The organism is Pseudomonas sp. FSL W5-0203, from assembly GCF_001896155.1.
GTDB classification, from domain to species: Bacteria; Pseudomonadota; Gammaproteobacteria; order Pseudomonadales; family Pseudomonadaceae; genus Aquipseudomonas; species Aquipseudomonas paracarnis.
Genome location: NZ_MPOR01000007.1, coordinates 1 through 55349, shown reverse-complemented (window position 1 = coordinate 55349; position 55349 = coordinate 1). Strand labels below are relative to the sequence as shown.

The following is a 55349-nucleotide window of genomic DNA, read 5'->3' as shown; positions in this document are numbered from 1 at the left end:
CGGCAGAGGGAATTCGTTGCCGAGGCGTGGGTCGAGAATCTTGGCTTGCAAAGCGTGCATGGACATTAAACCTGGTTCAGCCGTTGGGCGATAAAAGAGATCAGTTGGCGGGCAATCTTGCCCTTGCTGGTCTGGGCGAAAAGGGTGGCGTGCAGTTCGCGGTCGATCACGCTGCACGCATTTTCCTCGCTGTTGAAGCCGATGCTCGGGTTGGCGACATCATTGGCAACGATCAGGTCGAGGTTTTTGTCTTTCAGTTTGCGTGCGGCGTAGTCCAGCAGGTGCTCGGTCTCGGCAGCGAAGCCGACGCTGAACGGACGGTCTGGACGGGTTGCGATGGTGGCCAGGATGTCCGGGTTACGCACCATTTGCAGGAGCAGGCCGTCGCCGCTCGTAGGGTCTTTCTTGAGCTTCTGCGGGGCCACGACCTCCGGGCGGTAATCCGCAACCGCTGCCGAGGCGATAAACAGGTCGCAGGGAATGGCGGCTTCGCAGGCCGCCAACATGTCCCGGGCGCTGACTACGTCGATCCGCGTGACGCGATCAGGGGTGGGCAGATGCACGGGACCTGTGATCAGTGTGACCCGTGCGCCTGCCTCGACCGCGGCTTCTGCCAACGCGAAGCCCATTTTTCCTGAGCTATGGTTGGTGATGTAGCGGACCGGGTCGATGTTTTCCTGGGTTGGGCCAGCGGTGATCAGCACGTGCTTGCCGGTCAGGGCCAGGTGCTGGAAGCACTCGGCGGCGCATTGTGCGAGGTCCGTGGCTTCGAGCATGCGGCCCAGGCCGACGTCGCCGCAGGCCTGGCTGCCGGATGCCGGGCCGAACACCTTGAGGCCGCGGGTTTGCAGGAGTTGGGTATTGGCCTGGGTGGCCGGATCGCGCCACATGGCCTGGTTCATGGCCGGAGCGATAGCGACGGTGGCGTCGGTGGCCAATACCAGGGTGGTGAGCAGGTCATCGGCAATGCCCTGGGCCAGGCGGGCGATCAGGTCGGCAGTGGCCGGGGCTATCAGCACCAGGTCGGCCCATTTGGCCAGTTCGATATGGCCCATGGCGGCTTCTGCGGCCGGGTCCAGCAGGTCGAGGTGAACCGGGTGGCCGGACAGGGCTTGCATGGTCAGCGGGGTGATGAACTCACTGCCACCACGGGTCATGACCACGCGCACTTCGGCGCCCTGGTCCAGGAGCCTGCGAACCAACTCTGCGCTCTTGTAGGCGGCAATGCCGCCGCCGACGCCGAGAACGATGCGTTTCCGATACAGACGCTGCATTGGTTTGCCTTTCCAGTTCAGTGATGCCAGTTCAGTGGCGCCTGCGATGACCCCTCCCCAGGTGAAATCGCCGGCAAAAAAGAGGGCCCTACGATAACACAGCGCCCGCCGGGCAACAGCGGAGCAGATACAGGGAGGTGGGATGAGTATTCGTGATTGGCCCGTGGCGGAGCGTCCGCGGGAGAAATTATTGGAAGGCGGCGCAGCGAGCCTGTCCGATGCCGAGCTGTTGGCGATTTTCCTGCGTACGGGGGTTGCCGGCCGAAGTGCGGTGGATCTGGCGCGCCATCTGTTGGCGCAATTCGGTGGCCTGCGCCCGTTACTGGAGGCCAGCCAGACGTTGTTCAGCCAGCATTTGGGGCTGGGCCCGGCGAAGTTCGCCCAACTGCAGGCGGTGCTGGAAATGTCCCGGCGCCACTTGGCTGAGCGCTTGCGGGCTGACTCGGTGCTGGAGAGCCCGTTGGCCGTGCGCGAATACCTCAAGGCGCTGCTGCGCCATGAGCCCCATGAGATATTCGGTTGCCTGTTTCTGGACTCCAAGCATCGGGTGCTGGGGTTCGAGGTCATTTCCCAGGGCACCATCGACGCTGCGATTGTCTATCCGCGACAAGTGGTCAAGCGCGCCTTGGCGTACAACGCGGCGGCGTTGATCCTGTGCCACAACCACCCGTCGGGGAGCGCGGAGCCCAGCGCGGCTGATCGAAAATTGACCAAGCTGCTGCAAAAGGCGCTGGACGTGGTGGATGTGCGGGTGCTGGACCATATCATCGTGGGCGATGGCGACCCGCTGTCGATGGCTGAATACGGTTGGCTGTAACGGCCCTGCCTGTGTAGGAGCGAGCAAGTTCGCTCCTACAGGTGGGAGTGTGCCTTAGGGCTTGAGGCTGACTTTCGAATAGTCCTGGCGCCCGAACGGGCTTACCTGGTACCCCTGGATGTTCTTGCGGGTCAAGGCAAACGCCGTCGGATGCGCCAGTGGCAGCCACAGCGCCTGTTGCTGGATCTGCGCCTGGGCCTGCTGATACAGCTTGCTGCGCACACCTTGCTCGCTGGTGGTTTTGCCCGCACTGATCAACTTATCCAGGGTAGGGTCGCAATAGCGGGCAAAGTTGGTGCCGGACTTCACCGCGGCGCAGGAGAACTGCGGCGTCAGGAAGTTATCCGGGTCGCCGTTGTCGCCGGCCCAGCCCATGAACAGCAAGTCGTGCTCGCCGGCCTTGGCGCGGCGGATCAACTCGCCCCATTCGATCACGCGAATCTCGGCCTGGATGCCAACCTTGGCCAGGTCGGCCTGCAACAGTTGGGCGCCGAGGTTCGGGTTGGGGTTCAGCAGGCTGCCCGTAGGGCGGGTCCATATTGTGGTCTTGAAGCCGTCCTTGAGCCCGGCGCGGCCCAGCAGCGCCTTGGCTTTGGCGAGGTCCTGCGGGTAGCCTGGCAACTCCTTGGCATAGCTCCAGGTGTTCGGCGGGTAGACACCGTTGGCTGCTTCGGCGGTGCCTTCGAACACGGCCTTGAGGTAGCTGCCCTTATCAAAGGCCAGGTTGATCGCCTGGCGCACTTCGGGCTTGTCCAGCGGTGGGTGCTGGCTGTTGATGGCGACGAACGCGGTCATGAAGGCGGCGGTTTTTTCCACCTTCAGCGCCGAGTCTTTTTCGGCCTCGCCCACATCCAGGGGCTTGGGTGACAGGGCGATCTGGCATTCATCGCGGTGCAGCTTCTGCAGGCGTACGTTGGCGTCCGGGGTGATGGCGAAAATCAGGTTATCCACCGCCGGTTTGCCGGCGAAGTAGTCCGGGTTGGCCTTGTAACGCACCACGGCATCTTTCTGGAAACGCACGAACACAAACGGGCCGGTGCCGATTGGCTGGCTGTTGAGCTTCTCGGGTGTGCCGGCCTTGAGCAATTTATCGGCATATTCAGCCGGATAGATCGAGGCAAAGCCCATGCTCAGTGCTGGTAAGAAGGTGGAATCGGCATGGTCGAGGGTGAAGCGCACGGTCAGTGGGTCAAGGGCGTCGATTTTCTTGACCAGTGTGGGCAATTGCAGGGATTGGGCGTGAGGAAAGCCGCTCTGGGCGATCTTGTGCCACGGGTTGGCCGGGTCGAGCATGCGCTCGAAGCTGAAGCGCACGTCTTCGGCGGTCAAGGTGCGGCTTGGGCTGAAATAACTGGTGCGATGGAATTTCACATCGGGGTGCAGTTTGAAGGTGTACGTCAGCCCATCGGGCGACACTTCCCAGCTGTCTGCAAGGCTCGGTACCAACTTGCCACTGGCCGCGTCGAATTCCACTAAACGGTTCATCAGCACGTCGGCCGAGGCGTTGGTGGTGGTCAGTGAGTTGTACTGCACCACATCGAAGCCTTCGGGGCTGGCCTCGGTGCATACGCTCAAGTTGGTGGCCGCAACGGCCATCGGCGCAATAAAGAGAGGGGCAAGCAATAGCGGTAGGGCAGCGAGGCGCATATTCGGTTTCCTGTGCAGATCGAAGGCCCATCTGCGAGTGCAGTCTGGAAAAAGCCTACCGTAGAGGTCTGATTGATAAATGACTAGCCCATTTTTGCCTGTGCTTTTGGCCAAAATGCTGTTTTGATGGCGCCTCAGCGTGTTTCGCCGTGCACTTCCCTGTGACCGCAGGCGTTGTAAATCATTCTGTGCGACGAGCGGTCGGCTGTTACAGCGGCCCCTCCTGGCAGCGGTTCAGGCACTTGTGGCCAAGATTTACGCTGCTAAAAGTACACAGGTTGTTGTTGCACTGGGGTCTTTCTGGTATAAAGCAGCGCTCTTTTCTAGGGGCCCGGTTCCTTCACTGTAGGTGTAGCCGGTAAGACCCTAAAGAAACGCGGCGCCTGGCGCCAAATGACTGAGAGATTAAGCGGCCAACCCATGCCGGGTTGGGCATGTGGTTTTAGAGGGCTGAGGCATGTCGAGAGTCTGTCAAGTTACCGGTAAGGGTCCGGTGACTGGGAATAACATTTCCCACGCAAATAACAAAACCCGTCGTCGTTTCCTGCCGAACCTGCAGCATCACCGCTTCTGGGTTGAAGAAGAGAAACGTTTCGTGCGTCTGCGCGTATCTGCTAAAGGCATGCGTATTATCGACAAGCGTGGCATCACTGTCGTGCTGGCCGAAATCCGCGCCGCTGGCAAGATCTAAGGAGCTCTATCATGCGTGAATTGATTCGAATGATCTCTAGCGCCGGTACTGGTCACTTCTACACTACCGACAAGAACAAGCGTACTACCCCGGACAAGCTCGAAAAGAAAATGTTCGACCCGCGCGTTCGCAAGCACGTGATCTACAAAGAAGGCAAAATCAAGTAATTGATTTTCCTCCTTGTGAAAAAAAGCCCGTATCTCACGATGCGGGCTTTTTTTTGCCTGATCGTTCCCACGCTCTGCTGATCGTTCCCACGCTCTGCGTGGGAATGCCGTCTCGGACGCTTAGCGTCCCGTTGTCGATCAATCAATGATCAGGCTTTCTCTTCAAACACCACGTAGATCTTGCGGCACGCTTCCAGCACTTCCCAGGTACCGCTGAAACCGGCAGGGATCACAAAGCGATCGCCGGCCCGCAGGGTCTTGGCATTCCCCTCGGCATCACGCAACACCGACACGCCTTGCACGATCTCGCAGTACTCATGCTCGGTGTAGTTGACCTTCCACTGGCCCACTTCACCTTCCCAGACGCCGGCGTTCATCTGGCCGCATGGGCTGTTGTAGTGGTTGTAGAGTGTCTGCTCGGGATCGCCCTTGAGGATTTTCTCGGCGGCAGGGCGGTAGCGTTCGGGGGCGGTGTTGGCTTGGCTGAAATCGACGATGTCCTGGATGCTCATGTGCATTTCCCGTCTGGCCTGCGGTTGGAGAGTCCAAAGTCTATGTTTATTAAAATGAACATCGCAAGGGCGTTTGCCGCCGTTATGTCAAATATATTGAAACATCCCCAGCCGCTGGTTTAGGGTGGCAGCTGCCTTGAGCCGAACAGCAGGCTGGTCGGGCAAGCATTCGTGATGGCGCCGGGATAAACCTCCCAGGCCCTTGTATTCAATAAGAGGAGGACACTCGTATGACCACCCTGACCCGTGCCGACTGGGAACAACGCGCCAAGGCTCTGAAGATCGAAGGCCGCGCCTATATCAATGGCGAATACACCGCCGCCGTTTCCGGTGACACCTTCGAATGCATCAGCCCGGTGGATGGGCGCTTGCTGGCCACTGTCGCCAGCTGTGATGCCAGCGATGCCCAGCGCGCCGTGGAAAATGCGCGTGCCACTTTCAATTCCGGCGTGTGGTCGCGCCTGGCACCGGCCAAGCGCAAGTCCGTCATGATCCGTTTCGCCGCGCTGCTCAAGGCCAACGCCGAAGAGCTGGCGCTGCTTGAAACCCTGGATATGGGCAAGCCCATCAGCGATTCCCTGAACATCGACGTCCCCGGCGCGGCGCAAGCCCTGAGCTGGAGCGGCGAGGCGATCGACAAGATCTACGACGAAGTCGCCGCCACGCCCCACGATCAACTGGGCCTGGTGACCCGCGAGCCCGTCGGTGTTGTTGGCGCCATCGTGCCGTGGAACTTCCCGTTGATGATGGCGTGCTGGAAACTCGGCCCGGCGCTGTCCACCGGCAACTCTGTCATCCTGAAGCCGTCCGAAAAATCCCCGCTCACCGCCATCCGCATCGCCGCGTTGGCCGTTGAGGCTGGTATTCCAAAAGGCGTGTTCAACGTGCTGCCTGGCTATGGCCACACCGTGGGTAACGCCCTGGCGGTGCACATGGACGTCGATACCCTGGTGTTCACGGGCTCCACCAAGATCGCCAAGCAACTGTTGATCCGCTCCGGCGAGTCGAACATGAAGCGTGTATGGCTGGAAGCCGGTGGCAAGAGCCCGAACATCGTGTTTGCCGACGCGCCGAACCTGCAAGCGGCGGCCGAATCCGCCGCCAGCGCCATTGCCTTCAACCAGGGCGAAGTCTGCACTGCCGGCTCGCGCCTGCTGGTCGAGCGTTCGATCAAAGACACCTTCCTGCCGCTGGTGATCGAGGCCCTCAAGGGCTGGAAACCCGGCAATCCACTGGACCCAGCCACCACTGTGGGTGCGTTGGTGGATACCCAGCAGATGAACACCGTGCTTTCGTACATTGAAGCCGGCCACGCCGACGGCGCCAAGCTGGTCGCGGGTGGCAAGCGCACCCTGGAAGAGTCCGGCGGCACCTACGTCGAGCCGACGATTTTCGACGGCGTGACCAATGCCATGAAGATCGCCCAGGAAGAGATCTTTGGCCCGGTCCTGTCGGTGATCACTTTCGACAGCGCCGAAGAAGCCATCGCCATCGCCAACGACACCCAATACGGCCTGGCTGCGGCGGTGTGGACGGCGGATATCTCCAAGGCACACCTGACGGCCAAGGCTCTGCGCGCCGGCAGCGTGTGGGTTAACCAGTACGACGGCGGCGACATGACCGCACCGTTCGGTGGTTTCAAGCAGTCGGGTAATGGCCGCGACAAGTCGCTGCATGCATTCGACAAGTACACCGAGCTGAAGGCGACCTGGATCAAGCTCTAAGCAACACTGCTGATCCCCTGTAGGAGCGAGCCTGTGTGGGAACTGGCTTGCCTGCGATAGCATCACTGAGGTGTGGCTGACACACCGAGGCGTCTGTATCGCAGGCAAGCCAGCTCCCACATAAGCTCGCTCCTACAGTTCGTTTTGCGAAGCAGAATTATCCACAGGAGCGTGGCAATGCGTTGGGCGACATATTTCGCCGTGCTGGCCTCGGTACTCAGCGTTGGCCTGGCCCTGGGTGTCAGCATGCCGTTGGTATCCCTGCGTCTTGAAGGTTGGGGTTATGGCAGTTTCGCCATTGGCGTGATGGCGGCGATGCCGGCATTCGGCGTCCTGCTGGGCGCCAAGGTCTCCAGCCGCATGGCGTCCTGGCTCGGCACTGCCAACCTGATGCGCCTGTGCCTGTGGGCCGGTGCGGTGTCCATCGGCTTGCTGGCGATCCTGCCCAGCTACCCGGTGTGGCTGGTGCTCAGGCTGATGATCGGGGTGATCCTGACCATCGTATTCATCCTTGGCGAAAGCTGGATCAACCAACTGGTGGTCGAGCAGTGGCGTGGCCGGCTGGTGGCGCTCTACGGCTGCAGCTATGCCTTGAGCCAGCTGTCGGGGCCGTTGCTGCTGGGCCTGATAGGCACCGATCATGACTATGGCTTCTGGGTCGGCGCAGGCCTTTTAGTGGTGGCGCCGTTACTGTTGCTAGGACGTACCGGGGCGCCGACAGCGGATTCGTTCAGCATGACGTTTGGCGACCTGTGGCGCTTTTGCCTTGGCCTGCCGGCGATTGCCTGGGCTGTGGCGTTGTTCGCTGCCTTCGAAGCGATGATTCTGACGTTGTTGCCGGTGTACTGCCTGCAACAGGGTTTTACCGCTGAGATCGCCTTGGCGATGGTCAGCACGGTGGTGGTGGGCGATGCGTTGCTGCAATTGCCCATTGGCGCGCTGGCCGACTACCTGCCGCGACGCACTCTGTTTCTGGCCTGTGCACTGCTGTTGCTGGCGTCGAGCCTGGCGGTGCCGTTATTGATGCACACCTTGCTGATCTGGCCGGTGTGGGTGCTGTTCGGCGCCAGTGCCGGCGGGTTGTTCACCTTGTCGCTGATTTTGATTGGCGAGCGCTACCGCGACGATGCGTTGGTGCGTGCCAACGCTCACGTGGCGCAGCTGTGGGGCATTGGCTGCCTGATCGGGCCGCTGGTGGCAGGAGCGGGCAGCCAGTGGATCAGCGGGCATGCGCTACCGCTGCTGATGGCCGCCGGGGCGCTGGGGTTGGTGGTGCTGTTGCTGCGCCAGGGGGCTTTCGGCGCTACGCAGCCGGCCTGACCTTTAAACGCGGCCAATGTGGGAGCTGGCTTGCCTGCGATGACGGTTTGTCAGCCAGCTGATTTGTTGTCTGGCACACCGCTATCGCGGGCAAGCCCGGCTCCCACAGGTGATCCGCAGAGGTTTTAGAGCATGCGTTCCAGGCCAACACTGGTGGCGAACCAAGCGTTGAACCGCCGCCACCAATTGCCCGGTTCGCGCGTCAGAGTGTGCATCTGGCTGTTGTCTTCTGTCACCCACACCACTTGGCCGTCCTGCAGTTTGGCCTCATAGCTCAACGCTGGCGCCATACCTTCCAGCGCCAGGTTGCGCACGTGTTCGGCCAGTTCGGGGCTGTCCACCAGTACGCCGACTTCGGTGTTCCACAGCACTGAGCGCGGGTCGAAATTGAATGAGCCGATAAACGACTTTTCTCGATCGAAAATCATCGCCTTGCTGTGCAGGCTGGAGTCCGAGCCGCGCCAGCTGCCATGCCGAAACAGGTGCGGGCCGCTGCTTGCGCTGGGGTCGCCCGGCTGCCGGCGCAGCTCATAGAGCTTTACTCCGTGCTCCAGCAGCGCCTTGCGATACGGCGCATAACCGCCGTGCACGGCCGGTACGTCGGTGGCTTCGAGGGCGTTGGTCAGCAGGCGCACCGAAACACCCGCATCGGCACGCCCTGTGAGGTAGACCAGCCCAGGTTGGCCCGGTACGAAGTAAGCCGAAATCATGATCAGCTCATGGCTGACACCCGCCAGCTCTGGCGCCAGCTGAGTGGTCAGCAACAGTCGGGGGTCGGGGTCGGCCTTGGCCAGTACCTTGCTCGGCGCGTCCCACAGCGCCTGGTTCCAGGCCCAGATCAACTCGCGGCGCCAGATGTCCATGCGGGGCTGGGTCTGGTAAGTGCGCAGGCGGTTATACAGCGCGTGGTTCTGCTGACGGGACTGAGCCAGGGAGGCTTCAAGGCGCCCGCGGGCGACGGCGAGGTCGACCTTGGAGGGTTTGTTCGAGACGAAGTCATCGATAGGCTTGCTCAAGGCGCTGTTCCAGTACTGGTCGAAGCTGTGACCCAATTGCTCGGCTACCGGCCCGACGCTGAGCATGTCGATGTCGGTGAAATTCAGGTTGGGTTCGGCGTCGAAATACTCGTCGCCCAGGTTGCGCCCGCCAACGATGGCCACGCTGTTATCGGCCAGCCACAGCTTGTTATGCATGCGCCGGTGTTGCAGCGACAGGTTGAATACACGGCCCATGGCGCGTGTAACGCCGGTGCTGCGCCCCAGGTGCAGCGGGTTGAACAGGCGTATCTGCACCTTGGGATGGGCGGCGAGGGTGGCGATGATCTGGTCGAGGCCATCGCTGGTGGTGTCGTCCAGCAGAATGCGTACGCGCACCCCGCGGTCGGCGGCCTTGAGCAGTTCGTCCACAAGCATGCGTGTGCTGATGCCGTCGTGCACGATGTAGTACTGCAAGTCGAGGCTGGTCTGGGCGTTGCGGATCAACTCGGCGCGGGCCATGAAGGCTTCACTGCTGTTGGGCAGCAAACGAAAGCCCGAGCGCCCTTGGTAGGGGGCGGCCTGGGCCTGGATCGAGCGACCGAACGAGGAGTCCTTCGCCGGCAGGGCATCGCTGGGGATGCGCGGGGTGTCGACCGTGGCGCAGCCGCCCAGGGCCAGGGCGGCCAGCAGGCAAAACGGTAAAAGCCGTCGAATCATCAAGGAAACTGCTTCCAGGTCAGGGCGGTTGTGGCATATGACGGCAATTGCTCGGGAAAGGTCAGTCCGCCGTCTCTTCCAGCATCTTGCCAGCGGCAGCACCTACCTTGCGCACGGCCTCTTCAATCTGCGCTGTTGGCTTGGCAGCGTAGTTCATGCGCAAGCAGTTACGGTACTTGCCGGAAGCGGAGAAGATACTGCCTACCGCCACCTGTACGCCTTGTTCCACCAGCACGCGGTTGAGCTTCAAGGTGTCGAAGCCCTCCGGCAGCTCGATCCATAACATAAAGCTGCCCTGGGGCCGGCTGGCACGCGTACCAGCGGGAAAATAACGGCTGACCCAATCCAGCATCAAGTCGCGATTACGTTGGTATTGGGTACGCATCCTGCGTAAATGCGGCTCGAAATGACCGCCTTTGAGGAATTCTGCAATGGCAATCTGCGGCTGTGTAGCCGTAGAACCGGTGCTGATGTATTTCATGTGCAGCACCCGTTCCAGATAGCGTCCCGGTGCGACCCAGCCAATGCGCAGACCGGGCGCCAGGGTTTTGGAGAACGAGCTGCACAGCAGCACACGCCCGTCTTCATCGAAGGATTTGATGGTGCGCGGGCGTGGGTAGCTGTAGGCCAGCTCGCCATACACATCGTCTTCGATAATCGCCACGTCAAAGCGCTGGGCCAGGGTCAGCAAGGCGCGTTTGCGCGCTTCCGGCATGATGTAGCCCAAGGGGTTGTTGCAGTTTGGGGTGAGCTGGATGACTTTGATCGGCCACTGTTCCAGCGCCAGTTCCAAGGCCTCCAGGCTGATGCCGGTGAGCGGGTCGGTGGGGATTTCCAGGGCTTTCATGCCCAGGCCCTTGAGGGTCTGCATGGCGCCGTGGAAGCTGGGCGAATCCACCGCGACGATATCGCCAGGCTCACAAATGGCGTGAATGCTGGCGGAGAGGGCTTCGTGGCAACCGGTGGTGATCACGATGTCTTCGGCGCTCAGTTGGCAACCGGAGTCCAATGACAACCGGGCGATTTGCTCACGCAGTTCCATACAGCCGAGGATATTGTCGTAATACAGCCCCGGCAGGTCTTGGCGCCGGCTGACACGGGCGAGGCTACGCAGCAGCGGCTTCAAGGTGGGCGACAATACATCCGGCATGCCCCGACCCATCTGTATGACGTCTTTGCGCGGCACCGCACGAATCAGTTCCAGCACCAGGTCCCACTGGGAGATTTCCACTGGCCGTTGGGCCGGGCGGCCAATCTCGGGCAGTGCCGGCAGTTCACGGCCCACCGGAACAAAATAGCCCGACTTGGGCTTGGGCATCGCAAGGCCGTTGTCTTCGAGCAACCGATACGCCTGCTGCACGGTGCTCAGGCTCACCCCATGTTCCACACTCAAGGCCCGCACCGAGGGCAGTCGATCGCCCGGACGATAGAAGCCCTGCTCAATGCGGGTGCCGAGCAATTCGGCGAGGTTGACGTAAAGAGTCATGGTGGTCGCTCCCGAGGGACCAGTACAGATAAAGGGAAAATACAGGATTCAGCTACGCATAGGGAGTATCTGTATGGATCTAATAAAAGTTGGCTGAATCTGTAATGGTTCTGGCCGCCCGCGCATGCTGGTCACTCAAGGCAACAGGCCAATGAGGGGCAGTCAAATGAGCGGCATGAGCGATGTACGGCTGGCGTTACGCAGTCAGGAACTGGAAGCGGGGCAGGAGCAGGCGCTCACTGCCCCGGCGCCTGGCCGCTGGCATCTGTTCTGGCGCCGTCGCCATACGCGCAAGGCCCTGCTGGACCTGAGCCGCGAGCAGTTACGCGACATCGGGCTGACCGCCGAGCAGGCGCGCCGTGAGGGTTTGAAACCCTTCTGGCGCGATTGATCAGAGCAGTTCTTTGAGGCGGTGCCAGAGCATCCCCAGTGCCAGCAACGGCGAACGCAGGTGTTTGCCGCCGGGGAAGGTGATGTGTGGCACCTGAGCGAATAGATCGAAGCGCCCCTGTTGCTGGCCGCTGATGGCCTCGGCCAGCAGCTTGCCCGCCAGGTGCGTGGCGTTGAGGCCATGGCCGGCATAAGCCTGGGCGTAATACACGTTGGGTTGCTCGGCCAGGCGGCCAATCTGCGGCAGGCGGTTGGCGCCGATGCCGATCATGCCGCCCCATTGGTAGTCGATTTTCACGTCTGCCAATTGGGGGAATACCTGCAGCATCTTCGGCCGCATGTAGGCGCCGATGTCCTTGGGGTCTCGACCGGAGTAGTGGCAGGCGCCGCCGAACAACAGGCGACGGTCGGCGGACAGGCGGAAGTAATCCACCGTCACGCGCTGGTCACACACGGCCATGTTCTGCGGTAACAGGCTGGTGGCTTGCGCCTCGCTCAAGGGCTCGGTGGCAATGATGTAGCTGCCGGCGGGCAACACCTTGCCGCTCAGTTGCGGGTTGAGCCCGTTCAGGTAGGCGTTGCAGGCCAGTACCAGGGTCTTGGCGCGCACAGTGCCTTGGGCGGTGTGCACCTTGACCTCAGGGCCATAGTCGATACGGGTCACTTGGGATTGCTCGTACAGCGCCACGCCCAACTGCTGGGCAACGGCAGCCTCACCCAGTGCCAGGTTCAGCGGGTGCAGATGGCCGGAACCCATATCGATCATGCCGCCTACATAGCGCTCAGAGCCGATTACGGTGCCCATCTCGCTGGCTTGCAACAGGCGCACTTCGTGGCGGTAACCCAGGCTGCGCAGCTCTTCGGCATCCTCGGCCAGGCCCTGCAGGTCGCGGGGTTTATTGGCCAGGTCGCAGTAGCCCCAAGTCAGGTCACAGGGGATCTGGAAGCGCTCCACACGCTCGCGCACGATCTCCACGGCTTCCAGGCCCATCAGCTTCATTTGGCGCACGCCGTCGCTGCCGATCACCTGGGTGAACTGATCCAGCCCGTGGCCGACACCGCGAATCAACTGGCCGCCATTGCGCCCGCTGGCGCCCCAACCGATTTTGCGCGCCTCCAGCAACACCACGCGAAAGCCGCGCTCGGCCAATTCCAAGGCGGTGTTGAGCCCGGAGAACCCCCCGCCGATCACACAGACATCGGCGTTTACCTCACCGGTCAGCGTCGGGTAATCCGGTTGCGGCACGCTGCTGGCGGCGTAGTAGGAAGCGGTGTGCCGGGCGCTGGCGGTCATGGGGAACCTCCCTGTCTGGAAAATTTGACGCAGGATACAGTGGTCGCACGACGCTGTCTGCGCGGGGCGTTTTGCGTCAGAATCCACGTCTATTCGCCGTTCGGTATGGGTTTCGATGAGTTGCAACAGTCAGAAAATCAGCGCGCTGCGTCGCCAGATCCCTTCGTTCGAGTGCGTCCCCGGTTGCCACGACTGCTGTGGGCCGGTGACCACCTCGCCCGAGGAAATGTCGCGCCTGCCGCGCAAGACCGCTGCCGAGCAAGAGGCGGCGATGGACGAGCTGAACTGCGTGCACCTGGGGCCCAAGGGTTGCACGGTGTATGACGAGCGGCCGCTGATCTGTCGCCTGTTCGGCACCACCAAGACCTTGCCGTGCCCTAATGGCCGCCGGCCAGTGGAGCTGATTCATCCGCGGGTGGAGAAGCAGATTCATGAGTACATGGCGAGTACCCGGCAGGTGTTGGTCTAGCGGATGTACTCGGTTAAAACCAAGGGAGTAGGCAAGCCAGCTCCCACATTTGGCCGTGTTGTGTCAGTGGGTCAGTCAGGGATCGGCAGGTTCAGGCTTTCTTTCACCTCTTCCATCACGATATAGCTCTTGGATTCGCGCACATGGGGGAGTTTGAGCAGGATATCGCCCAGCAATTTGCGGTACGAAGCCATCTCCGAGATTCGCGCTTTCACCAGGTAGTCGAAATCACCCGACACTAGATGGCACTCCAGCACGTGAGGCAGTTTCAGCACGGCTCGGCGAAATTCTTCAAAGGTGTCACCCGACTTGTAATCCAGGCTGATCTCGACAAATACCAGCAAACTTCCCTTCAAATGCTGGGGATTGAGCCGTGCGTTGTAGCCCATGATGATCCCTTCGCGCTCCAGGCGCCGCACGCGCTCGGTGCAGGGCGTGGTGGACAGCCCGACCTTTTCCCCCAGCTCCGTGAACGAGATGCGCCCGTCGGTTTGCAGGATGCGCAGGATATTGCGGTCGATCTTGTCCAGCTCCCGTTTGGTCTGGGTGTTGGTACGCATAGGGGATACGCCTCTGTCAAAAGGGTTTTTGCCAAGAATTGTCGCCAAATATAGGCATTTATATAGTGAAATGCACTGTCGATTGTTTTTTACACTGCGCTCATCATTGCTCGAATAACACACGTCAGCGGCCAAGCCCGCGATGAGGATATAAAAATGCGCGTTCTGGTCTTGGGTAGCGGCGTCATTGGGGTGACCAGTGCCTATTATTTGGCGCGGGCCGGCTTTGATGTCGTGGTGGTTGATCGTCAGCCTGCCGCTGCCATGGAAACCAGTTTCGCCAACGCCGGCCAGGTCTCCCCTGGGTATGCTTCGCCCTGGGCCGCGCCGGGTGTGCCACTCAAGGCGATCAAGTGGCTGTTGCAACGCCACGCGCCGTTGGCAATCAAGGCCACTGCTGATATCGACCAATACCTGTGGATGGCGCAGATGCTGCGCAACTGCACGGCCAGCCGCTACGCGGTGAACAAGGAACGCATGGTGCGCCTGTCCGAGTACAGCCGCGACTGCCTCGACGAATTGCGCGCCGAGACCGGCATTGCCTACGAAGGGCGCAGCCTCGGGACTACCCAACTGTTCCGCACCCAGGCCCAGCTCGATGGCGCCGCCAAGGACATCGCCGTGCTGAAAGAGTCCGGCGTGCCATTCGAATTGCTCGACCGCGCCGGCATTGCCCGGGTTGAACCGGCTCTGGGCAGCGTCACCGATATCCTCGCGGGTGCCTTGCGCCTGCCCAACGACCAGACGGGCGATTGCCAGATATTCACCACGCGCCTGGTCGACATGTGCAAACAATTGGGCGTGGAATTCCGCTTCGAACAAGACATCCAGCGCCTGGACTACGCAGGCGACCGCATCAATGGTGTGCTGATCGACGGCAAGCTGGAAACCGCCGACCGCTATGTACTGGCCCTCGGCAGTTACTCGCCCAAGTTACTCAAGCCATTGGGCATCAAGGCGCCCGTGTACCCGCTCAAGGGCTACTCGCTGACCGTGCCGATCACTAACCCGGCAATGGCGCCGACCTCGACCATTCTCGATGAAACCTACAAAGTCGCGATCACCCGTTTCGACAACCGTATTCGCGTCGGTGGCATGGCTGAAATAGCCGGTTTTGACCTGTCGCTGAACCCGCGGCGACGTGAAACCCTGGAGATGATCGTCAACGACCTTTATCCTCAGGGCGGCGATCTGGCCCAAGCCAGTTTCTGGACCGGCCTGCGCCCGACCACCCCAGACGGCACGCCGATTGTGGGTGCCACGCCGTTCAAGAACCTGTTCCTGAATACAGGCCACGGTACCCTCGGTTGGACCATGGCCTGTGGTTCGGGTCGCTTGCTGGCCGACCTGATGGCGAAGAAAACGCCGCAGATCAGCGCCGCAGGCCTCGATATTTCCCGTTATGGCAACCACCAGGAGTCCGCACAACATGTCAATCCAGCGCCAGCTCACCAATGAGCGCATGAGCCAGATCGTTGTCCACAGCGGTACCGTGTACCTGGCAGGGCAGGTAGGCGACGACATGAGCGCCGGGATTGAACAGCAAACCCGTGAAACCCTGGTCAATATCGAGCGCTTGCTGGACTTGGCCGGTACTGACAAGTCCAGGTTGCTGTCGGTGACGATCTACCTGAAAGACATCGACGCCGACTTCGCCGGCATGAACGCGGTGTGGGACAAGTGGCTGCCCAAAGGCGTCGCCCCGGCCCGCGCCACTGTGCAAGCCAAGCTGTGCGAACCCGAGATTCTGGTAGAGCTGTCAGTCGTGGCTGCGCTGTCTTAACAATGATCCCTCTCCCGGTGCCGGCGTTGTTGGTCTGCACCGGTTTTTTTATTGACTTTGCTGCCTAGAAGCCTGCCGACATGCGTCCAGCCCGTGCCCTGATCGATCTCCAAGCCCTGCGCCATAACTACCAATTGGCCCGAGAAGTCACCGGGGCCAAGGCCCTCGCCGTGATCAAGGCCGATGCCTACGGCCATGGCGCGGTGCCCGTGGCCCAGGCACTGGAGGCGCAAGCCGACGGGTTCGCGGTGGCGTGCATCGAGGAAGCGCTGGAACTGCGCGCCGCCGGCATTCGTGCGCCGGTGTTGCTGCTGGAAGGTTTTTTCGAAGCCGACGAGTTGCCGCTGATCATCGAGCAGGATTTGTGGTGCGTGGTGCATTCGTTGTGGCAGTTGGAAGCCATCGAGCAAGCTCGTTTGAGCAAGCCGCTGACAGTGTGGCTGAAGCTGGACTCGGGCATGCACCGTGTGGGCCTGCACCCCAAGGATTACCAGGAAGCGTATCAGCGCCTGCTGGCGAGTGGCAAAGTGGCGAAAATCGTGCTGATGAGTCATTTTGCCCGCGCCGATGAGCTCGATTGCGTCAGCAGCAACGAACAAGTAACGGTGTTTGAGGCGGCGCGTCAGGGGCTGGCGGCTGAGGTCAGCCTGCGCAACTCACCGTCTGTATTGGGCTGGCCGAGCGTGTCCAGCGACTGGGTGCGCCCCGGTATCATGCTTTACGGCGCAACGCCCTTTGGCGAAGACCAGGCCATTGCGGCGCGCTTGCAGCCGGTGATGACCCTGGAGTCCAAAGTGATCTGCGTACGCGAATTGCCGGCCGGTGAGCCGGTGGGCTATGGCGCCAGGTTCGTCACGTCCAAGCCGATGCGCATCGGCGTGGTTGCCATGGGCTATGCCGACGGTTACCCGCGCCATGCGCCTACCGGCACACCGGTGCTGGTCGCTGGCCAGCGCAGCCGGCTGCTGGGGCGCGTGTCCATGGACATGCTGTGTGTCGACCTCACCGACTTGCCCCAGGCGGGCCTTGGTTCCACCGTAGAGCTGTGGGGCAAGCACATCCTCGCCAGCGATGTGGCCGTGGCCGCCGAGACCATCCCTTATCAGATTTTCTGCAATCTGCGCCGAGTGCCAAGGCTCTATAGCGGCGCTTAGCCGCCGGCAACGAACCGAGCACGCCGGGATTTAGGCCCAAGTGTTGTAAATACTGAACGCTGTCGCCATGATAACGCTCAATTACAACAAAGCCTGAATCCTAGGAGGCTCCTGCATTGGACGTCGGCGAACGACTGCAATCCATCCGTAAACTCAAAGGTCTTTCCCAGCGTGAGCTCGCCAAGCGTGCGGGCGTCACCAACAGCACCATTTCGATGATCGAGAAAAACAGCGTCAGCCCCTCGATCAGCTCCCTGCGCAAGGTGCTGGGCGGTATCCCCATGTCCATGGTCGAGTTCTTTTCCGAAGAAGTCCTCCAGGAAATACCGACGCAGATCGTCTATAAAGCCAATGAGCTGATCGACATCTCTGACGGTGCCGTCACCATGAAACTGGTGGGCCGGGCGCGCCCAAGCCGGGCCATCGCATTTCTCAATGAAATCTACCCTCCGGGTGCCGACACGGGCGAAGAAATGCTCACTCATGAAGGCGAAGAAACCGGAATTCTGGTGGAAGGGCGCCTGGAATTGGTGGTCGGCCTTGAAACTTTTGTGCTCGAAGCGGGCGATAGCTACTACTTTGAAAGCACCAGGCCTCATCGTTTTCGCAATCCGTTCGACGTGCCGGCGCGACTAATCAGCGCAGCCACACCCGCGAACTTTTAAGAATAGAGGCGCCCTGCCAGCGTTGCAGAGGTTCCCGCAGCTGTACACCGTGAGGCCGAATCTCCCTTTATTTAATAGGGTTGTTTCGGCCAGGCGGGCTAACCGTTATACTTTCGCCGCCTGCGAAACCGTGGCCGCAGGCGTGAATAGCCACCATTGAGGGTGAACGCGTGAACCTAATTATGAAAATGCTGGCTGCACCAGCAACCGTACTGGCCCTATGGGCTGTCAGCGCTCAAGCTGCGACCAATGATGACATTGCCAAGCGCCTGGAGCCTGTGGGCCAGGTTTGCGTCCAGGGCCAGGAATGCAAGGGCATGGAAGTTGCCGTGGCAGCCGGCGGCGGCGGCGCGAAAACCCCCGATGATATCATCGCCAAGCACTGTAACGCGTGCCACGGCAGCGGCCTTTTGGGTGCGCCAAAGATTGGCGACACCGCCGCATGGAAAGAGCGCGCCGACCATCAAGGTGGCCTCGATGGCATCCTGGCAAAGGCCATCACCGGTATCAACGCCATGCCGCCCAAAGGCACCTGCGCTGATTGCTCGGACGACGACCTCAAGGGTGCGATCAAGAAGATGTCCGGGCTGTAATCGGTCGATCTTCGTCAAAAATGCCGCTTACGAGCGGCTTTTTTGTGCCCGCGATTTGGTATTCAGGCTGTTCATTGCAGCAAAGACCCGGCAAGCTCGGTCCAACCCCTAATTCATGGAATGTTCGGGAGCAGTCGGATGGTGCAGTTGTGTTCAATCGAGCAAGCAGTTGACGACGTACTGGAGCGCCTGCCGGCGCATATTCACATGGGCATGCCGCTGGGGCTGGGCAAGCCCAACCTGTTCGTCAACGCGCTGTACCGGCGTATCGCAAAGTTGCCCGAACGGGCGCTGACGCTTTATACCGCGCTGAGCCTGGGTCGGCCTACGCAGGGTGATGGTCTTCAAAAGCGCTTTCTCGAACCCTTCATCGAACGGGTGTTTGGCGACTACCCCGAACTGGATTTCCTCGCGGACCTGCACAGGGGCAGCCTGCCGAAGAATATCCGTGTGCAGCAATTCTTCATGCAGCCCGGTAGCCTGCTCCACAGCGCCGCGGCGCAGCAGGATTACGTCAGCAGCAACTACAGCCATGCGGCCCGCGACATCAATGCCGCCGGCCTGAACCTGGTGGCGCAATTGGTTGCCAGTAGCAGCGAGCATCCCGACCGCCTGAGCCTGAGCTGCAACCCGGATATCACTCTCGACCTGCTGCCCATGATCGCCAAGCGCCGCGCGGCCGGGGAGACCATCCTGGTCGTCGGCCAGGTCCATAGCGATTTGCCCTACATGCCTGGCGATGCCGAGTTGGGCATGGATGAGTTCGACTACCTGCTGGATGAAAAAGACAGCACCACGTTGTTCTCCACCCCGAATATGCCGGTGGGCTTTCAGGATCATTTTATCGGCCTGCATGCCAGCACCCTGGTGCGTGATGGCGGTACGTTGCAGATTGGCATCGGCTCCATGGGCGATGCCCTGACGGCTGCCCTGCTGGCGCGCCAGGCCGACAACGAAGCCTATCGCCTGTTGCTCACCGACTTGGATGTGTACCAGTGGGCACCGTTGATCAGCCGCGAAGGCGGCGTTGAGCCGTTTGCCCGTGGCCTTTACGGTTGCAGCGAGATGTTCGTCAACGGCCTGCTGGTATTGGCCGATGCCGGGATCGTGCGGCGCAAGGTCTACCCGGATGTGGCGACCCAGATGCAGGCCAACGCGGACACCCTGGACGACGCGGCGCAACCTGATGGCGTGTCGATTCATGGCGGTTTCTTCCTGGGACCGCGCAGTTTTTACCAGCGCCTGCAGGAAATGACCCATGCCAAGCGCCAGGCATTCAACATGACCCGCATCAGCTACATCAACGAGCTGTACGGGCAGGAAGAACTCAAGCGCCTGCAGCGCCTGGATGCTCGGTTTATCAACAGCGCCATCATGGTCACCTTGCTCGGTGCTGGCGTGGCTGATCAGTTGGAAGACGGTCGCGTGCTCAGTGGTGTGGGCGGGCAATACAATTTCGTGGCCCAGGGGCATGCGCTGGAAGGTGCACGCTCAATCCTGATTTTGCGCAGCTGGCGTGAGTCGGCGGGTGAGGTCAGTTCCAATATTGTCTGGGAGTACGGCCACTGCACCATTCCCCGGCACCTGCGGGATATCGTCATTACCGAATACGGTATTGCCGACTTGCGCGGTCAGACGGATGCCAAGGTGATCGAAGCGTTGCTGAACATCACTGACTCAAGGTTCCAGCACGACTTGATTGAGCAGGCGCAAAAGGCCGGCAAACTGCCCAAGGATTTCCAGTTGGATCCGCGTTTTGCCGACAACACGCCAGAGCGGCTTCAGGCGATTCAGGCCAGGCATCGTCGCCTGTTCCCGGAATACCCCCTGGGCAGCGACTTCACGAATGAAGAGCGGGATTTGTTACGAGCGCTGAACTGGCTCAAGAGCAAATTCAAGCTCACGGAAATTCTGGAGTTGGGCAAGGCGGCACTCGACGCGCCGGAGCCGGAGGCGTTTCCCGAGCATTTGCAGCGGATGCGCTTGGATAAGCCGGAGGGCATCAAGGAAGACCTGTATCAACGCTTGCTGCTGGCCGGACTGCAGGCCACCGCCCACTGACAGCGCAACGCAAAAGCTAATGTGGGAGCTGGCTTGCCTGCGATGAGGGCCTGTCAGTCGACATCTCTGTCGACTGACACATCGCTATCGCAGGCAAGCCAGCTCCCACACAGTGATTACTCGATAAAGGTCACGACACCACCGGCCAGCGACTTCACCCGCGCCAGCGACTCAACCCGATAACCCTGTGCATCCAGTTCTGCACGCCCACCCTGGAACGACTTCTCGATCACAATGCCCAAACCGGCGACGGTCGCGCCGGCCTGCTTGATGATCGAGATCAGCGCCTGGGACGCCTTGCCGTTGGCCAAAAAGTCATCGATCACCAGCACGCGGTCGCTGCTGGTCAGGTGGCGCGGGGAGATCGCCACGGTGCTTTCGGTTTTCTTGGTGAAGGAATACACCGTGGCCGACAGCAGGTTTTCCGTGAGGGTCAACGACTGCTGCTTGCGGGCGAAGATCACCGGCACACCCAGGTTCAGCCCGGTCATGATCGCCGGGGCAATGCCCGACGCTTCGATGGTGACGATCTTGGTGATGCCCGAATCCTTGAACAGTGCGGCGAACTCGTCGCCGATCAGTTTCATCAGTGCCGGGTCGATCTGGTGGTTCAGAAAGGCGTCAACCTTGAGGACCTGATCGGAAAGCACGATGCCTTCTTCGCGAATTTTCTTGTGCAGTGCTTCCACGGAAAGCTTCCTCTAATGGCGCGTTGTGCGCCGAAAGTAGATTAAAAAGTAGTCGATTCTAGCGTTTTAACATCGCGCGTATGTCCGCCAAGGCGGTGTTGCCGCGAACGGCCTTCACCTCGGTGGGCGTGTCGTCATTGCCTTCCCAGGCCAGGTCGTCCGGCGGCAGTTCATCCAGGAACCGGCTGGGGGCACAATCGATGATTTCACCGTATTGCTTGCGCTTGGCGGCAAAGGTGAAGGCCAGGGTCTGGCGTGCGCGGGTAATACCCACGTAGGCCAGGCGGCGTTCTTCCTCGATGGTGTCGGCTTCGATGCTGGAGCGGTGCGGGAGGATTTCCTCTTCCATGCCCATGATGAACACGTAGGGAAATTCCAGCCCCTTGGAGGCATGCAAGGTCATCATCTGCACGCCTTCGGCACCGTCTTCCTCTTCTTGCTGGCGCTCGAGCATGTCGCGCAACACCAGCTTGCCGATGGCGTCCTCGACGGTCATCTCGCCGTCTTCGTCTTTTTCCAGGGTGTTCTTCAGCGCTTCAATCAGGAACCAGACGTTGCCCATGCGGTAATCCGCGGCCTTGTCGCTGGAACTGTTGGTGCGCAGCCAGTTTTCATAGTCGATGTCCATGACCATGCTGCGCAAGGCGCTGATCGGGTCTTCGCCGGCGCACTGCTCGCGCACCTTGTCCATGAAACGCTTGAAGCGCGACAGGCGATCGGTGAAGCGCGTATCCAGGTGTTCGCCCAGGCCGATTTCGTCGGTGGCGGCATACATGGAAATCTTGCGTTCGGTGGCGTAGTTACCGAGCTTTTCCAGGGTGGTGGAGCCGATTTCCCGGCGTGGCACGTTGATCACGCGCAGGAAGGCGTTGTCGTCGTCCGGGTTCACGATCAGCCGGAAGTAGGCCATCAGGTCTTTGACTTCCTGGCGTCCGAAAAAGCTGTTGCCGCCCGACAGGCGATACGGCACCTGGTGATGCTGCAATTTCAGCTCGATCAGCTTGGCCTGGTAGTTGCCGCGATACAGGATCGCAAAGTCGCTGTAGGGCCGGTCGGTGCGCAAGTGCAGGCTGAGGATTTCCACGGCCACGCGCTCGGCTTCGGCGTCTTCGTTGCGGCAGCGGATCACACGGATCTCGTCGCCATGGCCCATCTCGCTCCACAGTTGTTTTTCAAACTCGTGGGGGTTGTTGGAGATCAGCACGTTGGCGCAGCGCAGGATGCGGCTGGTGGAGCGGTAGTTCTGCTCCAGCATCACCACTTTCAAGGAGGGGTAGTCTTCCTTGAGCAGCATCAGGTTTTCCGGGCGGGCGCCGCGCCAAGCGTAGATCGACTGGTCGTCGTCGCCCACTACGGTGAACTGGTTGCGCGTACCGATCAGCAACTTCACCAGCAGGTATTGGCTGGCGTTGGTGTCCTGATATTCGTCCACCAGCAGGTAGCGCACCTTGTTTTGCCACTTCTCCAGAATGTCCTTGTGCTCTTGGAACAGCTTGACCGGCAGCAGGATCAGGTCGTCGAAGTCCACCGCGTTGAACGCCTTGAGCGTACGCTGATAGTGGGTGTAGACGATGGCGGCGGTCTGCTCCTTGGGGTTGCGTGCGGCCTCCAGGGCTTCGGCGGGCAGGATCAGGTCGTTTTTCCACGAGCCGATCATGTTCTTGATTTCGTCTACGCCGTCGTCGCCCGCGTATTCCTTCTGCATGATGTCGGTCATCAGGGCCTTGACGTCGGTCTCGTCGAAGATCGAGAAGCCGGGCTTGTAGCCCAGTCGCACATGCTCCTTGCGGATGATGTTCAGGCCCAGGTTGTGGAAGGTGCACACGGTGAGGCCGCGGCCTTCGCCGCCTTTGAGCAGGGTGCCGACCCGCTCTTTCATTTCCCGTGCCGCCTTGTTGGTGAAGGTCATGGCGACGATGTACTGGGCGCGGATGCCGCAGTTCTGGATCAAGTGCGCGATCTTGCGCGTGATCACGCTGGTCTTGCCGGAGCCTGCACCGGCGAGCACCAATAGAGGGCCGCCGACGTAGTTCACGGCTTCTTGCTGCCGGGGATTGAGTCGGGACATACGGAATTTTAGGGGTCGTTGTTCAAAAGGGCGGGCATTTTAACAGGCTGGAAAGATTCTGCTGCCATAGAACGACGGTGTGACGTACCACTCGATCTAAATTTGCCGGTTTTGCTACTTTGCCGCAGGATGTGGAGGAATATCCGAGACGATTATTTACAGTCTGCGTATTTGATAACACCTATCATTTGTCATCCTTTGTCATTGTCAGGCCGCACGTCATAATGGCACCGCTAATGAAATTTTGCAGAGTCTAGGGAGTTAGCGTGTCTACGCCTGTCGAACCCTTGCGTTTGCTGCTGCTGGCCGATGAGCCTGAGTGGGCAGCGTTGTTGCGCGAGTGCCTGGCGCCGATGGGCGAAGGGGCTGTGCTGATCAGTGCGCCCAACTGGGACTCGGTAAGCCGCCTGTTCGATGACGACCAGGGTGCTGTGTTATTGACCACGCCCAGCCTGCAGCCAGGCCCTGGCCGGTGCAGCCTGCCGTGTGTATTGCTGCTGGAGCAGGAGCCACTGGTGTCGCCGCTGGGTGTCAGCGATTGGTTGGTGCTGGAGGCATTGGACACCGACACATTGCGCCGCTGCCTGCGCCATGTGCGCGAGCGCGGCGTGCTGGAGAATACCTTGCAGCGCCTGGCCGAGCAGGACCCGCTCACCGGTATTGCCAACCGTCAGGGCTTCCAGACCTTGCTGGCTGCACGCTTGGCCGACAATGACGGCCGTGGCCTGGCCCTCGGTCATCTGGACCTGGACAATTTTCGTCATGCCAACGATGCTCTCGGCCATCAGGCGGGCGACCGGTTGATCCTGCAAGTGGTGTCGCGGCTCAAGAGCCAGCTCGAAGCCGGGGACCAACTGGCGCGCCTGGGCAGCGATGAGTTTGCCTTGTTGATCGATACCCGCCGGGCGCCTCAGCGCGCCGAGTGGATGGCTGAGCGCATCACCGAAGTGATGGCCGAGCCCTACTGGGTGGATGGTGAAAGCCTGTTGATCGGTTGCAGCCTGGGTATGGCCCATGCTCGAGCCCGCGCTGGCGCCGACCCGTTGATGTGGCACGCCCATATCGCCATGCAGCAGGCCAAAAGTACCCAGGGCTGCACCTTCCATATCTTCAATGAGCGCATCAACCGCAACGCCCGCAGCCTGGCCGACCTGGAAAGTGAACTGCGCCGGGCTTTGCGTCGCGATGAGTTGGAGCTGCATTACCAGCCGCGCCTGGACCTGGACGACGGTCATATCGTTGGCCTCGAAGCCCTGGTGCGCTGGCGTCACGGCGAGCGCGGCTTGTTGCCTCCCAGCGAGTTCGTGCCGCTGGCCGAACAGAGTGGCTTGATCGTGCCATTGGGCTACTGGGTGATCTCCCGAGCCCTGCGCGACATGCAAGACCTGCGTGAACGCGGCCTGCCGCCGCTGCACATGGCGGTCAACCTGTCGTTTCGCCAGTTCCAGGACAGTCAGTTGCTGTCTACCCTCAGCCGCCTGATTGCCGAGCGCGGCGTGGAAGCGCAATGGCTGGAGTTCGAATTGACCGAAACCGCCGTGATGCGCCGCAGCGACCTGGTCAAGCAGACCATGGACGCCCTTGGCCGGCTGGGTGTGCGGTTTTCCCTGGATGACTTCGGCACCGGTTTTTCGTCGTTTGTGCACCTCAACAGCCTGCCGATTGCCTTGTTGAAGATCGACAAGAGCTTTGTCGGCGGCATGGAAGAGCGCGAAGAAAACCGCAAGCTGGTGCACGCCATGATCAACCTGGCCCACAACCTCAACCTGGAAGTGGTCGCCGAAGGCGTGGAAACCCCTGAGCAACTTGAACTTTTGCGCTTGTTTGGGTGCGATCAGGTCCAGGGTTACCTGATCAGCAAGCCGTTGCCGTTGCCGGAGCTGGTGGAATATCTGCTGTTTGGTCAAAGCCAGCAGGCGCTGTTGGGCTAAGCCTTCAAAGTGGTTCAAATGTGGGAGCAGGCAAGCCAGCTCCCACATGGACCGCGTGCACTCGCTAGTCAGGCAGTGCCGCTTGGAAACCAACAGGAGCATCTGGCTCCTGCCGAATCATCCGCTTCATCTTCGCCTCAAACGCCCAGGTCAGGCTCACCGCCGCACACGCCAGGCCCAGTGCCAGGCCCCACCAGACGCCGGTGGGCCCCCAGCCCAGGGTGAACGCCATCAACCAGGCCGACGGTGCGCCAATCAGCCAATAGCAACCCAGCCCCACCAGGAAGGTGGTCTTGGCGTCCTTCAAACCCCGGATACAACCCATGGCGATGGTCTGCACACCGTCGAATAATTCGAACCAGGCGGCGACGGCCAGCAGGCTCACCGCCAGGACGATGACGTCATGGAACGCCGGGTCGTCATGGTCGAGGAACAGTCCGATCAGCGGGTCGGAAAACAGCCACAGTACCGCCGCAAACCCCAACATCACCATGGCCCCGAATCCTATGCCGACTCGCCCGGCCAGGCGTGCCATCAGCAACTGCCCGGCGCCGTAATGCTGGCCGATGCGCATGGTCACCGCGTAGGACATCCCCGCCGGCACCATGAAGGCCACCGAGACAATCTGCAGGGCGATCTGGTGCGCCGCCAACTGCGTGCTGCCCATGGTGCCCATGCACAACGCCGCAAAGGCAAACAACCCGACCTCTACCGCATAGGTGCCGCCAATCGGCAGGCCCAGGCGCCACAGCTCGCGCAGGTAATGGGTATTCAGGCGCAGCAGGCCGGTGCCCAGCGGGTAAGCGGCGTAGGCCCGGTTGCTGCGGATGTACCACATCAATGCCAGCGCCATGCCGTTGGCGACGATGGCAGTCACCAGGCCGATGCCCATCAGGCCCAGTTTCGGCAGGCCGAACATGCCTTCGATCAAGGCATGGTTGAGCAGGTAGTTGACCACGGTGCCGCACAGGCTGATCACCATCACCGGAGTGGCCTTGCCGATGGCGCTGGTAAAGCCGCGCAGAGCCATGAAGCTCAGGTAGCCGGGCAGGGCAAAGGGCAGGATCGTCAGAAATTGCCCGGCTGCTTGCACGTTGGTTTCGGTCTGGCCAAACATCAGCAGTACCGGCTTCAAGTTCCATAACAGCAACGCCGCCGCCAGCGCCATCAACCACGCCAGCCACAGCCCGGCCTGGGTCAGGCGGGTGGCGCCGTCGATATCGCCCGCGCCATGGCGAATGGCGACCAGGGTGCCCACGGCTGCGATCACGCCGATGCAGAAGATCGCCACGAACGAATAGCTCGCCGCGCCCAGGCCGCCGCCTGCCAAGGCCTCGGGGCTCAGGCGCGCCATCATCAGGGTGTCGGTCAGCACCATCAGCATGTGCGCCAACTGTGAGGCAATCAACGGCCCCGACAGCCGCAGAATGGCCCAGAGTTCGGTACGTGCCGGATGTTGCATGATCATCACACTCGAATAATCAGGAAGGTGGGGAAGGGTTGATTCTCGGCGCATTCAGCGCATTGCACAAAAGGATAAAAGCGATCGTTGGCATGATTAAAACTCATGCTTGAGCGATTCTGGTAGGGTTTCCAGATTGCGCAGTCGGAGCTTTCAGCATGTCTCGTCGTCTTCCTCCTCTTTATGCCTTGCGGGCATTTGAAGCCGCCTCCCGGCACCACTCCTTTACCCGCGCGGCTGCGGAGTTGTCGATTACCCAAAGTGCGATCAGCCGGCATATCCGTACGCTCGAAGATTATTTCGCCTGCCGATTGTTCCAGCGCAGCGGTCGCACATTGCAGCTCACGGAAGCGGCGCGGTTGTTGCTGCCTGGCGTACGGGAAGGCTTCGCTGCCCTGGAGCGTGCTTGCCATACCTTGAATGCCGAAGATGACATCCTGCGTATGAAGGCGCCGTCCACTTTGACCATGCGCTGGCTGCTGGCGCGGTTGAGTCGCTTCCGCGCATTGCAGCCAGGCAATGAGGTACAACTCACCAGTGCGTGGATGAGCATCGATGAAGTGGACTTTAACCAAGAGCCGTTCGACTGTGCGGTGTTGCTCAGCAACGGGCACTTTCCGGCGGACTGGGAGGCCAGTTATCTGTTTGCGGAAATGCTGATCCCGGTGGGAGCGCCGAATCTGTTGGACGACGGTCCCTGGGACGTGACGCGGCTGGCAACCGCCGAACTGCTGCACCCGACCCCGGACCGCCGCGACTGGCGTTACTGGCTGCAGCGCATGGGGTTGTCATCTCACGTTTCACTCAAGGGTGGGCAGGTGTTCGACACGCTCGAGCTGGGCATGATCGCTGCCGCCCGTGGCTATGGCGTCTCCATGGGTGACTTGCTGATGGTGGCCGAAGACGTGGCGCAGGGACGCTTGAGCCTGCCGTGGCCCACGGCGGTCGCCAGTGGGGAAAGCTACTACCTGGTGTGGCCGAAAACTCGCCCGGGCGGGGAGCGTTTGCGACGGCTGGCGGAATTTCTTCAGGGCGAAGTCAAGGCGATGGAATTGCCCCAGGTTGAACGCCTCGATTGAGTAGGGCCGGACCGGGTGTGCAATCGTTTGCGGGATACCCCTGTGATTCGCTCAAGTATTGCCAAATGCCGCCGAAGAAGGAGGTTGGAACCATCGTGCATCAACGTTTCCCACTAGATAATTTGCCGAGCAGCGCTATGAGATCAGGATGATCCTGGCCTCGGCCAGGAGCTGTCATGTCTCAACCTCGTGCCCGGATTGCCTCCCAGTTAGGCCTTGCACTCGCCGTGATTCTCGCTGTCGTCATCAGCGGCAGTACGGTCTTTGCCTTGCGTACCCTCGACTCCGCCAACCTCGCCACCCGCGAGGAACACCTGGCCAGCGAGGCGCGTCTGCTCGCCGACCAACTCAACACCTTCCACAGCACCTTGCGCGAAAGCACCCAGCGTTTGAGCGGGCTGTTTGAAAAGCGCTTCGGCGCCGGCTTGAGTGTACGTGCGGACCAGCCCGTGGCCGTGGCCGGCGTGCAGACGCCAAGCCTCTACCTGGGCAACGAGGTATTGAATAACAACTTCGAAGAGGTGGATGAGTTCAAGCAGATGTCCGGCGGCGTGGCCACGGTATTCGTGCGCAGCGGCGACGACTTTATCCGCGTCAGCACCTCCCTGACCAAGCAGGATGGCAATCGCGCCATTGGCACCGTGCTCGACCGTCAGGGCGCGGCCTACCAGCGCGTTGTGGGCGGCCAGACCTACATCGGCCGTGCCGTGTTGTTCGACCGCTCCTACATGACCCAATACAGCCCCGTGCGTGACAGCAGTGGCCAGGTCATCGCCGTGCTGTTCATCGGTTTCGATTACACCGATGCTCAGAACGCCCAGTTTGAAAACCTCAAGCGCTTCCGCATTGGCCAGACCGGCTCCCTCGCGCTGCTCGATGAGCAAAAGCACTGGCTGGTGCCGCCGGCTGGCGTGCAAGCGCCGGATCAGGCGATTGCCGTGATGCTCGACCTGGCGAAAAAGCCGGGCGCAGGCCGTTTCTGGAGCGACAAGAACGAAGATTTCTATAGCGTATCGGTGCCGTTCGAAGGCGGCCCTTGGGCGGTGGTAGCGAGCATGCCCAAGGCTGAGATTCGCGCAGTGACCTGGGAAGTCGGCATCCGCCTGGTGATCGGCAGTGTGTTGGCGATGTTGCTGGCAGTGGGCGCCACGGTGTGGCTGTTGCGCAGCAAGCTGGCGCCATTGAGCGAGCTGGTGCGCCAGGCCCAGGCGCTGGGCGCGGGCGATTTGAGTGCGCGCCTCAACGTTTCCAGCCATGACGAAATCGGCCAGTTGGCGCGCAGTTTCAACCAGATGGGTGAAGCGCTGTCGACCATGGTGTCGCATATCCGTACCGCGGCCGAACAGGTCAACAGCCGCGCACAGGCGTTGTCGGGCTTGTCCGGTGGAGCCTATGAAGGTATGGAGCAGCAGTCCGGTGAGATCACCAGCATGGCCGGCGCGGTGGAAGAGTTCAGTGCCACCTCGCTGAACATTGCCGACAACATGGGCAACACCGAGCGCCTGGCCCAAGAGAATGCCCAGCAAACTCGTATCGGCCGCACCTCGATGCAAGAAGCGTCATCGTCCCTGGAACATATCGCCACTGCGCTGAACAGCACCGCTGCAGTGATCAACACCCTGGGCCAGCGTTCCCAGGAAATCGGCGGGATCGTCGGCGTGATTACCGCCATCGCCGAACAGACCAACCTGCTGGCGCTCAACGCCGCCATCGAAGCCGCCCGCGCCGGTGAGCAAGGCCGTGGTTTTGCCGTGGTCGCCGACGAAGTGCGCAATTTGGCTTCGCGCACCCGCCAGGCCACCGATGAAATCTCCGGCATGATCCAGAGCATCCAGCAGGAAACCGGCAACGCCATCAGCACCATGGAACACGGCAATGCGCTGATGCAGGAAGGCTTGTCGCGCAACGCTGACGTGGCCTCGGCCCTGGCGCGTATCGACGAGCAAAGCCGCTCGGCCGGTCAGCAGTTCGCGGCGATCACCACCGCCACCCAGGAACAGAGCAGTACCGCGACCTTGCTCAGCAGCAACCTGCAGAGCATTGCGCTGGCCAACAGCGAGCAGCGTGAAGTGGTGTCCAACCTGGCGGTTACCGCCAAGGAGCTGGAGACCTTGGCGGCAGGTTTGCGACATGAGGTGGATCGGTTTCGCTGAAGCACCGCCAAACAAATTGTGGGAGGCTCAGCTGAGAGATGCTGGGCGGTATTGCAGGGCCTCCTTCAGATGATCACGGGTGATGGCGTCCATCTGGTCCAGGTCCGCCAAGGTGCGCGCCACCTTCAGCAGCCGATGGGCCGCCCGCAGTGACAGTGTCAGTCGCTCGCAGGCGGTCTCTAGCCAACCCTCGTCGACCTTTGGCAGCTTGCAGTGCTGGCGCAGCCCCGGCAGGTCCAGAAAAGCATTGGCACACCCCTGGCGTTGCTGTTGACGCTCGCGTGCTTCGGCTACCCGCACCGAGGCATCGGCCGTTGTATCGCCCGCCGGTTGAGTGGGGCTCAGCGCAGTGGCCTCCCGCGCGACGGTCAGGTGCAAATCAATCCGGTCCAGCAAAGGGCCGGATAGCTTGTTGCGATAACGCTGGATCTGCTCCGGCGTACACCGGCAACGCCCGCTGGGTTCGCCCATGTAGCCGCAGGGGCAGGGATTCATCGCCGCGACCAGTTGAAAGCGAGCCGGGAAGCGCACTCGGTCACGGGCGCGGGATATCACGATATGCCCCGACTCCAATGGCTCGCGCAGCACCTCCAGTACCTTGCGATCGAACTCTGGCAGCTCATCCAGGAACAGCACCCCGTGATGGGCCAGGGTGATTTCCCCCGGTTGTGGCTTCGAGCCGCCCCCCACCAGCGCCGGCCCGGATGCCGAGTGGTGTGGCTGACGGAACGGGCGGTTTGGCCAATGGCTCAGCGGTGCCAGGCTGACCACGGACTGGATCGCGGCCACTTCCAGCGCTTCCTGCTCGCTCAACGGCGGCAGCAAGCCCGGTAGCCGGCTGGCCAATAAAGTCTTGCCGGTGCCCGGTGGCCCGCTGAACAATAGGTTATGCGCGCCTGCCGCCGCGATCAGCAATGCTCGCTTGGCCGCGAGTTGGCCCTGCACTTCACGCAGGTCTGGGTAAGGCTTGTTCACGTACAGCAAACCGTCGGACCTGTAGGGCTCAATCGGCACATGCCCATTCAGGTGCGCCACCACTTGCAGCAGGTGGTCCACCGCAATCACCTTCAACCCCGATGCCAGGCACGCCTCTTCGGCGTTGGCGCGCGGCACTATCACGGTGCGCCCGGCCTTGCGCGCCGCCAGCGCGGCCGGCAATACCCCCTTCACCGCGCGCACCTCGCCGGACAGCGCCAATTCCCCAAGGCATTCCACGTCATCGAGCATCAGCGCCGGCACTTGCACACTGGCTGCCAGGATGCCCAGGGCAATCGCGAGATCAAAACGCCCGCCGTCCTTGGGCAGGTCGGCGGGCGCGAGGTTGAGCGTGATGCGCCGGGCCGGATATTGCAGCGCCGAGTTGAGGATGGCACTGCGCACGCGGTCCTTGCTTTCCTTCACTGCGGTTTCGGGCAAACCCACCAAGGTGAGAGACGGCAGGCCATTGGCCATATGCACTTCGACAGTGACGGCTGGGGCTTCCACACCGACCTGGGCGCGGCTGTGGACAATGGCGAGGGACATGCTCGTTCCTTGAATGGGAGGGCCGCTTCCTGCGGTTTTTTCAAGGGTAGACGAGGTGGGATGGAGCGGGGCGGGGGAGGTTTTACAGAACGTATCCGGGCGGCAACGCAAAACAAGTGTGGGAGCAGGCAAGCCAGCTCCCACAACAATCGCGTTCACTCAGCAGAAGGTGGCGTCAACCGGGCTTCAAGTTCAGCCACCTTCGCCTCCAGGCTCTCCAGCCGCGCACGTGTGCGGGCCAGCACCACCATCTGGCTGTCAAACTCTTCTCGGCTGACCAGGTCGAGCTTGCTGAAACCACTCTGTAGCAAAGCCTTGAACTGGCTTTCGATTTCATTGCGGGGCAGCGGCGTGTCGCCGCTGAACAGGCGAGAGGCGTGGCCGCTCAGGGCGTCTAGGAAGTCTTTGGGCGCGAGCATTGGACATATTCCGGAAAACAGTTGGCCGGCAGTGTATCACGCAGCGCCTATAGTCCTTTTCAGGCCCCGTTGCGCACGGTTTTCGCGCATTGGGGCGGGCGGCCTCGCACTGTTTTGATGCGCATTGCGGCCGCGCAGGCGCCCCGTAGGTGGGCACAAGCGGGTAAAGGATTGATTTCGGTGGTTTTTACGGAGCTGGCAAGGTTTCTGCTTAGACGATCATGACCCATGCACTGATGCAGTCGCTGTGACGAATGCAGTGCGCCGACGGATCCGGGGTACAGGGCTCGTCACCAGTGGTTCGCTGGCGTCGCGACGGCAAATGCCGAGGCGACGATGCGTTACAAAGCCAGGCACTGCGCTTAGACTTGAGACGGGTTTGTTTTCCTGGGGCAAGTCCACCAAATTCGGGAGAGAGTTTTCATGAAGCTAGTCACTGCCATCATCAAGCCGTTCAAGTTGGACGATGTTCGCGAGTCACTGTCCGAGATCGGCGTGCAGGGCATTACCGTTACTGAGGTCAAGGGCTTCGGTCGGCAGAAGGGTCATACCGAGCTGTATCGCGGCGCGGAATACGTGGTCGATTTCCTGCCGAAGGTGAAGATCGATGTCGCCATTGACGACAAGGATCTTGATCGGGTTATCGAGGCGATAACCAAGGCGGCCAACACCGGCAAGATCGGTGACGGCAAGATCTTCGTGGTCAATCTGGAACAGGCTATTCGCATCCGTACCGGCGAAACCGATACCGACGCAATCTAAGCCGCCAAACCCCAACGCCCCAGGAGAAAACAATATGACTCTGCGTAAATTCGCAGGGCTCGGAGCCCTGCTGTCCATCGTAATGCCAAGCCTGGCCATGGCGGCAGATGAAGTGGCTGCTCCAGTCCTCAATTCCGGCGACACCGCCTGGATGCTTACCGCCACCGCGCTGGTGCTGTTCATGACCATCCCTGGCCTGGCGCTGTTCTACGGCGGCATGGTCCGCTCCAAAAACATTCTGTCGGTGATGATGCAGTGTTTCGCCATCACTGGCCTGATCAGCATCCTCTGGGTCGTCTACGGCTACAGCATCGCGTTCGATACCACCGGTATGGAACAAGGCGTGGTCAACTTCAATTCCTTCTTCGGCGGCATGGGCAAGGCGTTCCTGGCGGGTGTCACCCCGGCCAGCATCACCGGGCCGGCGGCGCTGTTTCCGGAAGCCGTGTTCATCACCTTCCAGATGACCTTTGCCATCATTACCCCGGCGCTGATCGTCGGTGCTTTCGCTGAGCGTATGAAGTTCTCCGCAATGCTGATCTTCATGGCTATCTGGTTCACCCTGGTCTACGCGCCGATTGCGCACATGGTCTGGAGCGGCAACGGCGGCCTGATGTGGGACTGGGGCGTGCTGGACTTCGCTGGCGGCACCGTTGTGCACATCAACGCGGGTGTGGCTGGCCTGGTGGCGTGCATCGTGCTCGGCAAGCGCAAAGGCTTCCCGACCACCCCGATGGCACCGCATAACCTGGGCTATACCCTGGTGGGCGCGGCCATGCTGTGGATCGGCTGGTTTGGCTTCAACGCCGGTTCCGCCGCGGCGGCCAACGGCACCGCGGGCATGGCGATGCTGGTAACTCAAATCGCTACAGCAGCTGCGGCCCTGGGCTGGATGTTTGCCGAGTGGATCACCCACGGCAAGCCCAGCGCACTGGGTATCGCCTCGGGCGTGGTCGCCGGCCTCGTCGCCGTGACGCCAGCGGCGGGCACCGTGGGCCCGATGGGCGCCCTGGTGATTGGCCTGGTCGCCGGTGTGGTGTGCTTCTTCTGCGCGACCAGCCTCAAGCGCAAGCTGGGTTATGACGACTCCCTGGACGCTTTCGGCGTGCACGGTATCGGCGGCATTGTCGGTGCGATCCTTACCGGTGTGTTCGCTGCCCCGGCGCTGGGCGGCTTCGGCACCGTGACGGACATCGCAGCCCAAGTCTGGATCCAGTGCAAAGGCGTGGGCTTTACCGTGATCTACACGGCGATCGTGACCTACGTCATCCTCAAGGTGCTCGACATGGTCATGGGCCTGCGTGTCACCGAGGAAGAAGAGGCGGTTGGCCTCGACCTGGCGCAACATAACGAGCGCGGCTACAACTTGTAACCAGGCGAAAAAAACATGCCCGGCTTGCCGGGCATTTTTTTGCCTGGCGTTTGTCTGTGGCTAAAGGCGCATGGGTTTTTTATCGACTTTGTGATGGGATCCACACAGCACTTTTAAGGGTGCAAATGTCTTACAGGCATGAAGGCGTATTCGGCACTTTGTTTTTTCCCAGAGCGCGCTAGAATGCGCGCCGATGGGCGGAGAACTGTATGTGGCAACAGACCCTGATTACCCTGCGGGCCAAGCCCCGGGGCTTTCACTTGGTAACGGACGAGTTGCTTGCCGGCTTGCCTGAATTGAAGGCGTGCCGTGTGGGCCTGTTGCATTTGTGGCTGCAGCACACCTCGGCCTCGTTGACCGTCAACGAGAATGCCGACCCGGCGGTTCGCCGTGACTTCGAGCGTTTTTTCAACCTGCTGGTGCCACAAGGTCGCGCAGGGTTTGAACATAACGACGAAGGTCCGGATGATCTGCCGGCGCACTTCAAGGCCAGTCTGCTGGGCTGCCAGCTGAGTTTGCCGGTCAAGGCCGGCCGCTTGGCGATAGGGACCTGGCAAGGTGTTTATCTGGGCGAGCACCGTGATCATGGCGGTGCTCGTAAAGTCCTCGCCACCTTGCACGGTGAAGGGGCATAAGCCACTGGTGATTCAGTGGATGTTGATTTTTTTCCGGCAACCTCGACAGAGGGTGAAGCTGGGCTATAACTAATCTGCTTTTCGCAAGTCATGAGGTAGAACATGAGCGACGATGATCTGGAACAAGACGACCTCGAAGTAGGTGATGAAGACGACACCGAAGACGGTCTTGAAGTTGCGGCCGAAGACGTTGCTGAGGACGTCGATGACAGTGTTGGCGATGACGCGGCTCCCAAAGCCAAAGGCAAAGCCAAGGCGGCTGTGTCGGTAGACGAGTTGCCGAGCGTTGAAGCCAAGAACAAAGAGCGCGATGCCCTGGCCCGTGCGATGGAAGAATTCCTCGCTAAAGGCGGCAAAGTGCAGGAAGTCGAGGCCAACGTGGTGGCTGATCCACCGAAGAAGCCGGATAACAAGTACGGAAGCCGACCTATCTGAGGTCTGCCTCCTGCTTGTAAGAAAAAGCCCGCCGTCGCTGCGGGCTTTTTCATGCCTGCCATTTACCAGTTCGCTGCAATACCTTGTGGGAGCCGGCTTGCCTGCGATAGCGGTGTATCTGCGAGCCCTGTGTTGATTGGCCCACCGCTATCGCAGGCAAGCCAGCTCCCACATTGGGGGGCAGTGTTAACCCCAGCGACTCAGCAAGGGCGGCAACTCCGTCAGGCTGCGAATCTGCGCATCCGGGCGCTTGTCACCCTCCCAGGCCTTGCCCGTGGGGTTGAACCACACTGCCCGCAGTCCCGCCTGCTGCGCGCCGGCGATGTCATCCCCAGGATGATCGCCCACATGCACTGCCGCGCTGGCGTCCACACCGCCACGTTGCAGTGCTTCATGAAACAGCCGTGCGTCCGGCTTGGCGATGCCGATATCTTCAGCGCGCAGGGCAAAGTGAAAGTAGTCCGCCAGGCCCACACGCTGCACATCGGCATTGCCATTGGTGATCACGCCGAGCAGGAAGTGCTGGCGCAGCGCCTTGAGCATCGGCTCGGCTTCCGGAAACACGGTGAGTTGGTGGCGTGCGTGGATGAACGCTTCGAAGCAGACATCCGCCATCTCTGTGGCCTCAGGTTGGGGATAACCGGCCTCCTCGAACGCATGCATCAACACGCGGTGGCGCAGCAGGCTGATACGGTGTTTGAGTTCGGGATGACGCTGCAGCACCTGCTGGCGCAGGCTGGCAAAATGCTCAAGGGGCAGGTCGCCGACCTTGGACGCGTGGGTCGCCAGCCATTCACGCATCGACGCTTCGGCGCTGATGATGACAGGTACGTTGTCCCAGAGGGTGTCGTCCAGGTCGAAGGTGATCAGCTTGATACTCATGAGTCGCCGCCCTTGATGCGTTTGGCCCGTGGATGGGCGCTGTCGTACACCGTTGCCAGGTGCTGGAAGTCGAGGTGGGTGTAGATTTGCGTGGTCTTGATATCCGAGTGCCCGAGCAGCTCCTGTACGGCGCGCAGGTCCTGGGAGGATTCGAGCAGGTGGCTGGCAAAGGAATGACGCAACATGTGCGGGTGCAGATTCTGCCCCAGCTCGCGCTCGCCGGCAGCCTTGACCCGCAGCTGAATCGCCCGCGGCCCCAGGCGCCGGCCTTGCTGGCTGACAAACACGGCATCGTCTGCCGGGTTGGTCAGAAGGCGTAGCGGCAGCCATAGCTGCAAGGCTTCGCGGGCTTTCCTGCCCACGGGCAGTACGCGCGTCTTGCTGCCTTTGCCGAGCACTTGCACCAGGCCATCGGCGAGGTCCAACTGGTCGAGGTTCAGGCCCGTCAACTCCGACAGGCGCAGGCCCGAGGAATAGAACAGCTCGAGGATTGCCTGGTCGCGATGGGCCAGGAAGTCATCCTCGACGGCACCGTCGAGCAATTGCAGGGCGCGGTCTGTGTCCAGGGTCTTGGGCAGGCGCCGTTCGCCTTTGGGCGGTGACAGGCCATTGGCCGGGTCGTGGTCGCACAGCCCTTCGCGATTGAGGTAGTGATAGAGGCCGCGCACCGCCGACAGCAGGCGAGACAGGCTGCGGGAAGATTGGCCCTGCTGGTGCAACCGGGCAATCAGGCTACGCAGGGCCTGGATGTCCAGAGCCTTCCAGCTGCTGACGTGCTGCTTTTCACAATAGGCCAGGACCTTGTTCAAGTCCCGCCGATAAGCTTCCAGCGTGTGGGACGACACCTGGCGCTCATTGCGCAGGTGAGCGCAGTAAGCGTCCAGTTGCCGCTCCATGATCAGCGCACCGCGCGCAGGGTGGTGGTGTGGCGTGGCAGGACGCGGCCCAGCACTTCGGCGATATAGGTCAGGAACAACGTGCCCACCGAGCTTTTGTAGTGCGCCGGGTCGCGGCTGGCGATGGCCAGTACCCCGTGCAAGCCTTGATGGCTGAGGGCGATGACGGCCGTAGAGCCGATCTGCTTGCGCTGTTCGGCGCCAAACAGGAAGTCCAGCTCATGCTCGCGCAAGGTGCCGCTGACGGTCTTGCCTTCGGACAGCAGGCCGCCGATGGCCGTCTGCGCTTCGCCACCTGTGACCCAGCGGCCCACCGGCATCGGGTTGTCGCTGAACAGGATCAGGCTGACGAAGGGCACCTGGAAATCCTCACGCAGGCTGTCTTCCACGGCGATCACCGTTTCTTCCAGGCTGGTGGCATCCATCAGGGTCAGAATCAGGCGGCGGGTCTTGTCGAACAAGCGGTCGTTGTCGCGGGCCACGTCCATCAGATGCGAGAGCCGGTGGCGCATTTCAATATTACGCTCGCGCAGGATCTTCATCTGCCGCTCCACCAGCGATACGGTATCGCCGCGCTGGTGAGGGATGCGCAGGGCCGGCAGCAGTTCTTCGTGCTCGACGAAGAAGTCCGGGTTAGCCTCAAGGTACGCCGCGACAGCAGCGGCCTCCAGGCTTTCACTCGGGGTAGCGTGTGCGGGTACTTGAGGCTTATCGGTCATTAGCTTGGCTCACTCATAGACGGACCTGTCCTTCGTATACGCGCGAGGCCGGCCCGGTCATCATCACCGGGTGGCCAGGGCCTGCCCATTCGATGGACAAACGTCCGCCGGGCAGGTCGATCAACAGCGGCGAATCCATCCACCCCTGGCTGATCGCAGCCACGGCAGCGGCGCAAGCACCGGTGCCGCAAGCCTGGGTTTCGCCGACGCCGCGTTCCCATACGCGCAATTGCGCACGGTTGCGGTCGATCACCTGCAGGAAGCCCACATTGGCCCTTGCCGGAAAGCGCGGGTGATGTTCGATCTTCGGCCCCAGTTCGTGCACGGGGGCGTTATTGATGTCGGTGACCCGCAGCACTGCATGAGGGTTGCCCATGGACACGGCGGCGATGTCGACGGTCTTGCCGTCTACATCCAGTGCATAACTGGTGGCCTGCTCGCTGGCCTGGAACGGAATATCCGCCGGCACCAGGCGTGGGGCGCCCATGTTGACGCTGATCTGGCCATCGTTGCGGATGTCCAGTTCGATCACGCCGCCTTTGGTTTCGACGCGAATCTGGCGTTTGGCAGTCAGGCGTTTGTCGAGCACAAAGCGCGCAAAGCAGCGCGCGCCGTTGCCGCACTGTTCCACTTCGGAACCGTCGGAGTTGAAGATCCGGTAGCGGAAATCCACCTCCGGGTTGCTCGGCGCCTCGACCAGCAGCAACTGGTCGAAACCGATGCCGGTGTGGCGATCACCCCACTGTTTGGCGTGCTTGGGCAGGATGTGCGCGTGCTGGCTGACCAGGTCGAGGACCATGAAATCATTACCCAACCCGTGCATCTTGGTAAAACGCAGCAGCATGGCTTACTCCGGCAGCAGGCTTTCGCCAGCATACAACTCGGCTACCGTCTCGCGGCGACGCACTTCAAATGCTTGATCACCGTCCACCAGCACCTCGGCGGTACGCCCGCGGGTGTTGTAGTTGGAACTCATGACAAACCCGTAGGCACCGGCCGAATGCACGGCCAGCAGATCACCTTCCTCAAGCGCCAACTCACGATCCTTGGCGAGGAAGTCGCCGGTCTCGCAGATGGGCCCGACGATGTCATAGGCGCGGGCTTCGCTTGTGCGCGGCGTCACGGCGGTGACATCCATCCAGGCCTGGTACAGCGCCGGGCGGATCAGGTCGTTCATCGCCGCATCGACGATGGCGAAATCCTTGTGTTCGGTATGCTTGAGGTACTCGACCTGGGTCAGCAACACGCCAGCGTTGGCGACGATGTAGCGGCCCGGCTCGAACATCAGCGTCAGGTCGCGGCCTTCGATGCGTTCGCGCACGGCCTGGATATAGTCGGCAATCAGTGGCGGCTCTTCATCGCGATAACGCACGCCCACGCCACCACCGAGGTCGATGTGGTGCAGGTAGATGCCGCACTCGCCCAGGCGGTCGATCAAGGCCAGCAGGCGGTCGAGGGCATCCAGGAACGGTGGCAGGGTGGTCAGTTGCGAGCCGATATGGCAGTCGACGCCCAGCACTTCCAGGTTCGGCAGTTGGGCTGCGCGGATGTACACGTCCTCGGCGTCGGCGATGGCAATGCCGAACTTGTTCTCTTTGAGACCGGTGGAGATGTACGGGTGGGTGCCGGCGTCGACATCCGGGTTGACGCGCAGGGAGATCGGCGCGCGAACGCCCATTTCGGCGGCAACGACTTGCAGGCGCTCCAGTTCGTCGGTGGATTCGACGTTGAAGCAATGCACGCCGACTTCCAGGGCGCGGCGCATGTCTTCGCGGCTCTTGCCGACGCCGGAGAAGACGATTTTGTCCGCCTGGCCACCGGCGGCCAGTACGCGTTCCAGCTCGCCACGGGACACGATGTCAAAACCAGCGCCAAGACGCGCCAGGACATTGAGTACACCCAGGTTGGAGTTGGCCTTGACTGCGTAGCACACCAGGTGCGGCACGCCGTCGAGGGCGTCGGTGAACGAGCGGTATTGGGCTTCGATATGCGCACGCGAGTACACATAGGTCGGGGTGCCGAAGCGCTGGGCAATCGCGGACAAGGCCACGCCTTCCGCGAACAGCTCGCCGTCCCGGTAGTTAAAAGCGTCCATAAGTTTCCCTTAACTTAGTAGGTGTCGTGCTTATGGGCTTTTGACGGCTTTTGCGACGATTGCGCCTGTTCGTTTGGATCTTTGCTGTCATCCGGCAGGTACAACGGGCCTTTCTGGCCACAGGCACTAACGAGGCAAGCGACCGCGACGAGCGCAGCAAGGGAAGAGATCAGGCGCTTCATGGCGAAATCCTTGAATATGCATTAATTGCGCCCGAGTATACCGACCACCCGCCAGCTTGCCTATGCGCCGCAACACCCGTCCGGCGGGGGTTTGCCGAGACAGTAGGGAAGCAGGCTACGATGCCTGGGGATATTTCGTACCGTCATCCGTGATCAAATCAGTATCCTTTGCAATCGGCGAGGCTCGCCCGTATCGTGCGGCGCTTGAGCAAAACCAGACACTTTTGAGGTTGCCACAATGAGTTTGACCGAAGCCCGTTTTCACGACCTGGTGGATGCCACCCAGGAGAAGCTGGAAGATATTTTCGACGACAGCGACCTGGATGTGGATCTGGAAAACTCGGCCGGTGTGCTGACCGTCAAGTTCGAGACTGGCCCGCAATTGATCTTCAGTCGCCAGGAGCCTCTGCGTCAGCTGTGGCTGGCGGCGCGCTCCGGTGGCGTTCACTTCGACTACGATGAAGAAAGCGGCAAATGGCAGTGCGACAAGAGTGAAGAGTTGCTGGGTGAGATGCTCACCCGACTGGTCCAGGAATACACCGGCGTCGAGCTGGATTTCGACGAGGTCTGATGGTGAGTGAGCCTGCAACCGTACGCCCGCCCAAGCCGCTGTTTAGCAATGTCAGCCCGGCAGTGCCGTCACCTTGTATCAGTTTGTGTCGCCTGGACGAGCAGAAAGTCTGCCTGGGCTGCTTCCGCCACGTGGAAGACATCCGGGAATGGCGCTCTGCCGACGATGCGCGGCGCCGGGTGATCTGCGCCGAGGCTGAACAGCGCAAGGCGAGCGCCTGACGGCGTCTTGTTTATTTGTGTCGCTGTGGTAGTGTCCGGATACACCTCCATTCATCGAGGTCCGTGAGAACCCCGCCTTTTCCTGGCGGGGTTTTGCTTTTTTGTGCAGAAAAAAGGAGTCTGCCTGAATCATGACCACCGCACCGTCCATCATTCTTACCCGTCTTGACGTGCAGCGTCTGGAGCAACTGATCGACCGCTTGGGCGACGAGTTTCCCGGCGCCCGAGCGTTGCAAGCCGAACTCGACCGCGCCGAAGACGTGGTTGGTCACGATGAAGTGCCTGCGGGTGTCGTGACCATGAACTCCAGCGTGCATTGCCGTGAGCAAAGCAGCGGCAAGGACTATCACCTGACGCTGGTCTACCCCAAGCACGCGAACGCCGACGAAGGCAAGATTTCGATCATGGCACCCGTGGGCAGCGCATTGCTCGGCCTGCAAGTGGGCCAGCACATCGACTGGCCGGCGCCAGGCGGCAAGACCTTGAAGCTGGAATTGCTCAGCGTCGAAGGCCAGCCCAAAGATGGCGGCGCCTTCCCGCTCTAAACCTGATTCAAGGCCGCATTGAGTGACTGTTCCAGTTCGGCTTTATAGCGCAGGTACAGATTGCTTGGGCTTTGCACATCACCGAGCAGCCCCGACAGATCCAGATCAGTGATATAGCAGCGGTAACGCTCGGTTTCCCGACGTTGCCCGACGATCTCCCGGGCGACCACCGTAAACAGCTGGTCGCCAAATTCCAGTTCGCAAAACTCCCGCTGATTGCAGTACAGGGTGATCCCTACGTGGCCTGGCGTGCCTTTGCCGATAATGGCCTGCACGTCATAAAACGCCTTGTTGGCCGGGTCTTGCGGGGCCGGCCTTGGCTCAACGCCCCGCGCACGGCCGCTGCCCGATGGCAACAGTTGGTAATACAGGATCTGTATCTCGCCCGCGGGTTGCTGGGTGTCCAGGGACGATAGTGCTTCGCGGCGATACAGGATCGATTGCAAAAAGCGCTGCAACGGCGCCAACAGGCTTTGCTCATCATGAAATGGCAAGCGCTGTTGCCAGAGCGCGTTGAATTCGTCGAGCACGTAGACGTCGGCGAAGCCTTCATTAACGCGGTAGAACACCTGCACACACTCGGCTTGGCCCATGGGCAGCAGCAGCGCCAGGTCGTGGTCTTCCAAGGCCATGGCGTCCAGGTGCCACGGGCTATAGCTGACCAGCTCCTCGCTGAGGTAGGCGATCAGCGCGTCCTGGGTCGGCAGTGACACATGGGTGGCCTGGCCCGGTACCAGTTCCATGACGTGATAATGCTGCTGCACCTGGAGCAGGTAGCGATGATTGCCCTGGCCGAGCAGCAGATGCTGCGCGGTGTCGAATACCTCTTCCACCCGCTGGGCAATGAACTGTGCCCGGTTGTGGCAAAAACAACGCACTCGCAGGCGTGGCAGATGGTTCGAGGGCAGTTGGTTGAGGTAGTCGCGCAGGCAGTCGAGCAGGGCGTGGGGGCCGTCATAGCGGCTGACCATCACTTCGTTCCAGCTGTTGAGCGTGACCTGGTCCAGGGTCAGCACCAGATTGTCGCGCACGCCGGCATAGCTCAGGGAGTCGGTGCGCTCTGTGGTCATCAGGATATTCAGGTCGCGATGATGTTTGAGCGGGTCAACCCCAACGTTGATCAAAAGCAGCACCTCTTCCGGCACTGCCGGGCGCAGCAAGCGGCTCTCATCGACACTGGACAGGGGCAGGGCGATGGTCTGTTGCAGGCTGCCCAATAGGTTGAACAGCTCGAACTCGGTCATGTCGCTGGTGCCGGGGTGCAGCGCCAGGCGGGTGCTGCTGTCGATCACGCCGTTGCGATGGCACCAGGTGAGCATTTCCAGCAGGTCGCGGCTGCGTTTGATCGGGGCGAAGTGTTCCCACTCCAGAGCGGTAAGGTTGCCGTTATACAGGCCCCAATGGTGCTGGCCCGGCTCCTTGCGGTTGGGCGACTGCACCAGGGTCAAAGTGTCTTCGGCCAGGTCCGGGGCGATGCCGGGGTTGATGAACTCGACCTTGCCGGCCTTGCGCTCGAACGCCGCATACAAGCGGCGGCCCAGTACATTGAGTTCGCGTTTATTGACCGCGCTGGCGGTGTGTTCGCTGCGGGTGAACTGGGTGAGGAAGCGGTAGCTGTAGTTCAACTCATTGACCAGAGCACGGCGCTCGGAGGCGACCTGGCGCACTTTCCATTGGCTGCGGCTGTCCAGCAGGGCCAGTTGGCGCGTGTCCCAGCCCCACTCATGCGCCAGGCGTTCCAGCAGCTGCCGTTGCCAACCGGCGGTGCGCTGGCCGGCGCTGAGCTTGCGGTTGACCTTCAGGTACAGGCTGCGGCGCACCAGTTCCAGGCGCTCCAGCTCGTTGCGGGCCTTGAGGTATTCCTCGATGCGGCGGTAGACCATGATGTACGGGTCCAGCTCATCCAGGTCTACCTGATGGCTGAACACCGCCTGTTTGAAGCGCAGGCTCAGGCATTGCACCTTCGGGTGTTCGCTGGCGTAGACCTCGGTCAGCAGCAGCTTGAGCACCGATTTATAGGGCGACTCGATGCCCTTGAACAGTTGCCACAGCCCGGCGCCAATAAACTCCCCCGGAGGAATATGAGCCAGATGGCCGAGGTCGAGGGTTTCATCGGCGCGGATAAAGCGCTTGGACACCAGGGCGTGAGTAAATTCGGCGTAGCGGTTTTCTTCGTAGACCGGCACCAGCCACCAGATGGGCGTGCGCCCGGCCAGCCAGATCGCGGTGCGATAGAACTCATCCAGCAGCAGGTAGTGCTGGGTGGTGCCGCAGTCGTCGGAACTCAGTGGCGTATCGCGATCACCCAACACAAAGCGCGTCGGGTCGATCAGGAAGAAATGCGCCTCGGCGCCCATGCTCAAGGCCCAGGTTTCCAGCAGTTGGCACTTTTTGCGCAGCTCGGCCAGCTCGGTCTCGCTCAGGTCGCGAGCGTGGCATACCCACACGTCCATATCGCTTTGATCGGCCTGCGCCAGCGTGCCAAGGCTGCCCATCAGGAACAAACCGTGGATCGGCGTAGGCGGGTTGCCATGGCGCGGTTTATAGGAGAACGAGCGGGTCAGGCGTTGGGCATCGGCCAAGGCCTGGGCGTCCGGTTCGAAATTCGACAGGCCAGCCGGTGTGTTACTGGAGACATAGCCCGGCAACAGCGGATGATTGACGTGGAAAAACAGCGGCAACAAAGCCAGCACGCTTTGCTGGCGTGGCGTCAGCCCCTCGACGGCCCGGGCCATGCGGCCTTGATTGAGGGTCATGAAACGCGCGCGCAGTTGGGTCAGCACCTTACGGTCGATGCCTTCGTCCAGATCGGGGCGGATTTCATGGGTGCGGGTCATGTCGAACTCGGTGGCTCGCAGCCCGACGCGGGCGGCCATGCAGGAGTTTACAGACAGTAGCGTAGGAGTTTTAGAGGGAAGTGGCTTTTTGGCGTCAGAATTTCGTATGCCGCGCAGCACCACCCGCGGAATCCGCAGGCGGCGGACTCCATGGGCGGTATCAAGTATCAGGCGGCTTCTTTGGTGTTGGCAGTGGTCAGGATGGTCAGCAGGGTTTGGGCTTGCTCGGCAGCGTCCCGGCCAAGGCTCGTCAGGTAGCCCCCGTCCGGTTGGTCAATCAGCCCTTTGGCATGGAGGCGCTTGGCAGCGGCGATGGCAGTAGGGGCGGCAGTCTGATGGACTTTCAAGCCTTCCTTGGTGCTGTCCAAGGGGAAGAGTACAAGGATTTCCAGTTCGGCAACCAACTCAGGGGTATACGACATAAGGACTCCAGACTTTCTAAAATTTATTAGAGGCTAGCAGGCCATAAGGTGAACGCACTTTGCCGAACTGTCCAGCGTGTTGCTGCGTGCCGGGGTTATTCCTTTTCCGGCGGCAGCTCGGGCAGTGCCCGCAGTGCCGTTTCATACCACTCGGTATTGAAGGCGCGGTCATCTTCGAGCATGGCGTCGATCTCGAACGCCAGCACGTGAGCCATCAGATTCAGGATATCTTCGCGCTCGTAACCCACCAGGGTCAGTTTGTTGAACGTAGCCTTGGCCGCTGGCGGGTTATCGCTCTCGATCTGGTTCTCGATGGCTTCGATCAGCGTGGTCTCGGTGAATTCTTCTTCGTCGTTGTCGATATCGGTCGGCTCGCTCATGGCAGGCTCCTCAAGGAAAGGGCGTCAGTCTACCCCCATTCAGGTGGGTGATGCTGCTGGTCAGGGTGCCCTCGAGGATCTATAACTCTTGCAGCCAACCCCACACCCGGCCTGGAGGCTTTGCGATGCTCAAGCTTTACGGATTTTCGGTCAGCAACTACTACAACATGGTCAAGCTGGCGCTATTGGAGAAAGGACTGCCCTTCGAAGAGGTGCCTTTTTATGCTGGGCAAACTCCCGAAGCCTTGGCGGTAAGCCCCCGCGGCAAAGTGCCGGTGCTGGGTGTGAAGCAGGGGTTCATCAACGAAACCAGCGTCATTCTCGAATACCTCGAACAGACCCAGGAAGGTCCGGCGCTGTTGCCCGCCGACCCGTTTGCGCGGGCTCAGGTGCTGGCGCTGTGCCGTGAGATCGAGCTGTACATCGAACTGCCTGCGCGGGCGTGTTTCGCCGAGGCTTTTTTCGGCATGGCGGTGCCGGAGGCGATCAAGGAGAAGTCCAGGGCCGAGCTGTTGCTTGGGATGGGTACGTTAGGTCGGCACGGTCAGTTTGCGCCTTATGTGGCAGGTGAGAGCTTCACCCTTGCGGACCTGTATTTCATGTACAGCCTGAACCTGGCCTGCGGTGTGGGCGAGAAGCTGTTTGGGCTGGACCTGCTGGAGCAGTTGCCGAAGGCGAAAGCCTTGTTGGCGCGCCTGAATGGGATGCCCAATGCGCAGAAGATAGAGGCGGACAGGCAGGCGGCGATGCCGGCATTCATGGCGATGATTGCGGCCAAGAAATAACCAATGTGGGAGGGGGCTTGCTCCCGAAGGCGGTGGGTCAGCTAAGATTTTCTTGTCTGATACACCGTCTTCGGGAGCAAGCCCCCTCCCACAATTTTAGCGGCTGGCGAGCAATTGCTGGCCGCGCACGACCGCCGCCTTGACCTGTGCCGGCGCAGTGCCGCCCACATGATTACGGGCATTCACCGAGCCTTCCAGGGTCAGCACGGCAAACACATCCTGCTCGATCTGGTCGCTGAACTGGCGCAGTTCTTCCAGGCTCATTTCCGCCAAGTCCTTGCCGGTGTCCACACCGTACTTCACGGCGTGGCCGACAATTTCGTGGCAGTCACGGAACGGCAGGCCCCGGCGCACCAGGTAGTCCGCCAGGTCGGTCGCGGTAGAGAACCCGCGCAGGGCCGCTTCACGCATGATCGCGTGCTTGGGCTTGATCGCCGGAATCATGTCGGCAAAGGCACGCAACGAGTCGCGCAGGGTATCGGCGGCGTCGAAGAGCGGTTCCTTGTCTTCCTGGTTGTCCTTGTTGTAGGCCAATGGTTGGCCTTTCATCAGGGTCAGCAGGCCCATCAGTGCACCAAATACACGGCCGCTCTTGCCACGCACCAACTCTGGCACGTCGGGGTTTTTCTTTTGCGGCATGATCGAGCTGCCGGTGCAGAAGCGGTCCGGCAGGTCTATGAACTGGAATTGCGCGCTGGTCCATAGCACCAGCTCTTCGGAGAAGCGCGACAGATGCATCATCGCGATGCTGGCGGCGGCGCAGAATTCGATGGCGAAGTCCCGGTCCGACACGCCGTCCAGGGAGTTGCCGCCCACGGCGTCAAAGCCCAGCAACTGTGCGGTGTACTCACGGTCAATCGGGTAAGTGGTGCCGGCCAGTGCAGCGCTGCCCAGCGGCATGCGGTTGGCACGCTTGCGGCAATCGACCAGGCGCTCGTAGTCGCGGCTGAGCATTTCGAACCAGGCCAGCAGGTGGTGGCCGAAGGTCACAGGCTGTGCGGTCTGCAGGTGAGTGAAGCCGGGCATGATGGTGTCCGATTCACGCTCGGCCTGCTCCAGCAAACCTTTTTGCAGGCGGGTGATTTCGCCCAGGATCAGGTCGATCTCATCGCGCAGCCACAGGCGGATATCGGTGGCGACCTGATCGTTACGGCTACGGCCAGTGTGCAATTTTTTGCCGGTCACGCCGATGCGATCGGTCAGGCGTGCCTCGATGTTCATGTGCACGTCTTCCAGGTCGACGCGCCAGTCGAACGTCCCTGCCTCGATCTCACCGCGGATGGTGGTCAGGCCGTCGATGATGCTGTCACGCTCGGCGTCGGTCAGCACGCCGACCTTGGCCAGCATCGTGGCGTGGGCGATGGAGCCCATGATGTCGTGGCGGTACAGGCGTTGATCGAAGGTGACGGAGGCGGTGAAGCGCGCGACGAAGGCGTCGACGGGTTCACTGAAGCGGCCGCCCCAGGACTGGTTGGTCTTGTCGGTGCTCATGGATTCGCTCGTGATCTGCTTAAAAGAGGCATGAAGGTGTGCCGGCGATCATAACAGGGTTGCTCGTGGAGGCGGTGCTGCGGGTGATCGGCAATTTTATTTGTGTAAGAGATGGCTAAGTGCCTTGCCGCCGACCGCATCCGGGACGAGACTGGGGGCAGGTACTTATTGAAACGATATTTGACGATTGAGCAATGTCGCCTCAGTGAGCGTCTACAGTTGGACTGATAGTGTGTGAATGCACCAAAGTCGGGTGATGCGGTCATAACCAGACTATCCATTAAACAGGGGGGTATTCGGATTGTTTATCAGTGAACCCTACGACGATGCCCGAAGGCAGCGGGTCTTGGGCGCTATTGAACAGGTCCGGGTAAATTTGGGTGCCATTCTCAGGGCACTTTTTGCCGCTCGCGCTAGTCTTAGCGTGGATCGCTGTGACGTCAGTCACCGCACCTGTCTACGCTATCCTTGTGCGAGACTCACGCAGGAATCCAGCGCAATATGAATGTCCTGATCGTTGATGACGAACCCCAAGCCCGCGAGCGACTGAGCCGTCTGGTCAGTGAACTCGAGGGTTATACAGTCCTTGAACCGAGCGCCACCAGCGGCGAAGAGGCGTTGACGCTGATCGACAGCCACAAGCCGGATGTAGTGCTGCTCGATATCCGCATGCCGGGCTTTGATGGCCTGCAGGTCGCCGCCCGCTTGAGCGAACGCGAATCGCCGCCCGCCGTGGTGTTGTGTGCGGCGCAGGATGAGTTTTCTGCACAAGCGCTGGAAGACAGCGGTGTCAGTTTTCTCGTCAAGCCGGCCACTGCCGAAGCCTTGCTCAAAGCCTTGAAAAAAGCCGAGCGTCCCAGCCGCGCCCAACTGGCTGCCTTGACGCAACCGGCTGCGCAAAGTGGTAACGGGCCACGCAGCCATATCAGCGCACGTACCCGCAAGGGCATCGAGCTGATCCCACTCGGCCAGGTGGTTTACTTTATTGCCGATCACAAATACGTGACCTTGCGCCACGAGACCGGTGAAGTGTTGCTTGATGAACCGCTCAAGGCGCTTGAAGACGAGTTTGGCGAGCGTTTCGTGCGCATTCATCGCAACGCGCTGGTCGCCCGTGAACGCATCGAGCGCCTGCAGCGCACGCCCCTGGGGCACTTTCAGCTATTCCTGAAGGGGCTCAATGGCGATGCGTTGATCGTCAGCCGACGCCATGTCGCTGGCGTGCGCAAGATGATGCAGCAGCTTTAGCCCAAGGGTTGCGGCGCGGTCTGCATTCCTTATCCCGGTGCGACGTGGCCAGGGAGGCCCCGCACTTGCTGATTCAAATCAAAGCGTATTTGCCTGAGCTGTTATTATCCGCCGTATCTATTCAGTACGGATTGATCCATGTCCTCTCGCGAAATCCGCATCGCCACCCGTAAAAGCGCCTTGGCCTTGTGGCAGGCCGAATACGTCAAAGCACGCCTTGAACAGGCCCATCCCGGCCTCAAGGTCTCCCTGGTGCCCATGGTCAGTCGCGGCGACAAGCTGCTGGACTCGCCATTGTCGAAAATCGGCGGCAAGGGCCTGTTCGTCAAGGAGTTGGAAACTGCGCTGCTGGACAACGAAGCCGACATCGCCGTGCATTCGATGAAAGACGTGCCCATGGACTTCCCTGAAGGCCTGGGCCTTTTTTGTATCTGCGAGCGCGAAGACCCGCGCGACGCCTTCGTTTCCAACACCTTCGCGTCCCTGGACGAATTGCCGCTGGGCAGTATCGTTGGCACCTCCAGCCTGCGTCGCCAGGCCCAGTTGCTGACGCGGCGTCCCGACCTGCAGATCCGCTTTTTGCGTGGCAACGTCAACACGCGCCTGGCCAAGCTCGACGCCGGCGAATACGACGCGATCATCCTCGCCGCTGCCGGCTTGATCCGCCTGGGCTTTGAAGACCGCATCACCTCGGCCATCAGCGTCGAAGACAGCCTGCCCGCTGGCGGGCAGGGCGCAGTCGGAATCGAATGCCGCACCGCCGACAGCGAAATTCATGCGCTGCTAAAACCTCTCGATCACGCAGACACCGAAGTGCGCGTCACCGCCGAGCGTGCCTTGAACAAACACCTCAACGGTGGCTGCCAGGTGCCCATCGCCTGCTATGCCGTACTCGAGGGTGAGAACCTGTGGCTGCGTGGCCTGGTTGGTGATCCGGACGGCGGTAACCTGCTGACCGCCGAGGTACGTGGGCCGCAACGTGATGCCACGGCCTTGGGGATTCAGGTCGCCGAAGCGTTGCTGGAAAAAGGCGCGGGTACCATTTTGCAAAAAGTCTATGGCGAGGCCGGCCCGCAGTGACCGACTGGCGAGTGCTGCTGACGCGGCCTGCCGAGGAGTCGACGGCCCTGGCGGCGTTATTAGCCCAGAGCGGTATTCACAGCAACTGCCTGCCTTTGCTGGAGACTGAAGCCTTGCCGGTGACCGCAGAGCAACACGCGGTGTTCGGCGCGCTGCCGCGCTATCGCGCCGTCATCGTGGTGAGCAAGCCGGCTGCGCGCCTGGCGTTGCTGCGGTTGGGGGGCAGTGTGCCGCCAATGCCCTGGTTCAGTGTCGGCGCGGCCACGGCCCAGATATTGGCCGATCATGGCCTCAACGTTCACTTTCCCGCCACGGGCGATGACAGCGAGGCCTTGCTTGAACTGCCCGCCTTGCGCGAGGCTATTGCAGCGCCGGGTGCCCGGGTGTTGATCCTGCGCGGCGAGGGCGGGCGTGAGTTGCTGGCAGAGCGTTTACGCGAGCAAGGTGCTAGTGTCGATTACCTGGAATTGTATCGGCGTTTTCTTCCGGTGTATGAGAAGGGCGCGTTGATGCAACGCATCCAGTTGGAACGCTTGAACGGCCTGGTGGTCAGCAGTGGGCAGGGTTTTTTACACCTGCACGCGTTAGCCGGCCCCGATTGGCCAGAGGTGGCACAGCTGCCGTTGTTCGTGCCCAGCCCGCGTGTATATGAAATGGCGCGGGCCGCGGGTGCAGAAAAAGTTGTGGATTGTCGCGGCGCGAGTGCCGCGGCTTTGTTAGTGGCGTTAGGGAGCTATCCCGTTCCCACTCTCTGATACGCAAAGGACGGATACGTGAGCGAAACAGCCTTGCCTAAAGATGAAGCTCAGCCCGCGCTTGATGCGCCGGTCGAGACACCGGTCAGCGCGCCACGCCGTGGCAATGGCCTGGCAGTCGTCGCCTTGCTGTTGGGCGCTGCGGGCGTAGCCGCCGGCGGCTGGGGGATCTGGCAGGTCCGTGCCCTGCAAGCCAGCAGCCAGCACCAACTGGGCCAGGTGCAGACCCTGGATGACCAGTCCCAGAGCCTCAAGCAAGGCCAGCAACAGCTGGCCGCCCGCCTGGCGCAGTTGCCGGGTGCGGATGAGCTGGAAGAGCGTCGCCGCCTGGTCACTCAGTTGCAGGGTGATCAGCAGCGCCTCAACCAGCGTCTGGAAACCGTGTTGGGTGCCAGCCGTAAGGACTGGCGCCTGGCCGAGGCCGAGCATCTGATCCGTCTGGCCAGCTTGCGTTTGTCCGCCTTGCAAGACATCAACAGCGCCCAGTCGCTGGTGCAGGGGGCCGACGAAATTCTTCGCGAGCAGAGCGACCCAGGGGCTTTCGCTGCACGGGAGCAATTGGCCAAGAGCCTGGCCGCGCTGCGCAGCACCGAGCAACCGGACCGTACCGGCCTGTACCTGCAATTGGCTGCCTTGCGTGACCAGGTGGTGCAACTGGCGGCGATTGCCCCGGAGTATCAGCTCACGGAGCCTGCTTCCCAGGGGCGTCCCACCAGCGATACGCAGAACCAGTTGAGCCAGTGGTGGGAGCAGATCTCCCGTTATTTCCGCATCGACTTCAACCCGGATGACAACATCCGTCCCTTGTTGGCAGGCCAAGGCCTGAACCAAGTGCGGCTGGCCTTGAGCCTGGCGCTGGAGCAAGCCCAATGGGCTGCGCTTAACGGCGAGGCGGCGGTGTACAGCCGCTCGTTGGGAGAAGCGCGCAGCGTATTGCAGGACAACTTCAACCAGGACAACCCGCAGAGCAAGGCGATGCTGGCGCGTATTGCCGAGCTTGAGCCCAAGGCGGTGTCGGTGGTCACGCCTGACTTGGCTGCGAGCCTGGCTGCTGTGCAGGCGTACCTTGAACGCCGTCATCAGTCTGCCGACGAAGCCAAGGCTTCGGCTGGCAAACCGGCGACCCAGGAGTAGAGCTGATGAAGCGTTTCTATGTGATCCTGGTGCTCGCGATTGCGCTCGCGCTGGCCCTGGGTGTGGGCATTTCGAAACACACCGGCTACGTGTTGATTACTTATCCTCACCTGCTGCATTACGAATCAAGCCTGTGGGCGACATTGGTGGCGGTGTTCGCCATTGGCCTGGCGATTTACCTGATCCGCGTGTTATGGAGCCTGGTCAGCACATCCGGTGGCGTGGTCAACCCCTGGTCACGACGCAACCGCAGCCGTCGTGTGCAGATCGCTATCGAGCAAGGCCAGATGGACCTCGCCGAGGGCCGCTGGGCCAGCGCCGAACGCCACCTGCACCGCGCCGCCGAAGCAGAGCGCCAACCCCTGCTGTATTACATCGGTGCCGCCCGTGCGGCCAATGAACAGGGCCGTTATGAGGAATCCGACGGCTTGCTGGAGCGTGCGTTGGAACGCCAGCCCCAGGCCGAACTGGCCATTGCACTGAGCCATGCGCAGTTGCAGATGGACCGTGGCGATACGGAAGGCGCACTGGTCACCCTTCAGGCGATGCATGAGCGTCACCCGCACAACGCGCAAGTACTGCGACAGTTGCAACGTCTGCATCAGCAGCGTGGCGATTGGTCGTCTGTGATTCGCCTGCTGCCTGAGCTGCGCAAGGACAAAGTCTTGCCCGCCAATGAGCTGGCCGAGCTGGAGCGTCGCGCCTGGGGTGAGAATCTGAGCCTGGCGGCCCAGCGTGAAGAGCAAGGCGAAGCAGGGTTGCAGTCTCTGGAGCGCGCATGGGAGCAACTGACCGCAGCCCAGCGCCAACAGCCACAACTGGTATTGGCGTATGCCGACCAACTGCGTCGATTGGGCGCAGATGCCAAGGCCGAGGAAGTGCTGCGTGGCGCCCTTAAACGCGGTTATGACAGTCACCTGATCCGGTTGTATGGCCTGCTGCGCGGCAGTGATCCTGCGCGGCAACTGAAGTTTGCCGAAGGCTGGCTCAAGGACCATCCAGGCGATGCCAGCCTGCTGCTGACGCTGGGTCGTCTGTGCCTGCAAAACAGTCTGTGGGGCAAGGCGCGGGATTATCTGGAAAGCAGCCTGCAAGTACAGCGCAATCCCGAAGCCTGCGCCGAATTGGCTCGCCTGCTGGCCCAATTGGGCGATACCGAGCGCAGCAACCAGCTGTTTCAGGAGGGCTTGGGGTTGCTCGACAATCGTCTGCTGTCCTCGCCGCTGCCAGTGCCTGCGCGAGTTTGAAGTAGGAAAGGGTGGATGGGTTGGCTAGGACCGATCTGACACCCAACCCTTCAAACCCTGCAACCCCTCGGCTTAACTGGCTTTGTTACTAATTCCTACTTGTCTTGGCTGATTTTCCTCGGGCCCGTGGCGGGATGTCCTTATGTTTTCGAGGAAAAGTCCGCTCTAGGGCGTATTGAAAGGGGTCGGGCCTTTCCTCTACCGTAGCGACCTATCTCTTGCAGTGCGGATAAACAATGTCTCTGGCCCCTTTACGCTCTTTGTTTTTCCTGGCGTTCATGGCGGGTGCGCTGACGTTGGGCGCGTCTTACTACCTTCAATACGGTGCGCTGCTACGACCTTGTTTTCTATGCCAGGTACAACGCCTGTTCCTCGCGTCTTTTGCCTTGATCAACCTGATTGCCGCGCTTCACAAACCTGGGCGTTCCGGCCTTTGTCTTTATGGGGTGGCGAGCATGGGCTGTGCGTTGCTGGGCGCCATCACCGCAGGCCGGCAAGTCCTGTTGCAGAACAGGCCGGCAAGCCAGGTGGGGGATTGCTGGCCCAGCCTGCAGGACATGCTTGAAAACCTGTCTGTCTGGCAGGCAATGCGCTCGGTGTTCAATGGCACGGTCGATTGCGTTGAAATCAACTGGACGCTGTTTGACTTGAGCCTGCCTGAGTGGAGCCTGCTGTTTTTTGTGGCGATGCTGATCCTGGGGTTCATGCAGGTGTCACGGCTGTTGTTCGGCAGGCATTTGCGCCTCGCAACACCTTGAAAACGAGACTCAGATTGTAGGAGCGGATTAAACACTTGTATGAACATTCTCTCCTGCGTACCTTGAAGCCATAGTCATGCGGGCATAATCTGGCCCGCACGCGTTATCCAAACCGCTTGTCAGACGCGGCCTTGTCCGTCTGCTGCTTCATCCTTGAAGTGTTGCGCAGGTACAGAGCTGCGGCGCCCCAATAGGGAAGAGAGATCATCATGTTGGAAAGTTGTCAGAATGCTCAGGAACGCTGGGGTGGGGTGCACAAGCTGATCGACAGCTGGTTGAAGGCACGTCACGAACTGGTTCGGGCCTTTGATGCTCTCGGCGCCAAGCCCGAAGCGTTGGGCGAGAATCGCAAGCCGTTGCAGGAGTTCTGTGAGGTGTTGGTGGACTACGTGTCTGCCGGCCATTTCGGCGTCTACGAGCAACTGACCAAGGAGGCCGAAGCCTTCGATGATCAGCGTGGCCTGGAGTTGGCCGAGACGCTTTATCCGCGCATCGATGTGATCACTGAAAAGCTGCTGGCGTTCACCGACCTGTGTGATGCCGGGAAATGTGTCGCGGAAAAATTCAAAGAGTTGGGGGCGCTGTTGCATGAGCGTTTCGAGCTGGAAGATTGCTTGATCGAAGTGCTGCACAACGCTCATAAGGAAGAACCCGCCACCCAGGCTTGAAGCTGGTGGCGAGGTAAGAAAAACGGTGCGCATGTCGCACCGTTTTTTTATGGGTCAGTGGCGAGTGCCGATTAGTTCGATCTCGAACACCAGCGGCGTATAGGGGGGGATCAACTCACCTGCGCCGTCTGCGCCATAGGCCTGGGCTGAAGGAATCACCAGACGCCATTTCGCACCCACCGGCATCTGCTGTAATGCACTGCTCCAACCGCTGATCACGCTGTTGAGGCGAAACCATTGCGGTTGCGTACTTTTGTCGAAGACAGTTCCATCAGGCAGTCGGCCCACGTATTTAACCTGCACTTCATCGCTGGCCAACGGCTTGTTGCCAGTGCCGGGTGTCAGCTCGGTGAGCAGGATCCCATCGGCCAACTGACGAACGCCGGCTGCGGCTTTTTCCCTTGAGAGAAATTGCTGCTCGGCAGCGAGTGCTTTTTCGCTTTGAGGTCGTTGGGCGTCGGCGGCGTTCTGCGTTTCGTGCTGCGCGAGGATCTGTTCGATGCGCGCGTTATCCAGCGCCAGTGGCTTGCCTTGGTAGGCTTGCTTGAGTCCGTCGAGCAGGGCCTGTATCTGCAGGTCGGGGACTTCCTGGCGCAACCGTTCGCCAAGGCTTGCGCCCAGGCTATAGGCAAGATCGTGCGGGGTTGCGGCGGTGGTGTTTGACGAGGGTTGCTCGCTTGCATCGGCCACGCAGATCGCCAAGCCGAACACTAGAAAAAGGTAACGCGACATGGGCATTCTCCCGGCGAAAGTGCGACGGATTATGCCAGTGCGAGTGCGTAAAAAGTGGCACGGTTTTCCGTTATATCGATAAGAATTTTCGCACGTTGCAACGCAACGCAAAGGATACTGTCAACATGCCCTAGCGGCGGTAAGAGCAGAGGGCTAGTATGAGCCGCACCCACGTCAGCCAGGAGGTAAACCATGTCGGCCAAACAGAAGCCTGTAAATACCCCGTTGCACTTGCTCCAACAACTTTCGGGCAGCCTGCTCGAACATCTGGAAAGCGCGTGCTCCCAAGCCTTGGCTGATGCAGAAAAGCTGCTCGCCAAACTGGAAAAGCAACGCGGTAAAGCGCAAGAAAAGCTGCACAAATCCCGCACCAAACTGCAAGACGCCGCCACTGCCGGCAAGTCCAAGGCACAAGCCAAAGCCAAAGGCGCGGTCAAAGAACTTGAAGAGCTGCTGGATGCTCTCAAGGATCGCCAAGCCGAAACCCGCAGCTACATTTCCCAACTCAAAAAAGACGCTCAAGAAAGCCTGAAACTGGCCCAAGGTGTTGGCCGTGTGAAGGAAGCCGTAGCTAAAGCACTGGGTGCTCGTACGCCTGCAAAAGTAGCCGCCAAGCCAACTGCTAAAACTGCTGCTGCCAAACCAGCTGCCAAGCCAGCCGCTAAAACCGCTGCTGCCAAACCAGCCGCGAAGCCAGCTGCTAAAACTGCTGTCGCCAAACCAGCTGCCAAGCCAGTCGCTAAAACCGCTGCTGCCAAACCAGCCGCGAAGCCAACTGCTAGAACGGCTGCTGCCAAACCAGCCGCGAAGCCAGCTGCTAAAACTGCTGCTGCCAAACCAGCCGCGAAGCCAGCTGCTAAAACTGCTGCCG

General features: G+C 60.9%; 56 protein-coding genes and 1 pseudogene (1 of these 57 running past the window's edge). 33 read left to right on the top strand and 24 right to left on the bottom strand.

Annotated features, from left to right (window positions below; genetic code table 11):
* A protein-coding gene (gene dut, locus BOP96_RS08945) for a dUTP diphosphatase (protein WP_014720481.1) crosses the window boundary here: on the bottom strand, nucleotides 1–60 show its beginning. The gene continues 396 nt to the left of window position 1, outside the view; 60 of the gene's 456 nt are visible here — the first part of the coding sequence; the start codon lies at nucleotides 58–60; its stop codon lies beyond the left edge, outside the window.
* A 5-nt stretch (nucleotides 61–65) separates the two neighbouring features.
* On the bottom strand, nucleotides 66–1274 hold the full coding sequence (gene coaBC, locus BOP96_RS08940; protein WP_003195481.1) for a bifunctional phosphopantothenoylcysteine decarboxylase/phosphopantothenate--cysteine ligase CoaBC: 1209 nt from the start codon (nucleotides 1272–1274) through the stop codon (nucleotides 66–68).
* Between the two features lie 142 nt (nucleotides 1275–1416).
* On the opposite strand from coaBC, the gene radC reads away from it, so the two are divergent.
* Nucleotides 1417–2091 carry a RadC family protein gene (gene radC / locus BOP96_RS08935; protein WP_014720480.1) on the top strand — a complete coding sequence of 225 codons (675 nt, stop codon included), beginning with the start codon at nucleotides 1417–1419 and terminating at the stop codon, nucleotides 2089–2091.
* 54 nt (nucleotides 2092–2145) lie between these two features.
* On the opposite strand, the gene BOP96_RS08930 is transcribed toward radC, so the two are convergent.
* A complete protein-coding gene (locus BOP96_RS08930; RefSeq protein WP_014720479.1) occupies nucleotides 2146–3738 on the bottom strand; it encodes an ABC transporter substrate-binding protein in 1593 nt (530 codons plus the stop codon).
* 457 nt (nucleotides 3739–4195) lie between these two features.
* Here BOP96_RS08930 and rpmB point away from each other — a divergent pair, with 457 nt between their 5' ends.
* Nucleotides 4196–4429 carry a 50S ribosomal protein L28 gene (gene rpmB, locus BOP96_RS08925; RefSeq protein WP_003176907.1) on the top strand — a complete coding sequence of 78 codons (234 nt, stop codon included), beginning with the start codon at nucleotides 4196–4198 and terminating at the stop codon, nucleotides 4427–4429.
* A gap of 11 nt (nucleotides 4430–4440) precedes the next feature.
* Entirely contained in the window at nucleotides 4441–4596 is a 156-nt protein-coding gene (gene rpmG, locus BOP96_RS08920; RefSeq protein WP_003176906.1) for a 50S ribosomal protein L33, read from the top strand.
* A 149-nt stretch (nucleotides 4597–4745) separates the two neighbouring features.
* On the opposite strand, the gene BOP96_RS08915 is transcribed toward rpmG, so the two are convergent.
* Nucleotides 4746–5108 carry a cupin domain-containing protein gene (locus tag BOP96_RS08915; protein WP_014720478.1) on the bottom strand — a complete coding sequence of 121 codons (363 nt, stop codon included), beginning with the start codon at nucleotides 5106–5108 and terminating at the stop codon, nucleotides 4746–4748.
* Nucleotides 5109–5338: 230 nt separating this feature from the next.
* Between BOP96_RS08915 and BOP96_RS08910 the strand changes: the two genes are divergently transcribed.
* Together BOP96_RS08910 and BOP96_RS08905 are read left to right on the top strand one after the other, a co-directional pair.
* Complete coding sequence (locus BOP96_RS08910; protein WP_003195472.1) at nucleotides 5339–6832, top strand: aldehyde dehydrogenase; 1494 nt, start codon at nucleotides 5339–5341, stop codon at nucleotides 6830–6832.
* A gap of 177 nt (nucleotides 6833–7009) precedes the next feature.
* Nucleotides 7010–8152: an MFS transporter gene (locus tag BOP96_RS08905; RefSeq protein WP_014720477.1), complete on the top strand. Its 1143-nt coding sequence runs from the start codon at nucleotides 7010–7012 to the stop codon at nucleotides 8150–8152.
* Between the two features lie 125 nt (nucleotides 8153–8277).
* Here the strand turns inward: BOP96_RS08905 and BOP96_RS08900 are convergent, their stop codons facing one another.
* Together BOP96_RS08900 and BOP96_RS08895 are read right to left on the bottom strand one after the other, a co-directional pair.
* Complete coding sequence (locus BOP96_RS08900) at nucleotides 8278–9846, bottom strand: phospholipase D family protein (protein ID WP_073452488.1); 1569 nt, start codon at nucleotides 9844–9846, stop codon at nucleotides 8278–8280.
* A gap of 61 nt (nucleotides 9847–9907) precedes the next feature.
* Nucleotides 9908–11332, bottom strand: coding sequence for an aminotransferase-like domain-containing protein (locus BOP96_RS08895; RefSeq protein WP_003195467.1), 1425 nt, complete (start codon nucleotides 11330–11332; stop codon nucleotides 9908–9910).
* Between the two features lie 166 nt (nucleotides 11333–11498).
* Here BOP96_RS08895 and BOP96_RS08890 point away from each other — a divergent pair, with 166 nt between their 5' ends.
* Entirely contained in the window at nucleotides 11499–11723 is a 225-nt protein-coding gene (locus BOP96_RS08890) for a DUF1127 domain-containing protein (protein WP_032901894.1), read from the top strand.
* On the opposite strand, the gene BOP96_RS08885 is transcribed toward BOP96_RS08890, so the two are convergent.
* Complete coding sequence (locus BOP96_RS08885; protein ID WP_019819808.1) at nucleotides 11724–13016, bottom strand: NAD(P)/FAD-dependent oxidoreductase; 1293 nt, start codon at nucleotides 13014–13016, stop codon at nucleotides 11724–11726.
* Between the two features lie 115 nt (nucleotides 13017–13131).
* On the opposite strand from BOP96_RS08885, the gene BOP96_RS08880 reads away from it, so the two are divergent.
* Nucleotides 13132–13485 carry a YkgJ family cysteine cluster protein gene (locus BOP96_RS08880; protein WP_003195461.1) on the top strand — a complete coding sequence of 118 codons (354 nt, stop codon included), beginning with the start codon at nucleotides 13132–13134 and terminating at the stop codon, nucleotides 13483–13485.
* Nucleotides 13486–13556: 71 nt separating this feature from the next.
* Here the strand turns inward: BOP96_RS08880 and BOP96_RS08875 are convergent, their stop codons facing one another.
* Nucleotides 13557–14045: an Lrp/AsnC ligand binding domain-containing protein gene (locus BOP96_RS08875; protein WP_003176896.1), complete on the bottom strand. Its 489-nt coding sequence runs from the start codon at nucleotides 14043–14045 to the stop codon at nucleotides 13557–13559.
* Nucleotides 14046–14201: 156 nt separating this feature from the next.
* On the opposite strand from BOP96_RS08875, the gene dadA reads away from it, so the two are divergent.
* The 6 genes from dadA (at nucleotide 14202) to BOP96_RS08845 (ending at nucleotide 20301) form a co-directional block, all read left to right on the top strand.
* Nucleotides 14202–15503: a D-amino acid dehydrogenase gene (gene dadA / locus BOP96_RS08870; protein WP_014720473.1), complete on the top strand. Its 1302-nt coding sequence runs from the start codon at nucleotides 14202–14204 to the stop codon at nucleotides 15501–15503.
* The gene (locus BOP96_RS08865; RefSeq protein WP_019819809.1) at nucleotides 15475–15828 is read left to right on the top strand and encodes a RidA family protein; all 354 of its coding nucleotides are present in this window, start codon (nucleotides 15475–15477) and stop codon (nucleotides 15826–15828) included. Before dadA ends, BOP96_RS08865 begins: the two co-directional genes overlap by 29 nt.
* Before the next feature lie 80 nt (nucleotides 15829–15908).
* On the top strand, nucleotides 15909–16982 hold the full coding sequence (alr, locus tag BOP96_RS08860; RefSeq protein WP_014720471.1) for an alanine racemase: 1074 nt from the start codon (nucleotides 15909–15911) through the stop codon (nucleotides 16980–16982).
* A gap of 116 nt (nucleotides 16983–17098) precedes the next feature.
* Nucleotides 17099–17647, top strand: a complete 549-nt coding sequence (locus BOP96_RS08855; protein WP_014720470.1) for a cupin domain-containing protein — start codon at nucleotides 17099–17101, stop codon at nucleotides 17645–17647.
* Between the two features lie 182 nt (nucleotides 17648–17829).
* Nucleotides 17830–18240, top strand: a complete 411-nt coding sequence (locus BOP96_RS08850) for a c-type cytochrome (RefSeq protein WP_019819811.1) — start codon at nucleotides 17830–17832, stop codon at nucleotides 18238–18240.
* Nucleotides 18241–18378: 138 nt separating this feature from the next.
* Complete coding sequence (locus BOP96_RS08845; protein WP_073452486.1) at nucleotides 18379–20301, top strand: acetyl-CoA hydrolase/transferase C-terminal domain-containing protein; 1923 nt, start codon at nucleotides 18379–18381, stop codon at nucleotides 20299–20301.
* Nucleotides 20302–20417: 116 nt separating this feature from the next.
* On the opposite strand, the gene BOP96_RS08840 is transcribed toward BOP96_RS08845, so the two are convergent.
* Nucleotides 20418–20990, bottom strand: a complete 573-nt coding sequence (locus BOP96_RS08840; protein WP_003195447.1) for a xanthine phosphoribosyltransferase — start codon at nucleotides 20988–20990, stop codon at nucleotides 20418–20420.
* A 58-nt stretch (nucleotides 20991–21048) separates the two neighbouring features.
* Complete coding sequence (rep, locus tag BOP96_RS08835; protein WP_005792464.1) at nucleotides 21049–23058, bottom strand: DNA helicase Rep; 2010 nt, start codon at nucleotides 23056–23058, stop codon at nucleotides 21049–21051.
* 266 nt (nucleotides 23059–23324) lie between these two features.
* Between rep and BOP96_RS08830 the strand changes: the two genes are divergently transcribed.
* Nucleotides 23325–24989 carry a putative bifunctional diguanylate cyclase/phosphodiesterase gene (locus BOP96_RS08830; protein WP_073452484.1) on the top strand — a complete coding sequence of 555 codons (1665 nt, stop codon included), beginning with the start codon at nucleotides 23325–23327 and terminating at the stop codon, nucleotides 24987–24989.
* A 64-nt stretch (nucleotides 24990–25053) separates the two neighbouring features.
* On the opposite strand, the gene BOP96_RS08825 is transcribed toward BOP96_RS08830, so the two are convergent.
* Nucleotides 25054–26457 (bottom strand): NorM family multidrug efflux MATE transporter, encoded by a 1404-nt coding sequence (locus BOP96_RS08825; protein WP_019819813.1) that lies wholly within the window; start codon nucleotides 26455–26457, stop codon nucleotides 25054–25056.
* A gap of 152 nt (nucleotides 26458–26609) precedes the next feature.
* Here BOP96_RS08825 and BOP96_RS08820 point away from each other — a divergent pair, with 152 nt between their 5' ends.
* From BOP96_RS08820 to BOP96_RS31070, 3 genes and pseudogenes are all read left to right on the top strand, one after another.
* A complete protein-coding gene (locus BOP96_RS08820; RefSeq protein WP_020302862.1) occupies nucleotides 26610–27530 on the top strand; it encodes a LysR substrate-binding domain-containing protein in 921 nt (306 codons plus the stop codon).
* A 176-nt stretch (nucleotides 27531–27706) separates the two neighbouring features.
* Nucleotides 27707–28780 (top strand): annotated as a pseudogene (locus tag BOP96_RS31075) (Cache 3/Cache 2 fusion domain-containing protein); the annotation flags it as partial.
* A 42-nt stretch (nucleotides 28781–28822) separates the two neighbouring features.
* Complete coding sequence (locus BOP96_RS31070; protein WP_425608145.1) at nucleotides 28823–29683, top strand: methyl-accepting chemotaxis protein; 861 nt, start codon at nucleotides 28823–28825, stop codon at nucleotides 29681–29683.
* A gap of 27 nt (nucleotides 29684–29710) precedes the next feature.
* On the opposite strand, the gene BOP96_RS08810 is transcribed toward BOP96_RS31070, so the two are convergent.
* Both BOP96_RS08810 and BOP96_RS08805 read right to left on the bottom strand, forming a co-directional pair.
* Nucleotides 29711–31207, bottom strand: coding sequence for a YifB family Mg chelatase-like AAA ATPase (locus BOP96_RS08810; protein ID WP_014720463.1), 1497 nt, complete (start codon nucleotides 31205–31207; stop codon nucleotides 29711–29713).
* Between the two features lie 155 nt (nucleotides 31208–31362).
* Nucleotides 31363–31626, bottom strand: coding sequence for an accessory factor UbiK family protein (locus tag BOP96_RS08805; RefSeq protein ID WP_003195432.1), 264 nt, complete (start codon nucleotides 31624–31626; stop codon nucleotides 31363–31365).
* A gap of 423 nt (nucleotides 31627–32049) precedes the next feature.
* Here BOP96_RS08805 and glnK point away from each other — a divergent pair, with 423 nt between their 5' ends.
* The 4 genes from glnK to sutA all read left to right on the top strand — a co-directional run bounded on the left by glnK (nucleotide 32050) and on the right by sutA (nucleotide 34830).
* On the top strand, nucleotides 32050–32388 hold the full coding sequence (glnK, locus tag BOP96_RS08800) for a P-II family nitrogen regulator (protein WP_002555808.1): 339 nt from the start codon (nucleotides 32050–32052) through the stop codon (nucleotides 32386–32388).
* A 34-nt stretch (nucleotides 32389–32422) separates the two neighbouring features.
* Nucleotides 32423–33760: an ammonium transporter gene (locus BOP96_RS08795; RefSeq protein ID WP_020302863.1), complete on the top strand. Its 1338-nt coding sequence runs from the start codon at nucleotides 32423–32425 to the stop codon at nucleotides 33758–33760.
* A gap of 209 nt (nucleotides 33761–33969) precedes the next feature.
* Complete coding sequence (locus BOP96_RS08790; RefSeq protein ID WP_003195429.1) at nucleotides 33970–34395, top strand: secondary thiamine-phosphate synthase enzyme YjbQ; 426 nt, start codon at nucleotides 33970–33972, stop codon at nucleotides 34393–34395.
* Between the two features lie 102 nt (nucleotides 34396–34497).
* A complete protein-coding gene (gene sutA, locus BOP96_RS08785) occupies nucleotides 34498–34830 on the top strand; it encodes a transcriptional regulator SutA (RefSeq protein ID WP_014720461.1) in 333 nt (110 codons plus the stop codon).
* Between the two features lie 186 nt (nucleotides 34831–35016).
* Here the strand turns inward: sutA and BOP96_RS08780 are convergent, their stop codons facing one another.
* From BOP96_RS08780 to lptM, 6 genes are read right to left on the bottom strand one after another with little or no spacing between them, the layout of a single operon-like run.
* Nucleotides 35017–35712: an HAD family hydrolase gene (locus BOP96_RS08780; protein WP_073452481.1), complete on the bottom strand. Its 696-nt coding sequence runs from the start codon at nucleotides 35710–35712 to the stop codon at nucleotides 35017–35019.
* Nucleotides 35709–36608: a tyrosine recombinase XerC gene (xerC, locus tag BOP96_RS08775; protein ID WP_014720459.1), complete on the bottom strand. Its 900-nt coding sequence runs from the start codon at nucleotides 36606–36608 to the stop codon at nucleotides 35709–35711. Before xerC ends, BOP96_RS08780 begins: the two co-directional genes overlap by 4 nt.
* Nucleotides 36609–36610: 2 nt before the next feature.
* Nucleotides 36611–37327 carry a DUF484 family protein gene (locus tag BOP96_RS08770; protein WP_014720458.1) on the bottom strand — a complete coding sequence of 239 codons (717 nt, stop codon included), beginning with the start codon at nucleotides 37325–37327 and terminating at the stop codon, nucleotides 36611–36613.
* Between the two features lie 13 nt (nucleotides 37328–37340).
* On the bottom strand, nucleotides 37341–38171 hold the full coding sequence (dapF, locus tag BOP96_RS08765; protein ID WP_014720457.1) for a diaminopimelate epimerase: 831 nt from the start codon (nucleotides 38169–38171) through the stop codon (nucleotides 37341–37343).
* Nucleotides 38172–38174: 3 nt separating this feature from the next.
* Nucleotides 38175–39422: a diaminopimelate decarboxylase gene (gene lysA / locus BOP96_RS08760; protein WP_003195418.1), complete on the bottom strand. Its 1248-nt coding sequence runs from the start codon at nucleotides 39420–39422 to the stop codon at nucleotides 38175–38177.
* A 14-nt stretch (nucleotides 39423–39436) separates the two neighbouring features.
* Nucleotides 39437–39604, bottom strand: coding sequence for an LPS translocon maturation chaperone LptM (gene lptM / locus BOP96_RS08755; protein ID WP_003195417.1), 168 nt, complete (start codon nucleotides 39602–39604; stop codon nucleotides 39437–39439).
* Between the two features lie 238 nt (nucleotides 39605–39842).
* On the opposite strand from lptM, the gene cyaY reads away from it, so the two are divergent.
* The 3 genes from cyaY (at nucleotide 39843) to rnk (ending at nucleotide 40941) form a co-directional block, all read left to right on the top strand.
* On the top strand, nucleotides 39843–40175 hold the full coding sequence (gene cyaY / locus BOP96_RS08745; protein WP_014720455.1) for an iron donor protein CyaY: 333 nt from the start codon (nucleotides 39843–39845) through the stop codon (nucleotides 40173–40175).
* Between the two features lie 2 nt (nucleotides 40176–40177).
* Complete coding sequence (locus tag BOP96_RS08740; protein WP_032873896.1) at nucleotides 40178–40396, top strand: DUF1289 domain-containing protein; 219 nt, start codon at nucleotides 40178–40180, stop codon at nucleotides 40394–40396.
* A 131-nt stretch (nucleotides 40397–40527) separates the two neighbouring features.
* Complete coding sequence (gene rnk, locus BOP96_RS08735; RefSeq protein WP_014720453.1) at nucleotides 40528–40941, top strand: nucleoside diphosphate kinase regulator; 414 nt, start codon at nucleotides 40528–40530, stop codon at nucleotides 40939–40941.
* Here the strand turns inward: rnk and BOP96_RS08730 are convergent.
* From BOP96_RS08730 to BOP96_RS08720, 3 genes are all read right to left on the bottom strand, one after another.
* Nucleotides 40938–43778 carry a class I adenylate cyclase gene (locus tag BOP96_RS08730; protein WP_073452543.1) on the bottom strand — a complete coding sequence of 947 codons (2841 nt, stop codon included), beginning with the start codon at nucleotides 43776–43778 and terminating at the stop codon, nucleotides 40938–40940. The genes rnk and BOP96_RS08730 overlap by 4 nt on opposite strands.
* 167 nt (nucleotides 43779–43945) lie before the next feature.
* The gene (locus tag BOP96_RS08725; RefSeq protein WP_014720451.1) at nucleotides 43946–44200 is read right to left on the bottom strand and encodes a TIGR02647 family protein; all 255 of its coding nucleotides are present in this window, start codon (nucleotides 44198–44200) and stop codon (nucleotides 43946–43948) included.
* 95 nt (nucleotides 44201–44295) lie between these two features.
* Nucleotides 44296–44580 (bottom strand): hypothetical protein, encoded by a 285-nt coding sequence (locus BOP96_RS08720; RefSeq protein ID WP_014720450.1) that lies wholly within the window; start codon nucleotides 44578–44580, stop codon nucleotides 44296–44298.
* Nucleotides 44581–44705: 125 nt separating this feature from the next.
* Between BOP96_RS08720 and BOP96_RS08715 the strand changes: the two genes are divergently transcribed.
* On the top strand, nucleotides 44706–45365 hold the full coding sequence (locus BOP96_RS08715) for a glutathione S-transferase family protein (RefSeq protein WP_073452479.1): 660 nt from the start codon (nucleotides 44706–44708) through the stop codon (nucleotides 45363–45365).
* A 96-nt stretch (nucleotides 45366–45461) separates the two neighbouring features.
* Here BOP96_RS08715 and argH read toward each other — a convergent pair whose 3' ends face one another.
* The gene (gene argH / locus BOP96_RS08710; protein WP_020302866.1) at nucleotides 45462–46856 is read right to left on the bottom strand and encodes an argininosuccinate lyase; all 1395 of its coding nucleotides are present in this window, start codon (nucleotides 46854–46856) and stop codon (nucleotides 45462–45464) included.
* Between the two features lie 501 nt (nucleotides 46857–47357).
* Here argH and BOP96_RS08705 point away from each other — a divergent pair.
* From BOP96_RS08705 to BOP96_RS08680, 7 genes are all read left to right on the top strand, one after another.
* Nucleotides 47358–48104 carry a LytR/AlgR family response regulator transcription factor gene (locus BOP96_RS08705; RefSeq protein ID WP_003195394.1) on the top strand — a complete coding sequence of 249 codons (747 nt, stop codon included), beginning with the start codon at nucleotides 47358–47360 and terminating at the stop codon, nucleotides 48102–48104.
* A 138-nt stretch (nucleotides 48105–48242) separates the two neighbouring features.
* The gene (gene hemC / locus BOP96_RS08700; protein WP_019819816.1) at nucleotides 48243–49184 is read left to right on the top strand and encodes a hydroxymethylbilane synthase; all 942 of its coding nucleotides are present in this window, start codon (nucleotides 48243–48245) and stop codon (nucleotides 49182–49184) included.
* A complete protein-coding gene (locus tag BOP96_RS30435; RefSeq protein WP_014720446.1) occupies nucleotides 49181–49939 on the top strand; it encodes a uroporphyrinogen-III synthase in 759 nt (252 codons plus the stop codon). Before hemC ends, BOP96_RS30435 begins: the two co-directional genes overlap by 4 nt.
* 18 nt (nucleotides 49940–49957) lie before the next feature.
* Nucleotides 49958–51073, top strand: a complete 1116-nt coding sequence (locus tag BOP96_RS30430; RefSeq protein WP_014720445.1) for a uroporphyrinogen-III C-methyltransferase — start codon at nucleotides 49958–49960, stop codon at nucleotides 51071–51073.
* A 5-nt stretch (nucleotides 51074–51078) separates the two neighbouring features.
* Nucleotides 51079–52320: a heme biosynthesis protein HemY gene (locus BOP96_RS08690; RefSeq protein ID WP_032901898.1), complete on the top strand. Its 1242-nt coding sequence runs from the start codon at nucleotides 51079–51081 to the stop codon at nucleotides 52318–52320.
* 236 nt (nucleotides 52321–52556) lie between these two features.
* Complete coding sequence (locus BOP96_RS08685) at nucleotides 52557–53078, top strand: disulfide bond formation protein B (protein WP_073452476.1); 522 nt, start codon at nucleotides 52557–52559, stop codon at nucleotides 53076–53078.
* 209 nt (nucleotides 53079–53287) lie between these two features.
* On the top strand, nucleotides 53288–53746 hold the full coding sequence (locus tag BOP96_RS08680; RefSeq protein ID WP_014720442.1) for an Rsd/AlgQ family anti-sigma factor: 459 nt from the start codon (nucleotides 53288–53290) through the stop codon (nucleotides 53744–53746).
* Nucleotides 53747–53800: 54 nt separating this feature from the next.
* On the opposite strand, the gene BOP96_RS08675 is transcribed toward BOP96_RS08680, so the two are convergent.
* The gene (locus BOP96_RS08675; RefSeq protein WP_014720441.1) at nucleotides 53801–54478 is read right to left on the bottom strand and encodes an FKBP-type peptidyl-prolyl cis-trans isomerase; all 678 of its coding nucleotides are present in this window, start codon (nucleotides 54476–54478) and stop codon (nucleotides 53801–53803) included.
* A gap of 192 nt (nucleotides 54479–54670) precedes the next feature.
* Here BOP96_RS08675 and BOP96_RS08670 point away from each other — a divergent pair.
* Nucleotides 54671–55349 (top strand): AlgP family protein (locus BOP96_RS08670; RefSeq protein WP_192902332.1); only part of this gene is annotated, 679 nt, incomplete at its 3' end.

Coding starts and splice junctions, on each gene's coding strand:
- BOP96_RS08810 (WP_014720463.1), bottom strand. CDS start 31,207: ATGTCCCTCGCCATTGTCCACAGCCGCGCCCAGGTCGGTGTGGAAGCC.
- BOP96_RS08825 (WP_019819813.1), bottom strand. CDS start 26,457: ATGATCATGCAACATCCGGCACGTACCGAACTCTGGGCCATTCTGCGG.
- BOP96_RS08910 (WP_003195472.1), top strand. CDS start 5,339: ATGACCACCCTGACCCGTGCCGACTGGGAACAACGCGCCAAGGCTCTG.
- cyaY (WP_014720455.1), top strand. CDS start 39,843: ATGAGTTTGACCGAAGCCCGTTTTCACGACCTGGTGGATGCCACCCAG.
- BOP96_RS08805 (WP_003195432.1), bottom strand. CDS start 31,626: ATGCTCGCGCCCAAAGACTTCCTAGACGCCCTGAGCGGCCACGCCTCT.
- BOP96_RS08895 (WP_003195467.1), bottom strand. CDS start 11,332: ATGACTCTTTACGTCAACCTCGCCGAATTGCTCGGCACCCGCATTGAG.
- BOP96_RS08930 (WP_014720479.1), bottom strand. CDS start 3,738: ATGCGCCTCGCTGCCCTACCGCTATTGCTTGCCCCTCTCTTTATTGCG.
- alr (WP_014720471.1), top strand. CDS start 15,909: ATGCGTCCAGCCCGTGCCCTGATCGATCTCCAAGCCCTGCGCCATAAC.
- BOP96_RS08780 (WP_073452481.1), bottom strand. CDS start 35,712: ATGAGTATCAAGCTGATCACCTTCGACCTGGACGACACCCTCTGGGAC.
- BOP96_RS08690 (WP_032901898.1), top strand. CDS start 51,079: ATGAAGCGTTTCTATGTGATCCTGGTGCTCGCGATTGCGCTCGCGCTG.
- BOP96_RS08795 (WP_020302863.1), top strand. CDS start 32,423: ATGACTCTGCGTAAATTCGCAGGGCTCGGAGCCCTGCTGTCCATCGTA.
- BOP96_RS08885 (WP_019819808.1), bottom strand. CDS start 13,016: ATGACCGCCAGCGCCCGGCACACCGCTTCCTACTACGCCGCCAGCAGC.
- BOP96_RS31070 (WP_425608145.1), top strand. CDS start 28,823: ATGGGTGAAGCGCTGTCGACCATGGTGTCGCATATCCGTACCGCGGCC.
- dapF (WP_014720457.1), bottom strand. CDS start 38,171: ATGCTGCTGCGTTTTACCAAGATGCACGGGTTGGGTAATGATTTCATG.
- lysA (WP_003195418.1), bottom strand. CDS start 39,422: ATGGACGCTTTTAACTACCGGGACGGCGAGCTGTTCGCGGAAGGCGTG.
- BOP96_RS08730 (WP_073452543.1), bottom strand. CDS start 43,778: ATGACCCGCACCCATGAAATCCGCCCCGATCTGGACGAAGGCATCGAC.
- BOP96_RS08915 (WP_014720478.1), bottom strand. CDS start 5,108: ATGAGCATCCAGGACATCGTCGATTTCAGCCAAGCCAACACCGCCCCC.
- BOP96_RS08720 (WP_014720450.1), bottom strand. CDS start 44,580: ATGAGCGAGCCGACCGATATCGACAACGACGAAGAAGAATTCACCGAG.
- glnK (WP_002555808.1), top strand. CDS start 32,050: ATGAAGCTAGTCACTGCCATCATCAAGCCGTTCAAGTTGGACGATGTT.
- BOP96_RS08905 (WP_014720477.1), top strand. CDS start 7,010: ATGCGTTGGGCGACATATTTCGCCGTGCTGGCCTCGGTACTCAGCGTT.
- argH (WP_020302866.1), bottom strand. CDS start 46,856: ATGAGCACCGACAAGACCAACCAGTCCTGGGGCGGCCGCTTCAGTGAA.
- BOP96_RS08865 (WP_019819809.1), top strand. CDS start 15,475: ATGTCAATCCAGCGCCAGCTCACCAATGAGCGCATGAGCCAGATCGTT.
- BOP96_RS08715 (WP_073452479.1), top strand. CDS start 44,706: ATGCTCAAGCTTTACGGATTTTCGGTCAGCAACTACTACAACATGGTC.
- BOP96_RS08850 (WP_019819811.1), top strand. CDS start 17,830: ATGAAAATGCTGGCTGCACCAGCAACCGTACTGGCCCTATGGGCTGTC.
- BOP96_RS08845 (WP_073452486.1), top strand. CDS start 18,379: ATGGTGCAGTTGTGTTCAATCGAGCAAGCAGTTGACGACGTACTGGAG.
- BOP96_RS08820 (WP_020302862.1), top strand. CDS start 26,610: ATGTCTCGTCGTCTTCCTCCTCTTTATGCCTTGCGGGCATTTGAAGCC.
- lptM (WP_003195417.1), bottom strand. CDS start 39,604: ATGAAGCGCCTGATCTCTTCCCTTGCTGCGCTCGTCGCGGTCGCTTGC.
- coaBC (WP_003195481.1), bottom strand. CDS start 1,274: ATGCAGCGTCTGTATCGGAAACGCATCGTTCTCGGCGTCGGCGGCGGC.
- BOP96_RS08880 (WP_003195461.1), top strand. CDS start 13,132: ATGAGTTGCAACAGTCAGAAAATCAGCGCGCTGCGTCGCCAGATCCCT.
- BOP96_RS08705 (WP_003195394.1), top strand. CDS start 47,358: ATGAATGTCCTGATCGTTGATGACGAACCCCAAGCCCGCGAGCGACTG.
- sutA (WP_014720461.1), top strand. CDS start 34,498: ATGAGCGACGATGATCTGGAACAAGACGACCTCGAAGTAGGTGATGAA.
- xerC (WP_014720459.1), bottom strand. CDS start 36,608: ATGGAGCGGCAACTGGACGCTTACTGCGCTCACCTGCGCAATGAGCGC.
- BOP96_RS08770 (WP_014720458.1), bottom strand. CDS start 37,327: ATGACCGATAAGCCTCAAGTACCCGCACACGCTACCCCGAGTGAAAGC.
- BOP96_RS08890 (WP_032901894.1), top strand. CDS start 11,499: ATGAGCGGCATGAGCGATGTACGGCTGGCGTTACGCAGTCAGGAACTG.
- rnk (WP_014720453.1), top strand. CDS start 40,528: ATGACCACCGCACCGTCCATCATTCTTACCCGTCTTGACGTGCAGCGT.
- BOP96_RS08725 (WP_014720451.1), bottom strand. CDS start 44,200: ATGTCGTATACCCCTGAGTTGGTTGCCGAACTGGAAATCCTTGTACTC.
- BOP96_RS08675 (WP_014720441.1), bottom strand. CDS start 54,478: ATGTCGCGTTACCTTTTTCTAGTGTTCGGCTTGGCGATCTGCGTGGCC.
- rep (WP_005792464.1), bottom strand. CDS start 23,058: ATGTCCCGACTCAATCCCCGGCAGCAAGAAGCCGTGAACTACGTCGGC.
- radC (WP_014720480.1), top strand. CDS start 1,417: ATGAGTATTCGTGATTGGCCCGTGGCGGAGCGTCCGCGGGAGAAATTA.
- dadA (WP_014720473.1), top strand. CDS start 14,202: ATGCGCGTTCTGGTCTTGGGTAGCGGCGTCATTGGGGTGACCAGTGCC.
- rpmB (WP_003176907.1), top strand. CDS start 4,196: ATGTCGAGAGTCTGTCAAGTTACCGGTAAGGGTCCGGTGACTGGGAAT.
- BOP96_RS08680 (WP_014720442.1), top strand. CDS start 53,288: ATGTTGGAAAGTTGTCAGAATGCTCAGGAACGCTGGGGTGGGGTGCAC.
- BOP96_RS08790 (WP_003195429.1), top strand. CDS start 33,970: ATGTGGCAACAGACCCTGATTACCCTGCGGGCCAAGCCCCGGGGCTTT.
- BOP96_RS08875 (WP_003176896.1), bottom strand. CDS start 14,045: ATGCGTACCAACACCCAGACCAAACGGGAGCTGGACAAGATCGACCGC.
- BOP96_RS08685 (WP_073452476.1), top strand. CDS start 52,557: ATGTCTCTGGCCCCTTTACGCTCTTTGTTTTTCCTGGCGTTCATGGCG.
- BOP96_RS08900 (WP_073452488.1), bottom strand. CDS start 9,846: ATGATTCGACGGCTTTTACCGTTTTGCCTGCTGGCCGCCCTGGCCCTG.
- rpmG (WP_003176906.1), top strand. CDS start 4,441: ATGCGTGAATTGATTCGAATGATCTCTAGCGCCGGTACTGGTCACTTC.
- hemC (WP_019819816.1), top strand. CDS start 48,243: ATGTCCTCTCGCGAAATCCGCATCGCCACCCGTAAAAGCGCCTTGGCC.